We start from the raw sequence: 57671 nt of genomic DNA on the forward strand, positions 1-57671 counted from the left end.
ACGCGGCCCGCGCCCTGTACGCCGAGTTAGACCAATTCATGTCCGTCCAGACCGCCATTCAGGACGCAGCCGACGAGCTGCGTAAGGCGTCCGCCACCCTGGTGGAGGAAAACGCCGTCACCAACAACGTGAAGGCGGAGATGGAAAACGTGGTCACCGAGGGGGCCTCGCGCACCCTGCTGCTCGCGCCGCTGCAGGTGTGGGCGACCATGCGCGGGATCATCGACGAGAACGCCGCCACCCTGGAAGAGGTGGCCGAGGAGCTGTACGCGAAGACCGCAAACGCGCGCATGGCGATTGCGCTGGCGCGTCTGCACACCGCACAGACTGCGCAGTTCTCCACTGAGTCCGGCGCGGATGAATCTATGCGCCTGCTTGTGGACGCGCTCGAGGTTGACGTTCGGGAGATGGACGACGCGGTGTTCCTGCACTCGTCCTTCCGCCGCCGCGTGGAGCTGAAGGTCAACTCCATTTCTGAGCTGACCAAGATTCCGTTGGAGATGATCCGCCGCTGGTCCCAGAACACCAACGAGTCCACCATGGACGCTGAAGTGATGCCGCTGGTGGAGCAAGTCAACAACGCTATGGCCGCCGCCGATAATTCAATCGTTCAGCTGCAGCAGGCCGCCGATAAGCTTGCCCAGGCACCGTCCACGGACGAGGTCCGCGCCGCCCTGGAGCGCCTTAGCTCGGCTGTCCAGTAACGCGTTCTACGCCCCGCCGAACCAGCCTTCTTCGTCGCCCGCGCTGGTGCTGGTTGTTCAGGGGTTTTCCTGGACGCCGCACAGGCAGTTGGGTCTCGCGCGGGATCGACTACGATCTATGCCTGTGAATACTCCGCAAGCCCGCCCAGTCCTTGTCCTCGATTTCGGCGCGCAGTATGCGCAGCTGATCGCCCGCCGTGTCCGCGAGGCAAACGTTTTCTCCGAGGTGGTTCCTTCCACCATCACCGCCGCAGAAGTCCGCGAGAAGAACCCGCAGGCGCTGATCTTTTCCGGCGGCCCGTCGTCGGTGTACGCAGAGGGCGCGCCGCAGCTCGATGCTGAGATCTTCGAGCTGGGGCTGCCTATCTTCGGCATTTGCTACGGCTTCCAGATCATGACCCGCGCGCTCGGCGGCGAGGTGGCCGAGACCGGTGCGCGCGAGTACGGCCGCACGCAGATGCGTGTCGACGGCGGCGTGCTCCACGCCGGACTCGAACCCGAGCACGCCGTGTGGATGTCCCACGGCGACTCCGTCACGCAGGCGCCTGAGGGCTTCGAGGTCACCGCCTCCACCTCGGGCGCGCCCGTGGCCGCGTTCGAGGACACCTCCCGCAAGCTTGCCGGCGTGCAGTACCACCCGGAGGTCATGCACTCCCCGCACGGCCAGGAGGTGCTCACCCGCTTCCTCACCGAGATTGCCGGTCTGGAGCAGAACTGGACCGCCTCCAACATCGCTGAGCAGCTGATCGCGGACGTGCGCGAGCAGGTCGGCGAGGGCCGCGCCATTTGTGGCCTGTCCGGCGGCGTGGATTCCGCTGTCGCGGCGGCGCTGGTGCAGCGCGCCATCGGTGACCGTCTCACCTGCGTGTTCGTGGACCACGGTCTGCTGCGCCAGGGCGAGCGCGAGCAGGTGGAGACCGATTTCGTGGCCGCCACCGGGGCGAAGCTGGTCACCGTGGACGAGCGCAAGGCGTTTTTGGACAAGCTCGCCGGCGTGACCGAGCCGGAGGCGAAGCGCAAGGCCATCGGCGCGGAGTTCATCCGCTCCTTCGAGCGCGCTGTTGCCGGAGTGCTGGAGGGCCAGCAGGTGGACTACCTGGTCCAGGGCACCCTGTACCCGGACGTGGTGGAGTCCGGCGGCGGCACCGGCACCGCCAACATCAAGAGCCACCACAACGTCGGCGGCCTGCCGGACGACGTGGAGTTCGAGCTCGTCGAGCCTCTGCGCCTGCTGTTCAAGGACGAGGTCCGCGCCGTTGGGCGCGAGCTGGGCCTGCCCGAGGAGATTGTGAACCGCCAGCCGTTCCCGGGCCCGGGCCTGGGCATCCGCATCATCGGCGAGGTCATCGAGGAACGCCTGGAGACGCTGCGCGCCGCCGACGCCATCGCCCGCGAGGAGCTGACCACGGCCGGGCTGGACGAGCAGATCTGGCAGTGTCCAGTCGTGCTGCTCGCGGATGTGCGCTCCGTGGGCGTGCAGGGCGACGGCCGCACCTACGGCCACCCGATCGTGCTGCGCCCGGTGGCCTCCGAGGACGCCATGACCGCGGACTGGGTGCGCATTCCGTACGAGACCCTCGAGGTCATCTCCACCCGCATCACCAACGAGGTGGCCGACGTCAACCGTGTGGTGCTGGACGTCACCTCCAAGCCGCCGGCCACCATCGAGTGGGAGTGAGCCAGTCACCTACGCCCGCGTCTTAGCCGGCGTAGTACGCGGACACGGACCCGACGCGCTGTGTCACGTTGATCGTGAGCAGCGCGCTGTCCTTGTCCGCGTTTTGCGTTTCTTCGGGGCAGGCGGTCTCGCCGATGGTGACTTGGCAGTTCACATCGACGGGGACGTTGTTGGGCAGGATGATGTCGGTGCGGCCAATGGGGTTTTCGAGGGTGATCGTTCTCGGCTCGCTCAGCGGCTCGAGATCGGTGAGGTCGAGGTAGGTGTCGCCGACGAAGCCGTTAGGCCGCTTGATGTCCGACAGTGCGGCCTCGTATTCCACGGTGATGTGCGCGCTGCCGAACCTGCTGTAGTTGCCGAGCCGCACTTCGCTGACGACCCCCAGCGCGAACATCGTCGCCGCTGTGAGCACGACCGTGACGGGGATCCAGAGCCATAGCGGGCGCATCGTGGCCGTCGCCGGACGCTCCGGCTCAGGCGGGTGCCATCGGTCCGAACCGGGTGCCAGTTCCGCGGGCGGCTCCGGCTGGTGCCGGTGGGCGAAGTACCACCCAGCCCCGAAGAGCGCGAACGTCACCAGCACTACACGCAGGTCGCCGTTGGAGGCAGTAGGGAAGAAGAGGAACAGCCCCAACAGTAGGAGCCAGCCGGTGTCGCGGTCCTTCTTTTCTGCCTTGGTCAGCTGCTCTTTCGGAGTGATGATCGCAGACCACGGGCTGCGGGTGAGCCCGAAGCGGGGCATGTTGATCCAGCACAGCAGGTAGAGGAAGACACCGCCGCCGAAGGCGAGCGACAACACAACGAACACAACGCGGATGAACGTCGGGTCGATTTGGTAGCGCGCACCGATGCCTTCGCACACGCCGCCGAGGACGGACTTGCCGCCCTGGTCATCCGGGATGCGGGGCGGGCGGGTTGACCACATCTGCGAAAACGTGCTCATGTGGCCGACATTGTACGTATCTAGAGCACGCCTGCCTGGGTGAGCAGCGAACGCGCCGTCTTGTCGGTCTCCTGCGGCATCAGCGGGTCGGTGCCGGGCATGGGGGAGATGGTGGTTTCCTCGAGTGGGAGTAAGTCACTCCGCGTAGTACGCGGACACGGACCCGACGCGCTGGGTCACATTGATCGTGAGCAGTGCGCTGTCCGCGTCCGCGTTTTGCGTTTCTTTGGGGCAGGCGGTTTCGCCGATGGTGACCTCGCAGTTGACGTCGACCGGAATGTTGGCCGGCAAGATGATGTCGGTGCTGCCGATGTTGTTCGCGATGTTGACCGTTTTCGGCTCACTCAGCGGTTCGAGCTCGGTGAAGTCGATGTAGGACTCGCCAATGAAACCGCTGGTTCCCGTTTGCTCTGGTAGCGCGTCGACATCATGAACGGTGATGTGCGCGCTCCCGAACAGGCTGTATTTGCCACGCTGAACTTCGCTGGTGACCCCCAACGTAAATATCGTCGCCGCTGTCAGTAGCGTGACGGGGATCCAGATCCAGTTGCGTTTTTTCGGCTGCGTTGGTGCTGCCTCAGCCGGATCCGGCAGGTGCCACAGGCCAGGGGCCGCACCGAGCGGGTCCCACGCAGGTGCCTGATACCCGGGGTGCTCGTACCCCTCAGGCACGGTCAGGTGGGAGGTGTCCACCGTGGGGCCATTGCTCGTCGACGTTTCCTCCGGCCCGCCCGCCAGCAGCCCTGCCGGGGGCTCTGGCTGCCGCTGGTGGGCGAGGTACCACCCAGCCGCGAAGAGCACGAAAGTGACAAGCACTGCTCGCAGGTCGCCTGTTGAGGCCAGCGGGAAGAAGAGGAACAGTCCCAGCAGCAGGAGCCAGGCGGTGTCGCGGTCTTTCTTTTCTGCCTTGGTCAGCTGCTCTTTTGGGGTGATGATTGTGGACCACGGGCTGCGGGTGAGCCCGAAGCGGGGCATGTTGATCCAGCACAGCAGGTAGAGGAAGACACCGCCGCCGAAGGCGAGCGACAATGCCACGAACAGGACGCGGATGAACGTTGGGTCGATTTGGTAGCGTGCGCCGATGCCTTCGCAGACGCCGCCGATGACGGCTTTGCCGCCCTGGTCGTCCGGGATGCGGGGCGGGCGGGTGTCCCACATGCGTTTCAGCGTGTTTGTTTCCATGTTTTTCATTGTCATGTGGCGGCCGGCGAAACGGTATCGGGAAAGACCCTGGTTTTTCTTTTCAGGGTTGTCCCTGATGTGCCCGGGCACCTGACCGTGCCACGATGGAAAGCATGTCTGCGCTGTATCCCCGGCTGACCCGGGACCGTTCCCGCCGCGTCATCGCTGGCGTGGCGTCCGGTGTAGCCGGCCACCTTGGGGTGGAGGAGAAGTGGGTGCGCCTGTTTTTCGTCGCGGCCAGCTTCGCCGGCGGGTTCGGCGCACTGTTGTATGCGGCGCTGTGGATGTTTATTCCGGTTGCCGAAAGTGACGCACCTCGGCAGCGTCCCGGTGTGCTCGACGTCTTCCTGGTGCTTGCGGGGTTCGCGGGCGCGTTGACGGCGCTGCGGCTGTCTTCTGGTGTGGGCGGCACGGTGGTGTTCGTGCTCGGCTTGCTCATTGTCGGCGCGGTGATCGCGCTGCAGGCATACGACCGCGGCACAGATTCGTGGGCCAACATCGCGGCGTTGACGTTGGGGGCGCTGCTGGTCATGTCCGGAGTACTTGCCGTGGCGTTCCTCGGGGAGAGCGCAGGAGTCGCCGGTGTGGTGGTCTCCGTGCTGGTCACGGTGCTCGGCGTCGGGGTGCTGGTCGTGCCGCTTATTGCGAAGCTCGCCAATTCGCTGGTCGCCGAGCGTGAGGCGAAGGCGGTGGCGGACCAGCGCGCGGTGATCGCGTCGCGTCTGCATGATTCGGTGCTGCAGACGCTCGCGCTGATTCAAAAGCAGGCGGGGGACTCGGAGGAGGTCGCCCGCCTCGCGCGCGCCCAGGAGCGCGAGCTGCGGGCCTGGCTTTTCGACGACTCCGTGCCCAACCACACCACCACCTTCGCCGCCCTGCAGAAAGCCGCCGGCGAGGTGGAGGACGTGTACGGCATCGTGATTCAACCGGTCACGGTGGGCGAGGATGTCGCCTACGACGAACGCACCGAAGCGGTCGTGCTCGCCGCGCGGGAAGCAATGGTCAACGCCGCCAAGCACGCTGGCGTGGACACGGTCGACGTCTACGCGGAGCATCTCGCGGGCAGGCTCGAGGTGTTCGTGCGCGACCGCGGCACCGGCTTCAACCTCGACGACATCCCGCAGGACCGGCACGGTTTGCGCGACTCCATCGTCGGCCGCGTGGAGCGGGTTGGGGGAGAGGTGCGCGTGGTGTCGTCGATAGGCAATGGCTCCGAGGTAGAGATAGCGTTGGACCTATGACGCGCGTGTTTCTAGTGGACGACCACTCGGTGTTTCGGGCTGGGGTCAAAGCCGAGCTGGCGGGAGCGGTTGACGTCGTCGGGGAGGCAGGCACCGTCGCGGAGGCGGTCCGCGGGATCGAAGAGACCCAGCCGGATGTGGTGCTGCTGGACGTCCACATGCCCGACGGGGGCGGACTAGCCGTGCTCAAGCGGGCGCCTGGCCCGGCGTATCTGGCGTTGAGTGTCTCCGATGCCGCGGAAGACGTCATCGCCTTGATCCGTGCCGGCGCTCGCGGGTACGTGACCAAGAACATCGCGGGAGCCGAGCTCGCTGAGGCGATTGAGCGGGTGCGCGGCGGGGACGCGTACTTCTCGCCGCGGCTGGCCGGCTTCGTCCTCGACGCCTTCGCCTCCGGACCGGTCGTGGAAGAGGACGACCCCGCGGTGGATTCGCTGACCCGCCGCGAGCTCGAGGTGCTGCGGCTGCTCGCGCGGGGTTACACGTACAAGGAGATCGCGGAGCGGTTGTTTATCTCCGTGAAGACGGTGGAGACGCACGCGTCGAACATTCTGCGTAAGACGCAGACCTCCAACCGCCACCAGCTCACCAGGTGGGCGGTGGCGCGGGACTTAGGCTAGCGCCGGCCTAGAGCACGCCTGCCTGGGTGAGCAGCGAGCGCGCCGTCTTGTCCGTTTCCTGCAGCATGAGCGGGTCGGTGCCGGGCATGGGGGAGATGGTGGTGTCCGCCCACTGCTTGCCGGTGGGGATGCCCACGATGTGCAGGCGAGGATCCAGCTTGCCGTCGGGGTGGACGGTGCGGCGGGTGTCGTCGTCGGTCTCCGGGGAGGCGGTTTCCACACCACCCGGTGCGAACGGGCGCACGCGGCCGGCCTCGCGCAACGACGCGGTCAACGCGTCGGGGGAGGTGCGGATGTCGGGGCCGGGCAGGAAGGCGTCGGCAAGCGCGGCGGTGCGCACCGTGCGACCGTGGCTAACCGCCGTGTACTCGCCGTCGGATACCTGAACCACGGGGGAGGGGCCTAAGAAGGTGACCAGACCGGCGTCGAAAAGCGCGAGCAGCTCGCGGGTGCGGAACAGCGGCGGGCCGGAGCCGACCATCTGGCCGAACGCCATGTACTGCGCAAGTGCCGCCTCGCGGGGGCCGCGGCCGTTTTGTGTGGCGATCGCGCTGGGTTTGCGGCCTGCGGAGATGGCCCATAGGCCGGCCTTGAGCGGGGAGTCCCAGGCGGACACGGCCTCGGTGATGTCGGCCACCATGCCCTCGGCGACGCGTCGGTTCAGTTCCTCCAGGTTGAGCGCTTCGGTGCCGGCGAGCGGATCCACCCAGGCGGCCATGTCGAACGGTGCGGTGCTCATCCCGTCAAGTGCCTCGGTCAGCGCGTTCGCGACCGGCAGGATGTCGTCCGAGGTGGCAACCGCGGCAAGGTCGGCGGCGTCGATGGCCGCGAGGATCTCGTCGAGGGCCGCGCTGAGTGCTTCGGGACGCACACGGGCAAGCACGCGGTAGTACTCGGCGTAGGCGTCACGGGCGAGCGCGGGCCACAGGTCGCGGCCGAAGGACACCGGTGCTTCGGAGGCGTCGATGGCGGCGCGCAGACGGGAAAGGTCGGCCTTCGGCGGCAGGGAGTGGTACTCGGATTTGGGCAGGTAGGGGTAGCCGCGCCCGGAGGTGACCACGAAGTGCGGCTCCTTGCCGGTGGCCTCGTAGCGCAGGCCGGAACGCGCGGAGGCGTCCTCGACGAAGCGGCCGCCGCGATCGATGGTGGTCAGCGCCATGAGGTCGAAAAAGCCCATGCCCATGCCGCGAACCACCACGCGCTCGCCGGCCGGCAACTGTGAAACGTCCTGCTCCACGGGGTTGCCCGGCGGGATGTAGGTCAGACCCGAGTCGGCGAACGCCTGCTGCGCGGGCGTGGGGGCGGGCAGCACCCAGCCGGAGGCGATGACGGTGGCGTCGGCGTGGACCACGGAGCCGTCGGCAAGTGTGATGGCGTCCTGGGCGCCCTCGGCCGCCAAGGACACGGCGCGGGAGTGGTTCTCGACCACCTCGACCGTGTCCGGTAGCTGCGCGAGCGCGACCTTCCATGCCCAGCGCAGGTATTCGCCGTAGAGCGCGCGCGAGGGGTTGGACTCGGGGCGGGTGGCGCGCAGCTCCTCGTTGTAGTGCTCGGGGAGGGAGGCACCGGAGGCGTCGATAAGCGGGTGTGTTTTCTCGCCCCGGAGCGCCTGGATCCACTCGTACATGGTGGGGCCTTCGAGCACGGGGGCGTCAACGGTCGCGCCGGGCTCGGTGAACAGGGTCACCGCGCCGGCGAGGGTGTTCATGCACAGCGTGCGGGTCTGGTCGGTTTCCCAGATGCGGCCGGCGCCGGTTTGGGCGTCGTCGATGATGTGCAGGGTGAGCACGCCGCCACTGGCGCCTAGGTAGGCGGCGATGCGTTCGGTGACGGAGATGCCGCGGGGTCCTGCTCCGACGATTGCGATGGATGCTGCCACGGTGAAAATACCTCCACGATTTCTGTGAATCTTTGATCGTATGTAGACTGCCTAGTCTATTGCTAAAGAACCGGATTGTCTAACAGTGGTAATGTGCACTGCGCAACCGAAGAAAGAAGGCGATAACGTGCCTAAAACAAAGGTAGCCGCGACGCTTGCGCTCGGCGCCGCAGCCAGCCTGCTCGCCGGATGCGCGACGGCGGCTAACGGCGATGACGGTGACGTGCTCACCTACCTGGAATCCAACTGGTTTAACAGCCTGTACCCGCCGGCAGCCGGGTTTTACCCCAACGGCGGCGTGGTCAACCAACTGACGGACCGGCTGCTTTACCAGGACCCGGAGACGCTGGAGCTTGAGCCGTGGATTGCCACGGACCTGCCGGAGATCAACGAGGACGCCACGGTGTTCACCTTCGACATCCGCACCGACGTGACATACTCCGACGGCACGCCCATGACCGCGCAGAACATCGTGGACAACTTCGACCTGTTCGGCCTAGGCGACAAGGACCGGCTGCTCAACGTCTCGGAGCAGATCTCCAACTACGAGCGCGGCGAGGTCGTCGACGAGGACACGGTGCGCTTCCACTTCTCCGCACCTTCGCCGGGCTTTGCGCAGGCGACGTCCACCTACAACGCGGGCCTGTTGGCCGATTCCTCGCTGCAGCTGCGCAACGAGGAGTTCGGCCCCGGTAACGCGGAAAACGTCATCGGTTCCGGCCCGTTCGTGGTGGACAGCGAGACCCTGGGCACCGACCTAGTGCTTAAAGCCCGCGAGGATTACGACTGGGCACCGCCGTCGCTGGAGCACCAGGGCCGGGCTCGCCTGGACGGCATCCACTACACCCTGGCCGCGGAAGAGGCCATGCGCTCCGGCGCGCTGCTGTCCGGCCAGGCCGACGCCGCGCGCACGATCTCCCCGCCGGTGGAGCGCCACCTGAAGGATCAGGACGTGCAGGTGGTCGCCGCCACCGCCAACGGCATGAACAACCAGCTGGCGATGCGTTTCAACCACCCGCTGTTGCAGGACATCCGCGTGCGCCAGGCGATCATCCATGGCGTTGACCGCGAGGAGATCATCCGCATCCTGCTGTCGGATTCCTACCCACTGGCCACCTCATCGATGACCTCGAAGGCCCTGGGGTACGCGGAGCAGCCGGGCGCGTACACCTTCGACCCGGAAAGCTCGCGCAAGCTTCTCGACGACGCCGGCTGGACCCCCGGCCCGGACGGCATCCGCGAGAAGGACGGCCAGCGCCTGAGCTTGTGGGTCAACCACGCCCTGCCGCAGCCGCGCTCGAAGGAGATTGTCACCATGATCCAGTCCGACCTACGAGAGCTGGGCATCGAGCTCAACATGGTTGCCGGCGACCGCGCCACCCAGAACGCGGCGCAAAAGGACATCAACCGCGTCCAGCTCATGCACACCATGGTGGGGCGCGCGGACTACGACGTGATCGAATCGCACCTGTCGGTGGACCGCCGCGATTCGCTTTTGAATAATGCCGGCGACGGCACGCCGATCGACGCGGAGCTGCAGGCGCTGTTGGACAAGGTGGTCTCCACCCCGGACGACGCCGGCCGCGCCGCCGCATCCAAGGCAGTGCAGGACCACCTGACCGAACACGCCTACACCCTGCCGCTGTTTGAAGAGCCGCAGGTCTACGCGCTCGCGCCGCACGTGAAGGGCTTTGACACTGAGGCAGTGGCGCGCCCGAGCTTCTACTCGGTGTACTTCGACCGCGAGGAGGACAAGTAGATGGGCAAGTACGTATTCAAGCGCATCGGCCAGGCGCTCATCGTGCTCCTTTTGGCCTACACCCTGGCGTTCTTCCTGCTGTCCGCGCTGCCTTCGGACGGCGTGGCCGCCCGCTACGCGGACCCGGCCCTGGGCCTGTCCCAGGCAGAAATCGAGCAGATCCGCGAGCAGATGGGTGTGGACAAGCCGCTGATCCAGCAGTACTTCGCCACCTTGGGCGGGCTGTTCACCGGCGATCTGGGCTACTCGGTGGCCACCGGCACGCCCGTGTTCGACCTGATCACGGACGCCGCGCCGCACACGTTCGCGCTCGCCGCGACGTCCATCGGGCTTGCAATCGTGGTGGCGCTGGCCACCGCGTACGTGGCCACCCTGCCCGGCGCGGGGCCGCTGCGCAGCTTCTTCCGCACGCTGCCGTCGTTCATGGTGTCCCTGCCGGGCTTCTGGATCGCAATCCTGTTGCTGCAGTTCTTCTCCTTCCGGCTCGGCTGGGTCAACGTGGTCGACCCGACCCCGCTGGAGGGGTTGATCCTGCCCACGCTCACCCTCGCCGTGCCGATGGCCGCGCCGCTGATGCAGGTGCTCATCCGCTCCATCGACGCGGTCCGCGCCCAGCCGTTCGTGCAGGTCGTGCGCGCCCGCGGCGCGAGCGAGGCCCGCATCTTCTGGCGCGACGTGCTGCGCAACTCGCTTCTGCCCGCGATCACCATGGCCGGCCTGCTGTTTGGTGAGCTCGTCGGCGGTGCCGTGGTCACCGAGACCGTCTTCGGCCGCGCCGGGCTGGGCTCGCTGACCGTGAACGCCGTGTCCAGCCGCGACATGCCGGTGCTGCTCGGCGTGGTGCTCATCGCCGCCACCGCGTACGTGGTGATCAACCTGATCGTGGACCTGCTCTACCCGGTGCTAGATGTGCGCCTGCGCGATCAGGCCACGGCGGAGACTGCAAACACCCCGGCTACGACCGCTAAGGAGGCCGTCCGATGAGCACGACCAACCTGGTGCACAACCAGCGCGCGCCACAGAAGGACCACCGGCCGCGCAAGGCCCGCAAGCACCGTCGCTGGAGCTCGCCGGCGACCGTCCTGTCGCTGATCGTGCTGGCCATCGCCGCGCTGTGGGCGATCGTGCCCGGAATCTTCGCGCCGCACGACCCGTACAACGGCGTCGACGTGGCACTGCTCGCCCCCAACGGCGAGTACATCTTCGGCACCGACGCGGTGGGCCGCGACCTGTTCTCGCGCGTGGTCTACGGGGCACACCAGTCGCTGCTTGGCGCTCTGATCGCCGTGGCTGTTGGCCTGGTGCTGGGCACTTTGATCGGCCTGATCGCGGGCACCCGGCGCGGCTGGGTGGAAACGGTGCTGATGCGCCTGGTGGATGTGCTGCTGGCCATCCCCGGCATCCTGCTATCGCTGTCCATCATCATCGTCACCGGCTTCGGCTCCCTGCAGGCGGCGTTCGCTGTCGGTATGACCTCGGTGGCCACGTTCGCGCGCCTGGCGCGCTCGCAGGTGATTCAGATCGCCAACGCGGACTTCGTCGAGGCCGCCTACGGCTCCGGCGCCACGCAGGTCCAGGTGCTGTTCCGGCACGTGCTGCCCAACTCGCTGACCCCGGTGCTGGCGCTGGCAGCCTTGCAGTTCGGCACCGCCATCCTGCAGCTGTCCATCCTGGGGTTCTTGGGCTACGGCGCGCCGCCGCCGACGCCGGAGTGGGGCCTGCTCATCGCGGAGGGCCGCGACTTCATGGCAACCGCCTGGTGGCTGATCCTGCTGCCCGGCCTGGCCATCGTGGCCACCGTGATGTCCGCCAACCACCTGTCCCAGGTGATCCAACAGGAAGGTGATGTGAAGTGAGTGCGCCCGTACTCGAGGTAGAAGGCCTGACCGTCGCGTACGGCGACGCGGATCCGGTGGTGCGCGACATCTCGTTTTCCGTCGAGGCCGGGAAGATGACCGCCATTGTGGGCGAGTCCGGTTCCGGCAAGACCACCTCCGCGATGGCGGCGCTCGACCTGCTGGGGCCTAGCGGCAACGTGCTTTCCGGCAGCATCCGCTTCAAGGGCCAGGAACTGTCTGGCCTGACCAACGCCGAGTGGCGCAAGCTGCGCGGCACGAAGATTGGGCTGGTGCCGCAGGATCCGAACAACTCGCTCAACCCGTTGAAGACCATCGGTGCCTCGGTGCAGGACGGCCTGGAGATTCATGGGGTGGGGGATGCCGCTAAGCGCCGTCGTAAAGCAATTGCCCTGCTGGAGCGCGTGGGTATCGACGACCCGGAGCGCCGCTACGACCAGTACCCGCACGAGCTGTCCGGCGGCATGAAGCAACGGGTGCTCATCGCGGCGGCGGTGGCGCTTGAGCCCGAGGTGCTGATTGCGGACGAACCGACGTCCGCGCTCGATGTAACGGTGCAGAAAACCATCCTGGACCTGCTGGATGAGATGCGCGCTGAGCTGGGTCTTGGCATCGTTTTCATCACCCATGACCTCGCTGTTGCGGGTGATCGGGCGGACGATGTGGTGATCATGGAGCGCGGCGAAGTGGTCGAGCACGGGCCGGTGAGCCGGGTGCTGACCAGCCCGCAACAGGACTACTCGAAGCGCCTGCTCGCCAACGTGCCCTCGCTTGCGGTCGCAGATGCTTATCGACGCCCTCCGGTTGCCCCCGAGGCCCTCCTTTCCGTCAGCGGGCTGACCAAGCGCTACGGCGACTTCACGGCAGTCGAGGACATCTCCTTCGACGTGGCGCGCGGCTCCACCCACGCGTTGGTGGGCGGCTCCGGCTCCGGCAAGACCACCACGGGGCGCGTGATTTCTATGTTTAACCAGCCCACGGCGGGAAGCATCACCCTAGACGGCACGGAGCTGACGGGGCTGACACCGAAGCAGCAGCGTGGCCTTCGCAGGCGGGTGCAGATGGTGTACCAGAACCCGTACTCCTCGCTGGACCCGAAGATGCGCGTCGGCGAGATCGTCGCCGAGCCGTTGCGCAACCTCGCCGGCGCCTCGAAGCGTGAGGCGCTCACACGCGCCGACGAGTTTTTGGCGCGCGTGGCGCTGGACCCGGCCCGGTTTGCTAACCGCACCCCGGCGCAGCTGTCCGGCGGGCAGCGCCAGCGCGTGGCCATCGCTCGCGCCCTGATCGTTCAGCCGGAGCTGGTGGTGTTGGACGAGGCCGTCTCCGCACTCGATGTGACCGTGCAGGCCCAAATCCTGGAGCTTTTGGAGGATCTGCAGCGCGAGCTGGGCCTGACCTACGTGTTTATCTCCCACGATCTGGCGGTGGTGCGCCAGATTTCGGATACCGTGAGTGTGTTCAGCCGCGGCCGCCAGGTGGAATACGGGGCGACCAACGACGTGTTTGCGCACCCGAAGCACGACGTCACCCGCGAGCTCATCAACGCCATCCCCGGCACCGTGTTCCGGGCCCGACAGTTAGGAGAGTTTGTTGTCTAACGACATTATCGACCTGCTCGCAGAAACCCCGGCCGACCTTGCCGACCTGCGCCGCCGCCGACCCGAAGCGGTTGAAAACGCCCAGCGCAGCTTCGCAGCCCTGTTTGAGCCCACCAACCCGACACTCATCGAGGCCCTGCCGGTATCCACCCGCTATGCCGTCGCCGCCTTCGTCGCCGGCATTTCCGGTGCACAGCGTGCCGCGGAGTTCTACGCGGACTTGCTTGCCGACGAAGACGAGTCGCTCGTTGCCGTGGTCGAAGACGCGGTGCGCGCAGGTGTGTCCGCCGGCCCGTACGCGGGCGGGGACTTTGTCACCTTCGGCGACAACGCACTCGCCGTCGCCTTCGACTTCGCCCACCTGCTGACCTTCCACCCGAAGGACGCCTCGCCCGCAGCGATCGGGCACCTGCAGGAGGTGGGCTACAACGAGAACGCGATTGTCTCGCTCGGTCAGCTCATCGCCTTTGTGGCGTTCCAGCTGCGTGTCGTGCACGGCGTGCGTGTGCTGGCGGGTGGCGGCGGGGTGCCGGAGGGCGTCGATAGGCGAGCTGGCGTTGCGGATCCCGGTTGGGCGCCCGCCGCTGCCACCCTGCAGCCCGAGGTGGTCGCGCCCGAGAAGTTTGTCGCGCACCCGCTGGGGTGGAAGCCGTGGGTGGCGCCGCTGGAAAAGGGCGAGCTGACCGACGCGCACATTGACGCGCTGATCAAGCCCGAGCGCGCCGACATGGAGTACTTCCGCCTGCTCGCGCGCGACCCGCAGGCGCTGAAAGCCCGCACGCTGACGGACCTGGACATCTTCTACAACACCGAAGGAGGGCTGGGCCGCGCCGAGCGCGAACTCGCCGCTACTGTGGCCTCGCGCCTGAACGGCTGCGAGTACTGCGCATCCGTGCACCAGGCACGTTCCAAGGATGAGGGCGGCGACGCGGAGGCCATTGACACGCTTCTCGACGAAGGCGTCACCGCCGACCTCTCATCCGATCTGTGGAACGCCATCCGCGACGCCGCGGTGGCGCTGACCCGCACCCCCTACGAGTTCGGCGCGCCGCACGTGGACGCGCTGCGGGCCGCTGGCCTGGACGACCTGGCGGTGCTGGACGTGGTGAACTCGTCCGCGTTCTTCAACTGGGCGAACCGGCTCATGCTCACCCTCGGCGCGCCGGATGTGCCGAAGCGTTACCGTTAGCTGGTTTTGGCTAGCGCCAGACCAGGTCGTCGTTGCTGTTGGGGCCTGCCGGCGGCTCCGGCTGGCGCGCGTAGGTGAAGAACCAGACGAAGAAGAACACGGCGAAGCTGAGCAGCGCGCCGCGCAGGTCTGCCGCCTGGTTAAGCGCGGGCAGGCAGATAATCAGGCCGAGAAGCAGCCACCACCCGGGCTTGCGTTCCTCAATCTCGTGCGGGGTGAGCTGCTCTTTCGGTGTGACGATCGCCTTGGCCGGGGTGATGGTCATGCCCACGCGCGGCATGACAAACCAGCACAGCAGGTAGGCGAAGATGCCGCCGCCGAAAACGAGGCTGAAGATGACAAACGCGATGCGCATGGCCACCGGGTCCACCTTGTAGCGCTCACCGGCGCCGACGCAGACACCGGCGATGACGGCGCGCCCACCCTCGTCCTTCGGGATGCGGTACGGGCGCGTGTCCCACATGTGCTTAAGCGATGTCGAAGATCCTTGAGCCATACGTGCCATTATCCGTGGGTTGGTTGGACTTCGCAGCCGGGGTTTCGGCGTGGCGGGGCTGTCTTGCTGTTTGCCGGCTGCGCCGTGCTGCCGACAGACCCCTAGTGAAAAACCCCGAGTATGCGCCGATTTCGGCCTTAATAGGGCTTTGCTACTAGGTGTCTGTGCGAAGGGGTGCTCCTGCGGAGCTCGAAAGCTACTAGAAAGCTACTCGAAAGGGAATGTTTCTAGGTTGAGCTGCGAAAACTCGTCTACTAGAAAGCCTTTCGAGTAGATCTACGCGTACGCGAGGCGCCGCGTGCCGTCCACGTGCGGGTACAGCACCCAGGCCGCCGCGGCCGCCAGCACACCCGCGACCCACGCGCCGAGTGTGGGCCAACCGGCCAGCGGCGCGAGCATCAGGAGCAGCCACCACAGCATCAGGGGGAGCACCATGCCTATCGACGGCACCCTGGCCACGTTCTTCTCATCCGCAAACGCCCTGAGCTGTTTGCGGTAGGGGTGCAGCAGCGTCACGGCGACGGCGGCAACGACGCACAGAATCGCCACGACTGCTTTGACACTCAGCGGCGCCTGCGAGGCCATCACGCCGACGGACCCGCCCACGCCGAGCGAACCCAGTGCCCGGACGACGGTCGGGGTGGGGATCGGCGTGACGCGGTTGCGGACCTCTGCTGCGCTGATGGGGATCACGAAAGGCGACGTTACCAGGGCACTTCACCGCCCGAATTAATCATGAGTGGGGAGATCATGGATTATTCGTATGGCCCCATGAGCCAGGTTCTCATGAGGGTGAAGTAGAAAACATGTTCGGCCAGGAGCGTTGCCTGTGTCGGCCCCGGGGTGCATACTGTTTGGCGTGAGTGGAACACCTATTCGAGCTGCGTCGGCAGCGGCGGCAAACCTGGCAGTTGTGGAAGAACCGCCAGCTCAGCCGTCGCGCGTCGACCAGGTCGCCGAGCTGCGCGCCCGCATGGCCGCTATCGGCGGGGAGGTTCCGCAACAGGTCGTCGAGGATGCGGAGACCCTTGCGGTGGCGGGTGGGCTTTCGCTCGTGCTGCCGAACGGTGGTCTGCCGCGCCGGGCGGTCACGCACGTCAGCGACACCCCGGCGCTGATCGTGGAGCTCATCGGCCAGGTGGTGCAGGCCGGCGGGCGCGCGGGCGTGGTGGGCTGGCCGGAGCTGTCGTACGCCAGCATCGACGCAGACGCGATGGAGCGAGTAGTGGCGGTGCCGGACGCGGGCCTCGACGACCTCAGCGTCGCTGGCGTGCTCGCCGAGGGCCTCGACCTGGTGGTGCTGCGCACCCGCAGCCCGTTCCAGCTCACTCCGGTTCGCGCACGCCCCCTGCTCGCCCGGATCCGGAAAGGTCAGGCCGCGCTGGTATGCGTGAACGTGGAAGTGCCCTCGCCGGCGCTGACGGTCACGGGCCAGCTCGCGCAGTTCCACGGCATCGGCCGGGGCATAGGCCGCATCACGGGCATCGACTTCGACGTCCGCGCGCAAGCCAAGGGATACCGGCCGGCCAGTGCGAGGGTGACGTTGGGCACCGGGGGCGTCGAGAAGCGAAGGCTCCGGGCCGTCACATGAGGGCCGCGGCACTGTGGTTTCCGGACTGGCCGGTGCAGGCGGCGCGGCTGGAATCGGGCGATGAGCTGACAGAACCCATCGCAATCGCGGCGCAGCACCGGGTAAAGGTGTGCTCGCACGCCGCGCGCCAGGTGGGCATCCGCCGCGGGATGCGGGTGCGCAACGCCCAGGCGGTCGCGCCCGAGCTGACGGTGGTAGAGGACAACCCGGACCGCGACGGGCGCATGTTCGCCTCGCTGGCCGCCAGCTTCGACGAGGTCGCCGCCAGCGTGGAGGTGATACGCCCTGGGCTCGTGGTGGTGGACGTGGACGCCGCGGGCCGCTTCCACGGCAGTGAGGGCAAAGCACTCGAGATGCTTATCGACGCCGCCTCGCGCCGCGGCATCGACGCCTTCGCAGGCGCCGCCGACGAGATCGCCACCGCGCTGATCGCCGCGCGCACCTCCCAGGTGATCCCGCCGGGAGGATCGGCCGAGTTTTTGGCAGTGCAGCCGCTGGGCGTGCTGGTGGCGGAAGAGTCGCTCGCTGCGGACATGGACACCGTCAAAGCGCTGGGGCAGCTTGGCATTTCCACACTCGGGGAGCTGGCGAAACTGCCGCCGAACGCGGTGACCACCCGTTTTGGCACCAAAGGTATGCGCATCCACCGCATTGCCTCCGCCGCGCCGGACCGCCGCGTCGCCCCGGAGCTGCCGGTGGAGGACCTCGCCGTGGCGATCACCCCCGAGGACCCGATCGAGCGCGTGGACGCCGCCGCGTTCGCCGCCCGGGCCCTGGCCGCCAGCCTGCACGAACGACTCAAAGACACCGGCCGCAACTGCCTGCGCCTGAAAGTTATCGCCGAGCTTCACGACGGCTCCCGCGTCGAACGCGTCTGGCGCACTCGCGAACCGCTCACCGAAGCCGCCACCGCGGACCGCGTGCGCTGGCAGCTCGACGGCTGGCTGACAAACGGCGGCGCCGGCGCAATCACCAGCCTCATCCTCGAGCCGCTCGAATTCGCCGCGCCCGAACCAGTCGGCGAACTGTGGGCCGACGGCGCCTCCACCGACACCGCGCGCCGGGTGGTGGAGCGCGTCCAATCCCAACTCGGCATCGACGCGGTGCTTCAACCGCGGCTCGTCGGCGGGCGCGGGGTGGCCGAGCGCGTGGCGATGGTGCCGTTCGGGGAGGAACCGGAGGACGTCGATAGGCAATCGTGGCCCGGTGCGATCCCTCAACCCCTGCCCGCGCGCCTCGGCGGCGGCATCGACCACCCGGCCTCGCGCATCATGCTTATCAACGCTGCCGGCGCCCCCGTCATCGTCACCGCCGAAGCCCTGCTAAACAGCGAGCCGTACGGACTGGCCTGGGGCGACAAGCGCTACCTCGTCACCGGATGGGCGGGCCCGTGGCCCGTAGACGCGGACTGGTGGATGCAAACCAAACTGCCCGCAGGCCGCGTCGCGCGCATGCAGGTCGTGGGCCGCGAAGGAGGGGAAGGAGGCGCCGCGACCGGCTGGCTTTTGGTGTGGAGCCGGCGCAGCTGGCGCGTGGAAGCGGTGTATTAGCTACTTCTGCACGATATCCACGACAACGCGCGTGGGATCCTTGAGCACCTGCACCGAGTACGGCAGCTCGGAGCGCAGTCCCACCACGACCTGGCTGCGGCCCTCGTACGTGCCCGCGCTGATCACGTCGATGACGTTGCCGGTGTCGCCCGCCATGGTCACCGGGACGTCGTTGTCCTTGCCCAGCTCAAAGGGGTATACGGTGCCGTCGACGTTGATGTTGAGGAAAAAGTTGCCCGCCACCTGCAGCGGTTGGCCCACCGTCTCCTGCATCGGGGTGGAGGTGTAGTCCACGAACCAGCCCGGATCGCCGTCGCCTGCCAAGTCCACCACCACGCGGTCGAAGCCCTCGTGCGCGCCGACGCGCACGCCCACCACGGCCAGGCGCGAGGGCTCGGACGGGCGCTGCGTCTTCGGCGACGAGTCTGCAGCGCCCAGCGGCTGCGGTTTCTTAGCGGGGGAGGCCAAGCTGCCCGTCAGGGTTTTTCCGGCACCGTCGCCGACGACGCTGCAGGCGCTGCACGCCACAGAAGCAGCCACGCACGCGCCCGCGAGCGCCACGCGCGAAAGACCGGAGAATTTAAACACCCAGTCACCGTAGCCAGAGGCCAGGTGAGAACAAAAAGAAAGGAGGCGAAATCGTAAAAGGTTATTTAACCGTTATAACTTGGAATGATGTCCAAGAGGGTGGCTTACGGGTTAGGGCATGCTTAGCTATGGTGGTGCCATGCAACAACTGCCCTGCTCTGACGTAGAGGTTGAACCGCTGCCGGGAACCGCCAAACCCGGCTCCGTGTACGTGCTTTTTGAGTGGCCGGAAGCCTGGCCCCGCGACGTCATGGGCGACGCCGCCCTCGGCGAGGAGCTCACCGCGAAACTTGGGCCCATGCTCGAAGAGCACGACGCGACGCTACTGCTCATCCGCCACCCAACGCGTGAGGGCCGCAACATCACCGACCACCACCTCTACCTCGTCTTCGCCGACGAGGCCGTCACTGAGGTCAAACACATTGACAGCCCCGAAGAGCTGCTGGAGCTGGATCTTTCTGGCCCGGGCCGCAACGGCGCCGAACGCCGCGAGCGCCCGCTGCTGCTGATTTGCACCCACGCTAAGCGCGACCGCTGCTGCGCCGTCAAGGGGCGCCCGCTGCTCAACGAGCTGCACGCGCGCCACCCGTTCGGCCCCGGCAACGACGTGGTGTGGGAGACCTCCCACATCAAGGGCCACCGCTTCGCGCCGACGATGCTGCTCCTGCCGTGGGCATACAGCTTCGGGCGCATGAACATTGAGGCCACCGATGCCATGCTTGCCGACGCATCCGCGGGCCGCTACTTCGTCCCCGGCAACCGTGGCCGCGGCACCCTGGGACCCGCCGAGCAGGTGGCTGAGCTCGCCGCCGCCGCAGAGGTGCCCGGTGCTCGCTACGGTCAGTTCGAGGTTGCTGCGTTTGACGGTGGCTCCGTCCTGGTCACCGACACTGCAGCTGGCCAGGCGTACGAAGTGCAGCTGGAGCAGCGCCCGGTGTCTGGCGTGGTCGACTCGTGCGGAAAGGCGCCGAAGGAGAGCACGGCCTGGGTCGCGGTGTCGGTGACCCCGCGGCGTTAACTTCTCGCTTTCCGCCTTCGGCACCACAACCTGCGGATCTGCTAGTTGTCCAATTCAGCTTTCGCGGCGCTCCTAGCAGATCAGCCCGGTGTTGAAACTCGTGTTCAACACCACCTGGGGAAACGAAAAGTTGGACACGTGATCTGCTAGTTGTGGATCGGGGCGGTCGGCGACGAACTAGCAGATCAGGTTTGAGGGTGCGCTGGCGCTACATGTACTCGCCCAGGACCTCCGCCACGGAGCCGATAACGCGGTCCGTGGCCGCGCGCACCTCAGAAGGCGAGTGGTGGAAGCTGTGGGAGACGTCCGCGATGGCGTGCATGGGCAGGTCGTTCCAAGAATCGCCGAATGTGTAGAGCTGGATGGATTCGCGGGGGAGGCGGAGCTCGTCGAGAAGCTGCAAGATCCCTGCGCCCTTGGAGCGCCCCGGGGCCATGAGATCGATGTAGTCCTGGTTCTGCGCGACCTCGACCTCGCCGAGCGTGGACGTCCAGTCGACGACCTCCGCGCGCAGCTCGGCGTTACCAGGCACCCAGATGGGCACGACAGCGAAGCGGTGGTCGGGGATGTCCGCGGGAGTCATCTGCGCAAAATGCGCGGTGAAGGTGTGGGTGATGCCGGTGTTGTTTGCGAACACCCCGTCGACTTGGCCCAGGGTGGTGCCGAAGATGGCCAGGCCGTCGCGGGACCCGAAGGCGTCCAAAGTCGCCTGCAACACGGAGCCTGCGACTTCGTGGCCGAAGATGAGCTCCCGGTTCGCCCCGTCCGTGGCGGAACCGCCGTTGGACAGCACCTGGTAGTCGAAGGTGAGCCCGCTGCCGCGCATCCCGTGGGCCAGCGCCGTGCGGGAGCGGCCGGTGGCAGAAAAAGCGAGATGCCCGGCAGCGCGCCACGCATCTATCGCGGCGATGTCCTCCTCGCGGAAGCCGTGGGGAGGGTGGTGGAGAGTGCCATCGAAGTCGAACGCCGCAACCTTCATGGCACCCAAACTTACCGGCGCATGACTTTCTTGGACAGCCAGTTGCCCAGGAACTGCGCCAGCTGCACGATGACCACGATGACCAGCACCGCAGCCCAGGTGACCTGAGGCTCGAACGCGCGGTAGCCGTACACGATGGCGAAGTCGCCCACGCCGCCGCCGCCGATGTAGCCGGCCATGGCGGACATGTCGATCACCGCGATGAAGATGAAGGTGTAGCCCAGAATCAGCGGGCCGAGCGCCTCCGGCAGGATCACCGAGGTGATAATCTTCCACGGGCTCGCACCCATGGAGCGGGCGGCCTCGATCACGCCCGGGTCAATGGCCACCAGGTTCTGCTCCACGATGCGAGCAACGGTGAACGTGGCGGAAAAGCACATCACAAACGTGGCGGCGGCGCGACCGATGGTGGTGCCCACCACCTGCAGGGTCAGCGGGTAGAGCATCGCGATCATGATGATGAACGGGATGGGGCGGAAGAAGTTCACCGCCACGTTGATGATGGTGTACACCGCCTTGTTCTTCAGGATGCCGCCCGGGCGGGTGGTGTACAAAAACAGGCCTAAAAGCAGGCCGAAGAACCCGCCGACGACCATGGTGATGGCCACCATCCACAGTGTGTCGCCAATGGCTTCGAGGAAGGCGGGGCCGAGGGTGTCCCAGTTCGGCTCGGCGAGGATGTACTCGGTTACGCCAGTGTTCAACGCGGTCATCGGGTGATCTCCTCAATCTCGGTGCTTTGCTGCAGCGTGGACAAAAACTCGTTGATGGCGGCATCGTCGCCGTTAAGGCGCACGGTCATCTTGCCGAAGGAGCGCTCCTGCAGGGTGGTGATGCCGGCGTGCACCGGCTCCACCGACACACCGCGCCCGCGGGCGGCCTCGGCAGCGCCGAAGAACCCGGAATCCTCGGTGAGGTCCACGGTGAACAGGCGGCCCGGTTTGGCCAAAAGCTCGCGCGCCTCCACCTCGTCGGGGCGGTTGCGCAGGCTGGTGGCGGCGAAGCGCTGGGCCACGGAGGTTTGCGGGTTGGCGAACACGTCGTAGACGCTGCCGTACTCCACCACCTTGCCGTCTTCCATGACGGCAACCTTGTCGGCGATGGCGCGGATGACGTCCATCTCGTGGGTGATCACCACGATGGTGATGCCGAGCTCCTCGTTGACGCGGCGCAGCACGCCGAGGACCTCTTGGGTGGTTTCGGGGTCGAGGGCGGACGTGGCTTCGTCGGCAAGCAAAAGCGACGGGTTGGTCGCCAGCGCACGGGCGATGCCCACGCGCTGCTTCTGACCGCCGGAGAGCTGCTCCGGGTAGTTCTCGCCGCGCTCGGACAGGCCGACGAAGTCGAGCAGCTCCGCCACGCGGCGCTTGCGCTCCTTTTTGTCCACACCGGCCAGCTTCAGCGGGTACTCGATGTTGCCGGCGGCGGTGCGGGAGGAAAAGAGGTTGAACTGCTGGAAGATCATGCCGACGTTGCGGCGGATGTCGCGCAGTTTGCGCTCGGGCATGCCGACGACGTCGGTGCCGTCGAGAAGCAATTGCCCCGAGGTGGGCATGTCCAGGCCGTTAATGAGGCGGACAAGCGTGGACTTGCCGGCACCCGAATAGCCGATCACGCCGAGAATCTCGCCCGGCTCGACGGTCAGGGTGACGTCGTCGACGGCGTTGACCTCGCGGTCTTTGGTTTTGAAGACCTTGGATACGTTCCGGAACTCAATCCGGGTGCCGGTGTGTGTCATCTACTTGTACTCCTCCACGAGTCGGTCGAGGACCTCGTTGAGCTCATCCTTGGAGCGCTGGACCTGCACGGCGGTGCCGTTGGAGTCCTCGTTGAGCGCCGCGGTGACTTCCTCGGACTGCCAGACGTCCACGATCTTTTCGTAGGTCTCGTTGTCCAGGTCGTCGCCGGAGACGGTGAAGACGTTGATGTACGGCTCCGCCAGCTCCGAATTCGGATCGTCCGCGGCCACCGAGGAGGCCGGGTCGATGCCGGCGCGCGCCAGCCAGTTGTTGTTGATCACGGCCGGGCGGCCCTCGTTGTAGGCGTTCGGCGTCTGGGAAGCGTCCACGGCGACGACCTTGACCTTGGAGGCGTCCTTGTCAATGTCAGCCGGCGTCGGGGTCAGCTTCGGCGCGCCGTCACGCAGGGTGACCAGGCCCGCCTGAACCAGCACGTTGATGGCGCGGCCCTGGTTGGACGGGTCGTTCGGGATGGCGATCTCGGTGCCCTCGATGCCGTCGAGAGAGTCGTGGTCCTTCCAGTACAGGCCCAGGATGTTGATCTCGCCCGAGCCGATGATGCGCAGGTCCTCGCCGGCGGTGGCGTTGTACTGGGCCTGGTAGTTGATGGTCTGGAACTTCGAGATCTCAATCTGCCCCTCGACCTGCGCCGGGTTGACCTGCGGGTACTCGGTGAACCGCATGATGTCCAGGTCGATGCCGGCCTTCTGCGCCTCGTCGGCGAAGACGCTCCATGCCTTCTGGTCGGCGTCGGTGGTGCCGATTTTCACGGTGACCTTGTCGCCGTCGCCATTGCCTGCCGACGACTCCGTCTCCGACGAGCAGGCCACCAGCCCGGTGGCCGCGATGAGCGATGCCGCTGCTGCGGCGATAACGCGGTTGGTGCGCATAAAGCGTGCTCCTTTTGCTTAGTTGAGTGTTTGTGGAGACTTACTAGTTCTGGAGGCGGTCCAGAATCTCATTGAGCTCAGCCTGATCGCGGTAGACCGGCACGGAGGTGCCCTTGGAGTCCTTGGCCGCGGCCTCGGCGACCTCCGGGGTCTGCCACAGCTCAACCAGTTTGTTCAGAGTCTCGTCGTCGATGTCATCTGCCTGGGCGGCGAAGACGTTGATGTACGGCTCGGCCTCCTTGGACTCCGGGTCGTCCTGGAAGATGGCCAGGCCCGGCTCGATGCCGGCGCGGTCCAGCCAGGTGTTGTTGATGATGGCCGGTTTGCCCTCGTTGTAGGCGGACGGGGTCTGGGATGCGTCCACCGGGGTGACGGTGACCTTGGAGGCGTCCTTGTCGATGTCGGCCGGGGTCGGGGCGAGCTCGTCTGCGACGCTGTCGCTCAGGGTGAGCAGGCCAGCCTGGACCAGCACGTTGATGGCGCGGCCCTGGTTGGACGGGTCGTTCGGGATGGCGACGGACTCGCCGTCGATGCCGTCGATGGAGTCGTGGTCCTTCCAGAACAGCGCCAGCGGCACGATCTCGGTGGAGCCGACGACGCGCAGGTCGTTGCTGGATGCCTTGTTGTACTCGGCGAGGTACTTGATGTGCTGGAACTTGTTCACGTCCAGCTCGCCCTGCGCGAGTGCCTCGTTGACCGGGGAGTAGTCGGAGAAGGAGACGATGTCCAGGGTGATGCCGTTGTCGGCGGCCAGGTCCTGGAACACGCGCCATGCTTCCTGGTCGGCTTCGGTGGTGCCGATCTTGACGGTGGTGTTGTCACCGTCGGCTGCGGTGGTGTCGGCGGTGTTGTCGGACTCGTTGGAGCAGGCGACCAAGCCGGTGGTGGCCAGGGCAGCCGCGGCAACGGTTGCGAGGGTGCGCTTGATACGCATTGGGGTCTCCTTGGGTTGGGAATCTATGACGGGTCAGAATCTAGCACCCTATGTACCGCTTAGTCTATTTTTGGTCGAATTACTTAACCGAGCTGTCTGTCGGGGTGTGAGGCCGGTGGATCAAACGAACTAGTACACAGTTTCGAACAGTGGTAGTGTCCCTTGCTATGAGGTTCAACGGGGGAGCGCCGCTGTCGTGGTCGAGGCTCGAGCGCATCCTCTCCGGCCGCCCCGGCCCGGAGCCGGTGCCGGTTGGCCACACCGGCGCGCCCGCAGGCGCTGCGTACGGCAAAGCGCAGCCTGCGCCCCCGCCGCGGGAGCGATGCCTATCGACGACACCGTTCGCCGAGCTGCACACCGTGAGCTCCTACAGCTTCCTCGGCGGGGCGAGCGAGCCGGAGGATGTGGTTGCCAGGGCCGTTGAGCTGGGGCTGAGTGCGGTGGGGCTGTTGGACCGGGACGGGTTTTACGGCGCGGTGAAGTTCGCGGAGGCGGCCGCTGAGGCCGGTCTGGATACCGTATTCGGGGCGGAGCTGACACTCGGCGACCGGGTCCTGCCCGTGCTCGCCCGCGGGCCGGAAGGCTACAAGCGCCTGTCGCACCTGATGGCGGATGCGCACATGGCCACCCGCGAGAAAGACAAGGTGGCCTACCCGCCGCTGGAGCTCATCGGCGACCAGCTCGGCGGCACCTGCGTCGTGCTCGCCGGCTGGCGGTGGACGGAGGAAATCGACCACCTGGTCGACGTGTTCGGCGCAGACAATGTCGTGCTGGAGTACGAGGTGTCCATGACACCCGAGGACGCGGACCGCCACGCGGCGCTGGATGAACACGCGGGCAAACTCCCCGCCATCGTCACGGCGCTGCCCGCCGCGGCCACACGCGACCATGCCAGGCTGGCGCAGGCGAAGCGGGCGCTGGCCAGGCGCGAATCGCTCGCGCAGGCGCACGGGGACCTGCACCCGATGGGGGCGAACTGGCTGCGCTCCGGCGACCAGCTCCAACGCATGTACCCAGGCTGCGAGTCGAAATTGGCTTTCAGCGTTGAGCTGGCGAAACGCTGCGCGTTCACGCTCGACTTGGTCGCGCCGGAGCTGCCGCGCTACCCCACGCCGGACGGCCGCAGCGAGATGGACCACCTGCGAAATCTCACGCTGGCGAGTGCGCAGTTTCGCTATGCGGCGCGCTCGCCGGAGGTGCGTCGAAAAGCGATGGCCCAAATCCGCTACGAGCTGGAGGTGATCGAGGAGCTGAATTTTCCCGGCTACTTCCTCATCGTCTACAACCTGGTGGATTTCTGCGCGAGGCAGAACATCATGTGCCAGGGACGGGGCAGTGCGGCGAACTCGGCGGTGTGTTTCGCTCTGGGCATCACCAATGTGGAGCCGATCGAGGCGGGGCTGCTGTTCGAGCGTTTCTTATCCCCGGACCGCGACGGCCCGCCCGACATCGACTTAGACATCGAGTCGGGCCGGCGCGAAGAGGTGATCCAGTACGTCTACGACACCTACGGGCGCGACAACGCGGCGCAGGTGGCCAACGTGATCACGTACCGGACCAAGGGTGCGGTGCGCGACGCCGCTCGCGCTTTGGGGTTCGCGCAGGGCGCGGCTGATAGTTGGGCGAAGGGGATGGCGGAGGTTCCGGAGGGCGTCGAGAAGCTTGCGGCGCAATTCAAAGGGCAGCCGCGCCACCTGGGCATCCACTCCGGCGGCATGGTGATTTGCGACCGCCCCATTGCGGACGTGGTGCCCGTGGAGTGGGCGCGCATGGAAAACCGCTCGGTGGTGCAGTGGGACAAGGACGACTGCGCCTCTGCCGGCCTGGTCAAGTTCGACCTGCTCGGCCTGGGCATGCTGGAAGCGCTGCACCACATGGTGGACCTGGTGGAGGAAACCACGGGCCGCACGGTCAACCTGTGGGAGCTTCCGCTTGACGACGCCTCCGTGTACGACATGCTCTGCCGCGCCGATTCCGTCGGCGTGTTCCAGGTGGAATCGCGCGCGCAGATGGGCACCCTGCCCCGGCTGAAGCCGCGGCAGTTTTTCGACCTGGTGGTGGAGGTGGCCCTGATTCGTCCGGGCCCGATCCAGGGTGGGTCGGTGCACCCCTATTTAAGAAGGCGCGACGGGCTGGAGCCGGTGACCTACGACCACCCGGTGCTCGAGCGCGCCCTGGGCAAGACGCTGGGCATCCCGCTGTTCCAGGAGCAGCTCATGCAGATCTGCGTGGATGCGGCCGGCTTTTCGGGCCGAGAAGCCGATGCGCTGCGACGCGCCATGGGCTCGAAACGATCCCCGGCTCGCATGGCGGCGTTGAAGTCGCGGTTTTTCGAAGGGTGCTGGCGCACCAACGAGATTGGTTCGGACGTGGCCGAGGGGCTCTGGCAGAAGATCGTCGCCTTTGCCGCCTACGGGTTCCCGGAGTCGCACTCGCAGTCGTTCGCCTCGCTGGTGTACTTCTCCGCCTGGTTTAAGCGCCACTACCCGGCGCAGTTCTGCGTGGGGCTGCTGCGCGCGCAGCCGATGGGGTTTTACTCCCCGCAGTCGCTGATCCAGGACGCGCGCCGGCACGGGGTGGAAGTGCTGCCGGTGTGTGTGAACAACTCGGGGTGCGAGGCGCTGTGCGTGGACTCTTCGACGATCCGGGTGGGGCTGAACCTGGTGCGGGGGCTGGGTGCGGACGCGGCTTTGCGGATTGAACGGGCCGCGCCTTTCGACGGCATCGCGGACCTGGCGCGCCGGGCCGACCTGTCCGTGGAGCACGTCGAGGCGCTGGCCCGGGCGGGGGCGCTGGACTGCTTCGGGGTCACGCGCAGGCAGGCGCTGTGGCAGGCGGGCGTGGCGGCCACGGAGCGCGAGGGCATGTTGCCCGGGTTGTCGTCGGTGGTGGCGCCGTCGCTTCCCGGCATGAACCCGTTTGAGCTGATGGCCGCCGACGTGGTGGCCACCGGTGTCACCCCCGGGCTGATGCCGGTGGAGATGGTGCGTTCGGCGTTGTCGGCGCAGGGTGTGGTGCCGGCTGCTGAGCTGTTGCACGGGGTGGAGGACGGCACCCGCGTGCGCGTGGCCGGCGTGATCACGCACCGCCAGCACCCGGCCACCGCGGGCGGGGTGACTTTTTTGGGCATGGAGGACGAGACCGGGCTGATCAACGTGGTCATCTCCGTCGGGCTGTGGAACAAGCAGCGGGTCCTGGCGCGCACCGCCAAAGCACTGGTCGTGCGCGGGATCGTGCAAAACGCCTCCGGGGCGGTGTCCGTGGTGGCGGACCGGCTCGAGCCGCTGGCGATGGGGGAGCTGCTCTCCCGCGGGTCACGCGACTTCCGGTGATGGGTGCGTGCCAGGGTGGGGTTTGCTGGGTGTTGGCGGTGGATGCTTACCCCAGGATGCTTACTTCTAAACGCTTACTTCTCGAGATACCCAGGGCAGTTCAGGGCGCCGCACTCGATGGATAAGCATCCTGGGGTAAGCATCCACATCGGAATCGCCTCGTTCTACGAGGCCAATCCGTCTTGTCTGACCGATCGGAAATCTTCCTCATCCAAGAAATGGTGGTGGGTAATTTCAACCCTCGGGTCCCTACTCCAATCTGCGGCGTACATATCAAAAACTGGGATGCCGTGGGTTGGTGCTGGGGAACAGGTCTGCCACGAAAGACCGACACTTTCGCAAGGGTGGACAACCTGGTGCGCCGGTTTGCGAGCAACTCTCCGGGCTTAACTGGGTGCACCATGCCTGAATGGGGTGGTGCCGATACCCCTAAGAACTGTCGCCGTGCGAGCCGCCGTGCATTCTCGTAATCGATGAAGACATGGATTTTCTCGGCGGTTGAAAAGTCGGTGTGTTCCCCCATAATAATAGTTCCCCTACCCCGTTTGATTAAAAAACCGCCAATCCCCAGAGGGGAAGGCGGGAGTAATGACAATGACTATACCCGGGGCGTTTCAGTTGTCAACTGGTAGAGCGACCCAGCCCCATCGCGCCGGGCTGGTAGCGTGAGCGCCATGTCAGACGCGCCGCTGCAGCCTTTGCCCACCTCGGTGGAGACCATGCACAAGGTCTCCCCGAAGCTGATGTGGCCGCAGTTGGTCAGCAACGCCATCTGGGCGCTCATTGTCTGCGGCGGGCTCTACCTCTGCTACCGCGAGTGGGGCTGGGGTTTTCTCATCCCGCTGGGTATTTTCGGCGTCTTTTTCATCTGGCGGTTCTTCCTCATCCCGTTCCAGGTGCGCAACATGGGCTGGCTGGAAACGGACAATGAGCTGGTGTTGAGCAAGGGCAAGATGTTTCACACCATCACGGTGATCCCGTACGGTCGCATCCAGTTCGTGGACGTGGAGTCCGGGCCGATTTCCCGCTCCCTCGGCCTGAAGGAGCTGAAGGTGCACACGGCGTCCAGCTCGTCGGATTCGGATCTTCCGGGCCTGCTCGCCGAGGACGCCGACGCGCTGCGCGACCGCCTGGCCGTCAAAGCCCGCGAGCGGATGAGCGGCCTGTGAGTACCGCGAGCAACCAGCGCAACCTCCACACCACCCCCGGCATGGAGGGCTACCGCCGCATCCACCGCCTCACGCCACTCCTTCGCGTCTGGACGTTCGTGCTGGCACTGGCCACGATTGCGCTGTTCAACTTCACCATGCCCATCTACCACTGGGCGCAGCGCGAAAACGTCGGCGTGCGCGAGATCGCGTGGGCGGCGGCGGGAGCCGTCGCGGCGCTCGCGGTGATCTTCGCGGTCTCCCAGATTTGGTGGCGCCGCAGCGGCTTCAAAATCGGCGAGGAGGAGGTGGAGGTGCGCCGCGGCGTGCTCACCAACCAGGTCCGCGCCGCGCGTTTCGACCGCATCCAGGCCGTCGACGTCATTGAATCTTTCGCGCCGCGGCTTTTCGGCCTCGCGTCGGTGCGCATCGAGGCCGCCGGCAACGCGCAATCCGCCATTGACATCACCTACCTGCCGCGTGATGAAGCGGAGGAGGTGCGCGCGCAACTGCTGCGCCGCATTGGGGGACCGCAGAAGCAGTTGCCTATCGACGCCTCCGGCCCGAACCTCGTTCCCCCAATCCCCATCCGCAGGTCGCTCATCGGCACCGCGTTCCAGATGTCCACGCTGTTCACAATCGCGTGGGCGTTCGTGCCGATTTGGACGGACCTGACCGCCGCGGCGATCATCCCGGTGCTGGTGGGTTTCTTGCCAAGGATCTGGCGCACCATCGACCAGTCCTGGCGGTTCACCTGCACCAAAGAAGGGGAGATGTTCCACCTCACCTACGGGCTGGCCAACCGCCGCCGCCAGGCGGTGCCGCGCTCCCGCATTCACGCGGTGCAGCTGCGCCAGCCGATGTTCTGGCGCATGTTCGGCTGGTGGACAGTCTCCGTGGTGGTAGCCGGCTACGGCTCGGAGCGCAACAAGCAGACCGGCACCTCGAAGCTTCTGCCGGTGGGCACGTGGGAGCAGGCGAAGGCGATGGTGGACGCCATCGGGCCGATGACCGGCGGCGAGCTGACGGACCTATCCGCAGCCGATTACCGCTCGCCGCGCAGCGCACGGTGGGTCTCGCCGATCGATTGGAAACGCCAGACCGTCACCATCCGCGACGGCGCCGTCGCCACGACCGCAGGCCGGCTGGGGCGCTGGTACCAGATGGTGGAAACGCCCCACATCCAGGAGCTGGCGTTCGAGCAGGGCCCGCTGCAGCGCGCCCTCGGCCTGGCCAACGTGGACCTGGACATGGTGCCCGGCCCGTTCAGTGTCTCCTTGCGCGATGTGGGGGAGGCGCAGGCACGTGAAATCGTCGATAAGCTGCGGGCCCGCAAGCTCCCACCGATGCAGGTGACGGACCCCTTGTCAGATACCGCCGACGAAGCCGAGCTGGCGCCACGCCTCGTAGACGGCGACTGACGCGGAGTTGGTCAGGTTCATGCTGCGCCGCGCCGGCAGCATCGGGATGCGCACCTCGCGCGTGATCCGCGGGTGGGCCAAGTGCGCTTCCGGGATGCCGTTGGCCTCGTTGCCGAACAGCAGCGCGTCGCCGTCCTGGTAGGACACCTCGTGGAAGTGGTGCTCGGTGTGCGCGGTGAACGCGAAGATGCGGGAATCCGAGATGGAATCGAAGCAGGCGTCGATGTTCGGGTGGATGATCACGTCCGCCAGGTCGTGGTAGTCCAGGCCGGCGCGTTTGAGGTGCTTGTCGTCGAAGTTGAAGCCGAGCGGCTCGACAAAGTGCAGCTGCGCCCCGGTGTTGGCGGCGAGGCGGATAGCGGCGCCAGCGTTGCCGCCGATGGCCGGGTTGTCGTAGATCAGGTGGAGCACGCCTGACAGTCTAGGATTGGGGCCGTGACTGCGATCAAACTGGACGGAAAACTCTACCGCGAGGAGATTTTCGCGGATTTGAAGGAGCGCGTGGCTCGTCTCAAAGCTGAGCACGGCCTCACCCCGGGCCTGGCCACGGTGCTGGTGGGGGAGGACCCGGCGAGCCAGAACTACGTGCGCATGAAGCACAAGGACTGCGAGGAGCTGGGGATCGCGTCGATCATGAAGGAGCTGCCGGGCGACTGCACTCAGGAGGAGCTGGAGCAGCTTATCAGCGAGCTGAACCACGACCCGGCCGTCACCGGCTACATCGTGCAGCTGCCGCTGCCGAAGCACCTGGATGAAAACCGCATTCTGGAGCTGATTGACCCGGCGAAGGACGCCGACGGCCTGCACCCGGTGAACCTGGGCAAGCTGGTGCTCAACGAGCCCGCCCCGCTGCCGTGCACCCCGAACGGCTCCATCAAGCTGCTGGAGCGTTTCGGCGTGGATCTGAACGGCGCGATCGTGTGCGTGATCGGCCGCGGCGTGACGGTGGGACGCCCGATTTCGCTGATGCTCACCGCCCGCGATGTCAACGCCACCACCGTGCTGTGCCACACCGGCACCAAGGACCTCGCCGCGGAGACCCGCCGCGCGGACGTGATCATCGCCGCCGCCGGCAAGCCGCACATGATCACCGCGGACATGATCAAGGAAGGTGCGGCGCTTCTCGACGTCGGCGTCTCCCGTGTCGACGGCAAAACCGTCGGCGACCTGCACCCGGACGTGTGGGACAAGGCCGGCTGGGTCTCCCCGAACCCGGGCGGCGTGGGCCCGATGACGCGCACGTTTTTGGTGCGCAACATCGTGGAAAACGCAGAACGCCAGGCCGGCATCGGCCAGGACGCCAGCTAGGGCGCCGGTTTGGCAAACAGCAGGATCCAGCTGCCGGGAAGCGACCGGTTGGGCGACCGGTTGAGCACTGAGCTTCCCGACGGGCTCACGCTGGACAACCCCCACGACCGCGGCGCGGCCGCCTCGCCACTGCCGGTGGCGGTGCAGCGCGCGATGGCCGCTCTGTTCGTGGTGGGGTTCGTGCTCTCCGGCGTCTACGCCGCCACGGAGCACTGGCGTCGCGCCACGTTCACGCTCGGCGCGGCCATGCTGTGGCTGACCGTGATGCGCCTGACCTGCGATTCCAAGGTGATCGGCTTGGTGGCGGTGCGCTCGAGACGCTTCGACGCGCTGTTTACCACCGCCCTCGGCGCGGCCATGCTGTGGCTGTCCTGGTCAGTGGACTCGCTCGGGTCGTAGTACGTCAGTTCAGTAACTGGGCGCTGCGTGTCGGCAGGCTTCGTAGGGTTAAAGCTGTCGTTTCCCCAGGAGGTCCCGCATGGCAGATTCCCACTCGAGTTATTTCACATTCACCACCGATTTACCCGGCACCAAGCGTAAAAGTTGACATTTTGGTCCGTTCGGGTCTGTAAAACCCCAGGTCAGATTTCAGCCGCTTTGTGTTAACTTTTACGAAATCGTGCACCGAGGAAGCCACAGGCTCCGCAGCCAGGCTCCGCGCCCGGATACCCTGGGGCCATGCCTCACCTCGCAGCCGATCCCATCCTCGTTGTCGCCGACATCCATTTGGGCCGCAAGCAACACGGCGACAAGAAGACCGGCCCGGGCATCGACTGGGCCCTGGACACCCTAGGACGCGGCGCGGAGGCGGGGGCGCGGCATTTGGTCATGCTCGGCGACGTCATCGACCGTAAGCGCTTCACTGACGCCACGTACGGCGAGGTCACTCGGTTTTTCCAGCGTGGGCTCGAGTTTTTCAACAGCGTCGTGTTCGTCGCTGGCAACCACGACGTGCACCACGACCTAACTGGGTTTATTCCGGGTGGCGTGATCGTTGCAAGGCAAGAGCCTCAGACCATCCGAGCGGGTGGGTGGGCGCTGCACACCGCTGCGGTGGAGGTGGACCGGGACCCGCGTGAGCTCGTCGCAAAGTTCCCCGCGAAGGTGGAAGACGCGCCGAACCTGGGCCTTTTGCACACCTCGGTGACAGGGGAGTACTCCAACAACCCGTGCCTGCCGTGCACCCGCGACGAGCTGGCCGCCTGCGGGTACGGCGCCTGGTTGCTCGGGCATGTGCACGAGCGCATCACGCTTGCCGACGCCCCGTTTGCCGGCTGGGTCGGTATGGGTAGGGCCTACCTGGCCACCTTGGACGGCACCGAGGTGCAGGTCAACGACCTCTAGATGTCGTAAGCGCCGCGCTCTGCTGCGACTTCGCGCGCGGACGGAGTCTCCTTGGTCAGGGTGATGAAGTTGCGCAGGATCAGGTCCATCTGGCGGGCCTCCACTAAGAAGGCGTCGTGGCCGACGGGGGAGGACAGTTTCGCCATGGCGAGCAGGTTGCCCAGGTTGCGCGAGAGGTGTTCCTGCTGGTGGTAGGGGTACAAAATGTCGGTGTCCACGCCCACGATCATGGTCGGCACCGTCGACGAGGCCAGTGCCTTGTTCAGCCCGCCACGGCCGCGGCCCACGTCGTGGCGGTTGAGCGCTTCGGTGAGGGTGACGTAGCTGGCGGCGTCGAAACGCTCGGTGAGTTTTTTGCCCTGATGTTCCAGGTAGGACTGCGCGGCGAAGCGCTGGCCGTCGGCGCGGAAAGGCCCAAGCGGATTTTCGCCCGCCTGGGCGGAGGTGCCGAAGCGCTCGTCGATTTCCAGCTCGCCCCTGTAGGTCAGGTGCGCAATGCGCCGCGCGGCGGCCAGGCCAGCGTTCGGGGCGCAGCCGGTGCCGTGGTAGTCGCCGCCGTGCCAGTCGGGGTCCTGGGTGATGGAGGTGATCTGGGCGGTCTGGATGCCAATCTGCCAGGCGCTGGCACGGGCGGAAACGGCGAGCACCAGCGCGTAATCCACGGTTTCGGGGTAGAGCAGCGTCCACTCCAGGGTGCGCGCGCCGCCCATGGAGCCGCCGATGATGGCGTGGACTCGGCCGATGCCAAGCGCTTCCAAAAACGCGCGTTCGGCGTGCACCATGTCGCGAATGTTGATCGCGGGAAAGCGCGAGCCCCAGGCACCACCGTCCGGGTGTTCGCTGGCAGGCCCGGTGGAGCCGTAGCAGGACCCCAGTGCGTTGGTGCAGATCACGCACCACTCGTCGGTGTCCAGCGCCTTGCCGGGGCCGATGGCCTCGCACCACCAGTCGGCGGCGTCGGAGTCGCCCGTGAGTGCATGCTCGACCAGCAGAATGTTGTTCTTGCCGCCAAGGTCACCACGGGGGACGCCCCACCGTCGATAGGCAATGTGCGCATCCTCGATCACCGCGCCCGCCTCGGTGTGGACGTCGCCGATAGCGACGGTTGCCAGCTCGCCTTCCGCAGCCAGCATTTACACCGCCGCGAAGCCGCGCTCGAGGTCCGCGATGATGTCCTCGACGTCCTCGATGCCCACGGACAGGCGCACCGTGGCCTGGGTGATGCCGGCGCGCGCAAGGCCCGCGGCATCCGACTGCGAGTGCGTGGTGGACGCCGGGTGGACCACAAGGGAGCGCACGTCGCCGATGTTGGCCAGGTTGGAGTGCAGCTTCAGCGCGTCGATGAACTTCCAGGCCGCGGTCTTGTCGTCCGCATCGCCGGCGATGTCGAAGGAGAGCACCGAACCGGTGTACTTCAACCCCAGCTTTTCCTGCGTGGCCTTGTACGGCGAGCCCTCCAGGCCCGCGTAGTTGACCTTGGCCACCTTGTCGTGGGCTGCGAGGAACTCGGCGACCTTCTTCGCGTTCGCATTATGCTTTTCGACGCGCAACGCCAACGTATCGATACCCTGCAACGCCACCCAGGCATTGAACGGGGAAATCGCCGCACCCGTGTCGCGCAGCAGTCCGGCGCGGGCGCGCAGTGCAAATGCCGGCGCGCCGAGGTCCGCGTACTTCAGGCCGTGGTAGGCCGGGTCCGGGGTGGTAAACAGCGGGAAGACATCCTCGCCGTCGCGCTGGACGGTCCAGTCGAACGTGCCGCCGTCCACGATCGCGCCGCCGATGGCCGCGCCGTTGCCGGTGTAGAACTTCGTGGTGGAAAGGACCACGATGTCAGCGCCGAGCTCCAGCGGGCGGACGAGCGCCGCGGTGGCCATGGTGTTGTCCACGATCAGCGGGACCTGGTTGTTGTGGGCCACCTCGGATATGGCAGGGATGTCCAGCACGTCCGCGATCGGATTGCCGAAGGTCTCGCCGTAGAACGCCTTCGTGTTCGGCTTGACCGCGGCCTGCCAGCTTGCCGGATCGTCCGGGTTCTCCACGAACGTGAAGTCGATGCCCAGCTTCGGCAGCGTGTGCTGGAAGAGCGTCTCGGTGCCGCCGTAGAGACGCGGGGAGGTGACCACGTGGTCGCCGGCCTGGGCGAGGGTGAGGATCGCGGCGGTCTCCGCGGCCATGCCGGAGGCGAACGCGGTGGCTGCCACGCCGCCCTCCAGGGAGGCGAGGCGGTCCTCCAGCGCGGACTGCGTCGGGTTGGTCAGGCGGGTGTAAATCGGGCCTGCGTCCGAGAGGTTGAAGCGGTTCTCAGCGTGCTGGGCGTCGTCGAAGACGTAGCTGGTGGTCATGTAGATCGGCTGGTTGCGCGCGCCGTAATCCTGGTCCACCTGCTGGCCGGCGTGGATGGAGCGGGTGCCGAACGACCATTCGCTGGCGTTCGAGTTGTCGTACTTCTGCTTCGAGTTCGTCATGGGGTGCAATGTAGTCCGCTTTGTCTGCCATTGCGTACCAAGCGGTCTATATGGGGTGTGGGCTGTGGGTTTGGCTGAATATAAATCTGTGAGGGAACCGCGGCGGGTTTTCGTGCGTCTAATTCGCATGGGGATGGACCGAGAAGACACACATGAACTGGGGCGTTGGGAAGAACGGAAAGGGGAGTTGAGGGCGGAGCTCGTGGATAAGCGAAAGCTCACGCACGGCACCTTCCCGGACGGGGAGTTTGTGGAACTGGAACCGACTGTGTGGTTTCCGGCCGCGACGTGGGGCGAGCTGAAATACCACGAACGGCAGTGGCTGCGCGTGGAGACCGCCGCGATGGTGAGCAACGCCGCTGTGCTGGTGGGGCGCTCGGCGGCTCGGAAGCTGGGGATGTGGGTGATTTCAAGCGGGGAGGAGCCGGTGGAGGTGGCGCTGCCGTCGCGGAGTGTGTCGCAGAGCAGGGCCCAGAGCGGGCGCTACGCGTTCCGGTTTTCCAAGCTTCGGCGCGACGAGCAGCTGGTCTACGAGGGGCACTGTCTTTCTACGCCGATCCGCACGTTCATCGACATCGCCCGCTACCACGGTTTTGTCGAAGGGCTCATCGCCGCCGACTACCTCCTGCGGCGCGGCATTGAACGGAACGCGATTGAAAAGGAGATCCGGAAAATGGGGCGGGCGAAGGGGATCGGTGAGGCCCGGAAGTGCCTGGAGCATGCGATCCCGAACTCCGATTCAGCGTACGAGTCCCTGGCCCGGGGGTTGTTGATTGAGGCCGGGATCGGGCCGGTGGTCGCCCAGGCCCAGATCGATCGCTACTTCGCCGACCTTTTGGTGCAGGGATGGCTGATCATCGAGATCGACGGGGAGATCAAGTACGAGCGCGACGACGCCGGCGAGGTGTGGAAGAAAGAATTCAGCCGACAGAAACGGATCGGCAACAAGGGCTACGTGATCCTGCGGTTCGAGTCCAGGCTCCTGCGGGAACAGCCCCACGTGTTTATCGCGGAAGTTCGGGCTGCGCTGACCGGCACCGAGGTGCTGGCGGCGCGGATGGGTTAGATGCTTACAGCAGGATGCTTACTCGTTGCTAGATGCTTACTCCCAAACGCTTACTTCTCGACGAACCTCCGGCTGGTTCTCGCGGGTTACTCGAGAAATAAGCATCCTCGGGTAAGCATCTAGCCGGGGTAAGCATCCTCGGGTAAGCATCCTGGGCGAGTCGAATGGACCAAGCCTGTCGGATGCCAAAGAAGGTACGAAAGTGCCTGGTTTTCCAGGTCTCCTCCGCGATACGTTGCAGTGAGCACCACCCACACTGGAAAGGACCCACTATGAACCGCACCACAACCGCGAACGTGATTGCGCTCGTGCTTCTTATCGCACTCATTGTGGCTGGGCTCGTGTTGAGCAAGAGCTACTTCAATGCGAAGGAGCTGCAGGCGCTCCTTGACGGCGCCGCTGAGCAGGGAATCGGCTACGAAGTCCATATCCATAACCCCTGGACCGGGGATTACTCCTTTCACCCCGAGGCGGGATAGCCGCGCGGGCGAACTACAGCGCAACAAAAACGGCCGGCACAGGGTGCGAGACCCTGGCCGGCCGTTGTTTAGATCAGCGAGTTACTTCTCCAGTGCGTCGATGATCTTGTTGAAGGTTGCGGACGGGCGCATGACCGCGGAGGTCTTTTCCTCGTCCGGCCAGTAGTAGCCGCCAAGGTCGGCAGCGTTGCCCTGGGCGTCCAGGAGCTCCTTGTCAATCACATCGGCGTTGTCGCGCAGGTCCTTAGCGATCGGGCCGAAGACCTCGGCCAGCTCGGCGTCGTCGGACTGAGCGGCCAGCGCCTCTGCCCAGAACAGGGAGAGCCAGAAGTGGGAGCCGCGGTCGTCGATCTCGTTCACCTTGCGGGACGGGGACTTGCCTTCGTCGAGAAGCTTCTCGGTGGCCTTGTCCAGCGCGGCGGCCAGGACGCCGGCGCGCTCGTTGCCGTTCGTGTTCTTCTCGTGGCGGAAGGACTCGGCCAGTGCGAGGTACTCGCCGAGGGAGTCCCAACGCAGGTGGTTTTCCGCCTCGACCTGCTGGACGTGCTTCGGGGCGGAGCCGCCGGCACCGGTCTCGAACAGGCCGCCGCCAGCCATCAGCGGGACCACGGAGAGCATCTTCGCGGAGGTGCCAAGCTCCAGGATCGGGAACAGGTCCGTGTTGTAGTCGCGCAGCACGTTGCCGGTCACGGAGATGGTGTCCTCGCCGCGGCGGATGCGCTCGACGGACTCGCGGGTGGCCTCGACCGGGGAGGCGATGGAGATGTCCAGGCCCTCGGTGTCGTGATCGGACAGGTACTTCTTCACTAGCTCGATCAGGTTGCGGTCGTGGGCGCGCTCCTCATCCAGCCAGAAGATGGTCTTCATGCCGGACAGGCGTGCGCGGTTGACGGCCAGCTTGACCCAGTCCTGGATCGGGGCGTCCTTGGTCTGGCAGGCGCGCCAGATGTCGCCCGCTTCCACGTCGTGCTCGATCAGCACGTCGCCGGCGGAGTTGACCACCTGGACCTTGCCGTCGGCCGGGACCTTGAAGGTCTTGTCGTGGGAGCCGTACTCCTCGGCCTTCTTGGCCATCAGGCCGACGTTCGGGACGGTGCCCATGGTGGTCGGGTCGTATGCGCCGTTTGCGCGGCAATCGTCGATCACGGTCTGGTACACACCGGCGTAGGAGGAATCTGGGATGACGGCCAGGGTGTCCTGCTCCTGGTCGTCGGCGTTCCACATGTGGCCGGAGGTGCGGATCATTGCCGGCATGGAAGCGTCGATGATCACGTCCGACGGCACGTGCAGGTTGGTGATGCCCTTGGCGGAGTTCACCTGCGCCAGAGCCGGACCGTCCTGCAGGGCCTTGTCGAAGGCGGCGCGGATCTCCTCGCCGTTTTCCAGCTCGGACAGGCCCTCGTAGATTGCGCCGAGGCCGTTCTCGCCGTCCAGGCCGGCTGCCAGCAGCTCCTCGCCGTACTTGTCGTAGACGTCCTTGAAGTACGCGCGCACGACGTGGCCGAAGATGATCGGGTCGGAGACCTTCATCATGGTGGCCTTCAGGTGCGCGGAGAAGAGCACGCCTTCGTCCTTGGCGCGCTTCACGGCATCCAGCAGGAAGGCGTCGAGAGCCTCGGCGGACATGTAGGTGCCGTCGATGACCTCGCCCTTTTCAACCTTGAGGCCGTCCTTGAGCACCTCCTCGCCGCCGTCAGCCTTGACGAGTTTGATCTGCAGGGTGTCTTCGGACGGCATGATGACGGACTTCTCGTTGTGGCGGAAGTCGCCGGCGTCCATCGTCGCCACGTTGGTCTTCGAGTCGGAGGACCACTCACCCATGGAGTGCGGGTGCTTCTTGGTGAAGTTCTTCACGGCCTCCGGAGCGCGGCGGTCGGAGTTGCCCTCACGCAGCACCGGGTTCACAGCGGAGCCCTTGACTGCGTCGTACTTCTCCTGCGCGTCCTCGTAATCCGGGATGTCAAAGCCCGCGGCCTGCAGCTCGGCGATGGCCTTCTTCAGCTGCACCAGGGAAGCGGAGATGTTCGGCAGCTTGATGATGTTGGCTTCCGGCGTCTTCGCCAGCTCACCGAGCTGCGCGAGCGCGTCGTCGACCTTCTTGTCGCCGAGGCGGTCCGGGAACTGCGCGAGGATGCGGCCGGCCAGCGAGATGTCGGCGGTGTCCACGTCGATGCCGGCGCGGGAAGCGAAGGCCTCCACGATCGGCTTGAGGGAGTACGTCGCCAACAGCGGCGCTTCGTCGGTGCGGGTCCAAATGATCTTCGCCATAATGCTCCTCAGGTATAAGGTGTCTGACTTCAGCCAACCAGACTACTAGGGTCATCACACATGAGTCTCACAATTGCGTCGGTCAACGTCAACGGCATCCGCGCCGCCACCAAAATCCGCAACGAAAACAACCCGGGCATGCTGGCCTGGCTCGATGAAACCCCGGCGGATGTGGTGCTTATGCAGGAGGTTCGCGCCACCGTCGACCAGGCGCGCGCGGCGTTGGCGCCCGCGCTCGAAGAAGGGTGGCACCTCGCCGTCGCCCCCGCGGAGACCCCCGGTGCGAAGGGGCGCGCGGGTGTGGGCATCCTGTCGCGCACTCCGCTTAACGACGTCACCATCGGCATTCCCAGTTTCGAAGATGCCGGACGCTTCATCGCTGCCACACTTTCCGACGGCACCCGCGTCGGCTCGTTGTACCTGCCGTCGGGCTCTGCCGACACCCCGAAGCAGGACGAGAAGTACCGCTTCCTCGACGAGTTCGAGCCGCTGCTCGAGCAGTGGGCGGGCGAGTACCCGGACATGGTCATCGGCGGCGATTGGAACATCTGCCACCGCCGCGAGGACCTGAAGAATTGGAAGACCAACCGTAAGAAGTCGGGCTTTTTGCCGCACGAGCGCGCATTCATGGACGCGGTATTCGGCTGCTTCCCGGATGATGAGCCGCAGGATGCGGACGAGAAGGCTGATGCCGTTTGGGCGGGCGCTGTGGAGTATGCGGCCGGAGGGCGTCGAGAAGCGAATGGCTCCCCGAAGTGGTTCGACGTTGCCCGCAGGCTGCACCCGGAGGACGCGCCGTACACCTGGTGGACGTTCCGCGGCCAGGCATTCAACAACAATGCGGGCTGGCGCATCGACGTGCAGGCGGCCACCGCGAACATGCTGGAGCGCGCCGAGCGCACCTGGGTGGATAAGGCGCCGACGGTGGAGCAGCGGTGGTCCGACCACTCGCCACTTCTGGTGGAGTATGCGGAGGGCTGAGCATGATCGCTGACTACTTCGCCGGCTTCAGTACCGCCGATCTGGTGGTAATCCTGTACGTCATCGGGATTGTCGCCGAGTCGATGACGGCGGCCGTCGCTGCTGGCCGGATGCGGATGGATCTGTTCGGCGTGATCACGCTCGGCGCGCTCACCGCGCTCGGCGGCGGCACGGTCCGCGACGTCCTGTTGGGCACCTACCCGCTGACGTGGGTGGAGCAGCCGCTTTACCTGCTCACGGTGATTATCGCGGCCGTGGTGACGGTGCGGGTGAGTTGGCTGCTGGTGCGTCTGCGTCGCAGCTTCCTCGTCGCCGACGCAATCGGCCTGGCCGCCTTCGCAGTGCTGGGTATTCAGACTGCAGTGTCCAACGGCCACGGTTTCATCATCGCGTGCGTGGCCGCGGTGACCACGGGGGTCTCGGGCGGTGTGCTCCGCGACGTGCTCTCGGACCGCGTCCCGCTCGTCTTCCACAAAGAGATGTACGCCTCGGCCGCCGTCATCGGCGTCATGGCGTGGTGGGGGCTTGACTGGCTGGGCGCGCACGAGTGGGTGGTCATCCTGGTCACCCTGACGGCGGTGCTGGGGGTGCGCCTGCTGTCGCTGAAACGGGGCTGGAGCCTGCCCGTCTACGAATACGACGAGGAGGCGGCAGCCGCCTACGATCCACGCGACGCGCTCACCACGTTTTTGTACCAGCGCGCCCGACGCATCCCGGGTGCCCGGACGGCGTACCGGGGCCTGCGGAAGATGCGGCTGCCTCCGCGCAGCGAGCACCGCCGGCCGGAAAACTAAAACGTTCTCCCCGCCCCCAGATTTGGGGAAGCGGGGCATTTTTCGGGGATTGACTGAACGGTGTTCAAGGTATGCGGTAGCCTTTTGTCAGTCATTACATTGAGAACGGAGTATTACCTATGTCACATGCACCAATTCTTGATATCGCCCGCGAGAAGGCCCTGGAAAAGGGCGAGGGTCTGAACCAGGAGGAGATCCTCCAGGTCCTCCAAGTTCCGGACGAGGACCTGAAGGAACTGCTGGAGATCGCGCACGAAACCCGTATCAAGCACTGCGGCGTGGACGTCTCGCTCGAGGGCATCATCTCCCTGAAGACCGGCGGCTGCCCGGAGGACTGCCACTTCTGCTCCCAGTCCGGCCTATTCGAGTCCCCGGTCCGCGCCGTGACCCTGGACATCAACGAGCTCGTCGAGGCCGCCAAGCAATCCGAGAAGATGGGCGCGGCCGAGTTCTGCATCGTCGCCGCCGTCAAGAGCCCGACCCAGCAGCTGCTCGACCAGGTCGCCGAGGCCGTCACCGCCATCCAAGAGGAAGTGGACATCTCTATTTCCGCCTCCTTGGGTATCCTCACCCAGGACCAGGCGCGCCAGCTCAAGCAGATGGGCGTGTCCCGCTACAACCACAACTTCGAAACCGCGAAGTCCTTCTTCCCCAACGTGGTAACTACCCACACCTGGGAGGAGCGCAAGAACACCCTCGAGTACGTGCTGGCAGAGGGCATGGAAACCTGCTGCGGCGGCATCATCGGCCTGGGTGAGTCCCTGGAGCAGCGCGCCGAGTTCGCCGCCCAGCTCGCCGAGATTGAGCCGCACGAGGTGCCCATGAACTTCCTCGACCCGCGCCCGGGCACCCCGTTCGAGGACCGCCCGCTGGTTCCGCAGGGCGAGGCGCTGCGCGCCGTGGCCGCGTTCCGCCTGGCTATGCCGACCGCCCAGCTGCGCTTTGCCGGCGGCACCGAGCTCGCGCTTGGCGACGACGGCACCGAAGCCGGCCTCCTCGGCGGCGCCAACGCGATTATCGGCGGCAACTACCTGACCACCTTGGGCCGCCCGATCGAGCAGGACCGCGAGGCCGTTGACCGCGTGCTCGATCTGGGCATCACCCCGGTCGGCCAGAAGATGAAGTCCGGCCACGGCGCGCTCTACGACACCATCAAGGCCCTCTAATGCGCGTGCCTGAGAGCACCGAGCTTGCCGACGCCATCCTGTCCGGCGAGCTCCAGCTGCCCGTCAACTCGAACCGCCCCTACGACGCGCCGCGGATCTGCCCGGTCTGCGAGCGCCGCATGGTGGTGAAGATCAGCCCCTTTGGGTGGGAGGCCTGCTGCTCCCGCCACGGGCTGCTGCGCTCGGAGTGGCTGGAGCGGTAGAGGGCGCGAGTGGTTGCTAGGGCACGAAGCGCTTTGTGCTACGAAATGCCACCGCGCTGACGGCGAGTGTGACTAGGCATGCGGCGCATATGCCACTGGCAGCGGCGGTGTCCCAATCGCCTACAGGGGACTCTATTGCCCAGTACAGCGCCACCGCCATGAGGAAGGTGGAAAATGCGGTGATGAGGACGCGCCCGGTGCCGTAGGAGGCGTAGACCAAACCGAGCGCAACCCCCACGATGGCAGCCACGAAGAAGAACGCGATGTGGAGCAGCACCGTCCACGCCATTGACGAGGTGTCTTGCCCGGCGTTCGCCATGATGTAGGGGGCGCCGTTAGTGTCCACCCAGGGCACGTCTGCGCCGTTGGTGAAGAGGAACAGGTCATAGGCTTGGTAGTACGGGCTCTTGAACTGGTTGTAGATCGAGGATGCCGCGGTGGGGACACCCAGCGCCACTGCCGCCACGATTGAGGTGAGTGTGGCTGAGTTCATCCACGTAGTAAAGCTTGCGCCGAGCTGGTTCAACGCACTCCACTGCGCACCTGCCAGGATGAATAGGACGGTCAGTGCGAAGCCTCCGAAGACGGTCCAGAGGGAGCCATCGCCCTGGTAGAAACGGCCCAGCGGGACTAGGACCAGCAAAACGGCCAGTGTTGCCAGGTAGGACAGTGGTTTGAAGGGGCTGAGGAAGAGTTTCATCGTTCGGGCCTTTCCGTCGCGAGGAGGTCAATGAGTTCGGCATCGTCCGGGTACTCGAAGGGCAAGTGGACATCTGCCTCGCCGATAGGTTCGGCGAACGTCGCGCGTGTCGTGGGCCCGAGACTCGCTGTCTCGGCGACGGGGAAGCGGGCGATAAGGTCTTTGATCTCGGCGGTGGGGCCGGTGACCGTTGGAAAGCACAGGCGGGCGTCGTCGAGTGGGACTGGGCGCGAAACCACCCGATCAAACACTTGGATGACATGGGTGGCGAGACCCACGAAGTCCTCCGGGCGATGCGATGCCATCACTACGCTGCGCTGCGGGTTCTCCGCGATGTAGTCGATCAGTCTCTGGCGGACCTGTTTGCGGGTGGTGGTGTCGATGCCGTCAAAAGGCTCGTCGAGAAGCAACAGGTCTTTGCCGATGGCTAGGGCCACCTCAATGGTGAGTAGGCGGCGCTGCCCGACGGAGAGATCTCTAATGCGGGCGTTGGGAAAGTCTAGGTCTACGTGCGGGTAGATCGCTGCGACTGCGCGCAGGTGATCGTCTACGGTCGTGCCTGCAAACTTGGTATCCGCACCAGCCGGGACGAACGCGGCCTGCGGGCTCATGAGCGTGTGGAGGTAGTGAGTTTTACCGGCGGCGTTCGGGCCGACCAGCGCGTAGAAGCCGGGATTCATTGGGCGCGCTCCTTTTCGATCATTGCCGTCAGCTCCTCGGTGGTGATGCCGAGTTGGTTGGCCTCATGGACAAACGGTTGGACAAAATCGCGGGCGAATGCTTCGCGACGCGTACGTAACACCTGATCACGCGCACTCTCCAAGACGAACATGCCGAGCCCGCGGCGTTTCTCCAGCAGACCCTCGTTGAACAGTTCGGTGAGTGCTTTAGCGGAGGTGGTGGGATTGACAGAGTGGTAGGTGGAGAGCTCGTTGGTAGACGGCACACGGTCGCCGGGGGCGAGGGTGCCTGCCCCGATGAGGTCACGTAACTCATCTGCTATCTGTAGGTATATGGGTTTACCACTCATGTGGGTAACCATAGAACTGGAAAGCCCGGCGCGTCAAACCCCAATTTTTGACGCGCCGGGTGCGATCCCCGGGAAAGTACAGAAACTACTCGTCGGTGATGTCGAGGAGTGCCGCGCCCTTATCTACATGGCTGCCGGCCTCCACCGCGAGGTTCTTCACAACACCGCTCTTGTGAGCCTTGACCGGGTTTTCCATCTTCATGGCCTCGAGGATGACCACGATGTCACCGGCTTCGACTCGAGCACCTTCGGTAACTTCGGACTTCACCACGGTGCCCTGCATCGGTGCGGTCAGGGTGTCTGCGCTGGCTGCGCCAATGCCGGAACCCTTGCCTCCCGATCCACCGCTACGGGAGCGGCGCTTGCGGTCGCGGCGAGTCAAAGCAGAGGCTCCGAGAAGCAACGTCTCCGGCAGAGTGATCTCGATCGATCGGCCGTTGACCCCGACGGAGACGGTGCGGCGTCGCACCTCATCCTGGTCACTGTCTTCGCCAGCGCCGTCGGACTCGTAGGGCGCGACGTCCGGGTCCCATTCCTCTTCGATCCAGCGGGTGTATACGGCGAATTGGGAGGCGTCGCCGGTGAAGGCGTCGTCGTCAAGCATGCGCTGATGGAAGGGGATGATGGTCGGCATGCCTTCGACCCGGAATTCGGCGAGGGCGCGCTTGGCGCGGGTGATGGCCTGGTCGCGTGTTTCGCCGCGAACGATGAGTTTGGCCAACATCGAGTCGAACTGGCCGCCGATGGTGGAGCCTGCGCGGATGCCGGAGTCGACGCGCACGCCGGGGCCTGCGGGTTCGATGTAGGCGGTGGCGGTGCCGGGCATGGGCATGAAGTTGGTGCCAGCGTCTTCGGCGGTGATGCGGAACTCGAAGGCGTGGCCGGTGGGCTCCAGATCGGCGTCGAAACGCAGCGGCTCGCCGGCGGCGATGCGGAACTGCTCGATGACAAGATCCACGCCGGTGGTTTCTTCGGTGACGGGGTGCTCGACCTGGAGGCGGGTGTTGACCTCAAGGAAGGAGATCAGCCCGTCAGCTCCGACGAGATACTCCACGGTGCCAACGCCCACGTAGCCTGCTTGCTTCGCAATCGCTTTAGCGGACTCGTGGATGCGTTCGCGCTGCTCGTCGGTGAGATATGGGGCGGGGGCTTCCTCGATGAGCTTTTGGAACCTGCGCTGCACGGAGCAGTCGCGGGTGCCAGCGACGATGACGTTGCCGTGCGTATCCGCCAGCACCTGTGCTTCAACGTGGCGGGCGCGGTCGAGGTAGCGCTCCACGAAGCACTCGCCACGGCCGAACGCTGCTTTGGCTTCGCGGGTGGCGGACTCGAACAGTTCGCGGATCTCGCCACGCGTGCGGGCGACCTTCATACCGCGGCCGCCACCACCGTACGCCGCCTTGATAGCCACCGGTAGACCGTGGTTGTCGGCGAATGCGACCACATCGTCGGCGCTGTCTACCGGGTCCTTTGTGCCCGGCACCAGTGGGGCGTCGACCTCTTCAGCGATGCGTCGGGCAGTGACCTTGTCGCCAAGCGCGTCGATGGCCCGCGGCGGCGGTCCGATCCAGGTCAGCCCCTCGTCGATGACGCGCCGGGCGAACTCGGCGTTTTCCGCCAAAAAGCCGTAGCCGGGGTGGACGGCGTCCGCACCGCTGTCGCGGCAAGCCTTGAGCACTATGTCGATATCCAGATAGCTTTGCGACGACGTCTCGCCACCGATCCCAATCGCCTCATCCGCCATTTCGGTATACGGCGCGTCCTTGTCGGGGTCGGCGTAGATCGCCACGGAGGCAAGGCCTGCGTCGCGGGCTGCGCGGATGATACGGACCGCGATCTCGCTGCGGTTGGCGACGAGGACCTTGCGGAACGGAAAGTCATGCATATGTGCGGTCCTTTCTAGAAGTATGTGACGTTGCCGATGGTTTGCTGGCCGAACGCATCGCCGAACACGTTGTCTTCGTAGGCAGCACTGGCGCCGGCCTCAGTAGCGGAGGTGGCCTGCCAGGTTTGGGCCTCGGCGAGCACGGTGGTCAGTGCTGCCAGTTCGTCGTGGGACAGCGACGTGTCGTCGGTACGAAACAGTGGTGTCATGGTGTCTCTCCTTAAACGGTCGGGTACGTGCCGTCGGCGTTGAGACGGGCATCGGGGTTGAGCAGGAGTGCGATCTCGTCGGCGTGGTCGTCGATACCAGCGAAGCGGCGGTTCTCCACCTGGGTGAAGAGGTCGGCGCGGCCGATCATCCCGGCCTCGAGTCGGCTTGCGCCCTGGGCGAGGCGTTCGGTGGCGCGCTCACGCCAGGCGTCGGCGTCACGGCCATCGCGTGTCAGTGCGGCTTCGAACACACCCGGGTGGCCCAGCACGACGAGCGCGCCGACGTGGCCGAAACCGAGCGAGGTCAGGGCCGCCGCCTTCACGTTGCCGGCTCCGAGAGCGAGCGGGGAGCGCAGCCACACCAGGTTGGTTGCCTTCGACTCGATGAGCGGGTCGACGCAGTCCAGCGAGGCGTTCGGCGGGAGGCCGCCGGTTGCCAGGACGTCGATAAGCCCGCCGGTCTGCAGCAGCGCCGCACCTGCCTTGGAGTGACCGGTGAGGGTCTTCTGCGAGATGACGTACATCGGTGCATCCGGGTGGCGGCCAACGGCCGGCCACAGCACGGAGTGCAGTTCGGATTCGTTCGGATCGTTGGCGTTGGTGGAGGTGTCGTGCTTGGACAAGACGGTGACGTCGTCAGGCGTCAGCCCCAGCGAGGACAGGGAACGGGCGAGAGGCGAGTCGGTACCGCCGCAGGCCGCCGCCAGCACGCCGAGGCCTGGTGCCGGGATGGAGGTGTGTGCGCCGTCGCCGAAGCTGGAGGCGTACGCGACCACTGCCAGCACCGGCAGGCCGAGCTCGGCGGCGAGGGTGCCGCGGGCGAGCAGGACCGTGCCGCCGCCTTCGGCTTCGAGGAAGCCGCCGCGTCGACGGTCGTTGGCGCGTGAGATGAAGCGGCCGTCGATACCTTGTGCCGTCATCTTGGCGGTTTCGGCGGTGGCGTTCATGTCGCCGAAGCCCTGGAGGGATTCGACCTGGACGTCGTCGATACCACCGGCGACGACAAAGTCGGCCTTGCCCAGCGCAATCTTGTCCACCGCTTCTTCGATGCTGACTGCGGCGGTGGCGCACGCGCCGACCGGGTGGATCATGGAGCCGTAGCCGCCGACAAGCGCCTGCATGGTGTGGGCGGCCACCACGTTGGGTAGCGCTTCCTGCAGGATGTCAGTCTGGCGTTCCTCGCCGATGAAGCGGGAGACGAACACCTTGTGCAGCGATTCCATGCCGCCAATACCGGTGCCTTGGGTGGTGGCGATGAAGGACGGGTGGACCTTCTGCATGAGCTCTGCCGGAGTGAAGCCGGCGTTGATGAACGCGTCGACGGCGGTGACCAGGTTCCAGGCGGCCATGCGGTCCATGCCGTCGGCCATCTGGGCGGGGATGCCCCACTTGGTCGGGTCGAACCCGTCCGGCATCTGGCCAGCGACGGTGCGCGACAAGGTGGCCTTCTTCGGCACGTGTGCCAGGGCACCGGCGTGGCGGGTCACGCTCCATTCGCCGTCGATCTGGCGGATAGTGGTCTTCTCACCGTCGGCTTCCACGTATGCAAGTGCTTCTTCTTCCGTGGTCACGGTAAACGTGATGTCGCGGTCGAGGTAGACCTGCTCAAGGTCGATGGAGCCTTGGTCGGTGAGGAAGTACTTGTCCGTCAGCGTGCGGATGCCGCTGCGTGCGATGACGTCGTCGCGGAAGCGCTCGTAGATGTCCTCTTCGGCAACCTCCGCGCCATCTTCGTCGTACCAGGCCGGGTTCGGGTCTTCGGACCAGGTGATCAGGCCCATCATCCACGCCAGTTCGAGGACGCCGGCTGCAGTGAGGTCGACCTCGCCGGTGCGCGCGATGCCGTATTCGGCTTCGCGGCGGGTGCGCCCGGAGCCCCAGCTGGATACTTCGCCGATGCCGACGACAACCACCATGTCGTCCAGCGAGCAGGTGACATCGCCCACGCTCGCCGGTGTGGGTTGGCGCGGGGTAGTGACGTTTGGCAGTGCGCGCACCGTGGTGCCATTGCTTGTCGACGACTCCGTGCCCGCCACATCAACACGTGCATTACGCGCCAGATCGGCGATGGACACGCCTGCGTCCTCGAGCCCGCCAGTGAGGTCGAGATCCAGCGGGGACTGCTTCGCCTGCTCACGGGATTCCTCGGTGACCAGGCCGAGCAGCTGCGTGGAGATCTCCTCCGGGCTCCACACGTGAATACCTGCGGCCTGTGCCGCCGGGACGAGGCCGTCGTTGCCGCCCATCAGGTGCGTGCCGGCAACCCAGCCGATGCGGGCCTGCGCCAGGGTGACACCTTCCGGCCAGCCGGTTTCCGCAGACCACTTGTTCACAATCGCGTCGAAGGCTGCCTTGACCTCGCCGTAGGCGCCGTCGCCACCGAACGTGCCGCGGTTCGGCGAGCCCGGCAGAACGATGTGAGCGCGCTCGGCTGGGAAGTTATCGCCGCGCTGCGCCAGGTCGGACAGGCCGGCAATGGTGCGTTCGACCGACCACAGCAGCAGGCGGGCCTGCGTTTCGGCGTTGCCACCGACCTCTGCGAGCGAGCCGGACACAGGAGGTGCGGCGAACGGGAAGGCAAGCGTCGGGGTGAGTGCCGGTTTGATGATCTTGACGTCCTTGCCGACGGTTTCCTTCTGCTCGGACTCGATCCAGCCGATGAGTGCATCGATGTCGCGGTAGGACGACAGGTTCGTCGGCACCAGCCACAGGCGCGCGCCCACGGAAGCGTGCTCGGCGAAGAGGGTGCGGGCGAATTCCTTGCGCGCCTGGCTGACGTTGGATGCGGTCATGATGACCGTCGCACCGCCTGCGAGCAGGCGTTCCACCACTGCGGTGGCGATGGAACCCGGCGCGGCTCCGGTGACTAAGGCGACGTCGTCTGCGTACGGCTCGTTCGCGTCGGCGGTGGCGGCTGCTGCGATCTCGCCGAGTACGTTGCGACGATCACCTTCCACGCGCTTGGCGTACCACTCGGCCTGCTTTGCCACGGTGGAGCCGGTGCCAGCGAAGCGCTGTGGTGCGAGGTCGATCTCGCCGAGAGCGACGCGTGCGAGGTCTTCGCGGGCTTGGGCCCAGCGGTCGTCGAAAAGCACTGCTTTGCGCTCGTCGAAGACTGGGGTGACCTGCTTGACCCAGCCGGAGCCGAGTTCTGCCTCGATCGTTTCCACGATCGTGGTGTCCGGTGCGGGGATTTCCGCGACCTCTTCTTCGATGCCGAGCTTGTTTAGCAGCGTGCGGGCGGTGGCCACCAGGGTGTCGGTGACTTCGTCCTTGTAGGCGTCGAGTGCAGCCGAATCCACCACGCCGCCGCCGGAGGAACCGCCGCTGGTGGCCTGGGAGACTGCAACGCCGTAGCGTGCGGCGACGTTTTGTACCGCCTGGTCGATCAGTGCGGTGATCTCCGCCTTGGTCGTGGCCGGCGGCAGGCTGTTGAGCGAACCGCCACGCACCGATTCCTCAGTGCGGCTGCCCAACAAGATCTCAGCTTCGACGTGCGCGGTCCAGGTTGTGGGCAGGCCCCACGCGGCCGCGAGGTGCTCGCCGACAAACGCCGGCTTCAGGCCTGCGCTGCCGAAGAGTTGGCGCAGGCGGGTGCCCACGGCCTCGGACAGGACAGCGCCGAACGGGGTGTAGCCCGGTGCGGCGGTGTTCACGCGCGTGTTCAGCGTAGCCACGTCGGCCTCCGCTGCGCCGTCGATGGCAGGCACGCCGAGCTCGGCGGACATGTCCATGAGCAGCTGGTTGCGTCGCGACGACACCCCGCCGGTGAGCTCCTCAATCGTGTCCGAATCGTTGATCTGCTCGGGACGGATCTTGTTCTGCAGCGCGAACAGGACGGTGATCGCATCGGCTGCGGTGAAGGGAAGGTCGGACACGGGCGCGCCGGATGCCGGTGCAGCCGGTGCAGCCGGTGCTGGCTCTGCCGGTGCTGACTCTGCTGGTGCGGCGGGTGCTGCCTCGGCTGCCGGTTGTGGGGCGGATTCGGTCGCTGGGGTCGAGTCGGCTTCTGTGTCGGCCGGGGCGTCGTCGACAAGCACGGGCTCCGGCGCAGCAACCACGTCGTTGAGCATGACGATGTCCTGGCTTGCCTCAACGTTGAAAACCGGCACGTGAATGCCGATGACATCCATCTCGCGCTTTGCCAGGTTGGTCAGCGTCGGTGAAGAGGCAAGGCCGACCTCGATGACCTGGTCGACGCGACCAAGCAGGTAGTCCTGGGTTTCAATCCAGCGCACAGGGGAGGCGAACTGCCACGCCAACAACTCGATGAGCAGCGTGCGCGCGAGCGCGTTGCGGTCGGTGTTCTCCGGCGTCATGCCCTTGAGGCGCTCGGAGGGGACCTCGTCGGTGACGGCGTTGATGAACTCTTGCGTCAGCGCAAACGGCTTGGCCACCAAGTTCGGAATGTAGCGGTCCACCAGCGTGTCCACGTCGATGATTTCCGGCATGTGCTCGTCGAGCTTTTCGGCGAAGTCTGCAACACCCTCGCGCAGCACGCGTGAGTGGAACGGAACGTCCACGCCCGGAACCGTGACGTAGGCGCGTGGATTAACCGAGTTAGCCTTGCGCTCCAGGGCGGCAAGGCCGCGCTTCGTGCCAGCCACGGAGTACTGCTGGCCCTTGATGTTGTAGTTGACAATCTCCAAGAACTCGCCGGAATCCTGCGCAACACCAGCGACGTACGCTTCGACCTCTTCCGGGCCGACACGGATCATGTTCGGGCGCAGCGCGCCCATGCCGTAGTCGGAGTTGCCCTCCGCATCGCGTGGCACCAGGGAACCCATGGCGGAGCCACGCGAGTACACGATGTCGATGACCGCTTCCAGGTCAAAGATGTTGCCCAGGGCTGCAAGCGCGGTGTATTCACCGAGCGAGTGGCCCGCAAAGTACGCACCGGAGGCCAACGTGTTGGCCTCGTTCAGTCGCTGCGTCTGCGCGTAGGCGACAACGGCCATGGCCACCTGCGTGAACTGGGTCAGGTGCAGGACGCCATCCGGGTGTTTGAACTCCAGACCGCGGATGACCAGGCGCGACGGGTTGTCCTCCACAATGCGCTGGATGGAGAACCCGTGGGTCTCACGCGTGTGGCGGTCAGCGCGGCGCCACACGTCGCGCGCGGCAGCGGAAGCAGCACGGTCGCCGTTGCCCATGCCCTGGGTTTGAATGCCCTGGCCGGGGTAGACGTAGGCGGTGCGCGGTTGGGCCAGAAGCGCCTGACCACGGGAGACGACGTCGCCGGCGATGCGGCAGGTCACCTCAAGGGCCTGCTGGATGCCGACGCGGCCGACGCGCTCGACGGTGATCTCTACATCGTCGTCAAGCTGCACCATGCCGTACATGGAGTAGGTCCAGCCGATGACCTGGCCGTGGCCAGCAGCCAGGTGCTGTGCGGTGGCGGATAGCCACATGCCGTGCACCAGCGGCGCATCCAGGTTGACCAGGGCTGCTGCGTTGGCGGAGGTGTGAATCGGGTTGTAGTCGCCGGAGACCAGAGCAAACGGGGTCATGTCCGACGGTGCGCGCACCACGGTGCGGTCCACGAACGAACGCAGGGTCGGCTCAACCTGCTCGCTTGCTGCGCCACCACCATAGGCCGGTGCCGGGACTGGTGTTGCAGTACCGGTGGCGCGACCACGGATGGCAAAGCGCTGCATCTGGGTTGCCACAACCTCGTCGCCGGAGCGCAGCTCCAACTCGACGGTGACAATACGGCCAGAGGTGGACTCAGCGATCGAGGTGCACTTGGAGGTCACGTCGATGCGCCGGCCATCTGCAAGCTCGGTAAGCGGGACGCGCAGGTCGATGACGTGATCCAGGTGGACGGCGTTGAGCAGGCCTTCGATCACCGGCGTGCCGTCAGCCAACTTGCCGGAGCCCAGCGCTGCGTAGATCGCCGGCCAGCAGGGGCCAACCAGCACGTCTGGCGTGCCCACCACAGCGTTGTCGGCCACAGCGCCGCCGGTGACCGCGGAGTGCGATGCCAAGAGGGAAGCGGGCAGCGTAAACGACGAGCGCGCCACACCAAACGGCGCGTCCTCGGTCGGTGCCTCGATCTGCGGGATCTCAGTAATCGTGTCGCCGGCCTCGCTGACCGAACCGACACCAGCCAGGCCAGACAGCAGCTCGAAGACGCTGTCAGACAGGCGATCGCCGTCCACAATCGGGGAGGCACCCGTGCCTGCACCGGCAGGGATCTCGACCGGGATGTTCACCTCACGCACGTAGAACGGACGCTGGTCGTCCTGCAGGTGGTCCCACGCGGAATCAGCGTGGATTCGGATCGTCCACTCGCGCTCACCAGCCGCGTTGGTGGTTGCCCCCACGTCGAAGGCGTCCTCGTCCAGCGCGTATGCAGGGTTGGCCATCAGGTGGCCGTGCCACACCAAGGTCGGGCAGGAGCGCAGATACGCGGCCTCGTCGGCGGCGTCGCTGCGTCGAGCGAAGCGGGATTCAGCGGTGGCGCCGTCGTCGATAAGCATCTGCGTCGCGGCATCCTCAAAACGTGCCAGCAACTGCGCAACCGGCTCGTTCTTGCGCGTAATACCAGCAACCGCAACCGGGCCCGGGATAATGCGCACCTGGTCAGCGGTGTAGCGCTCATCCTGTGCCTGCCACAAGGTGTCCTTGCCAAACCAGGACTTCAGATCCGCATCAAGTGCTGGCACCCACGGCATCGGCTTCGGGTAGGCATAGTGCAGACCGATCCACCACGCCGCATCGCGCGGGGAAACCACGACCTCGCGCGCCTGCGGGTAGTGCTGTAGCAAGGTGCTGAGACCATCGCGCGGGGAGATCTCGACATCGTCGGGGAAGAGGGTCGGGATCTCGCCGTGGTCGGCCTCGTTCAGACGTGCCTCGATGCGCTGGAGCAACGCAACAAAGCGCGCGTTCCAGGTCTGGTCGATAAACGGATCGGCGAGCTCGATGAAGCGCTCGACCCACTCGGCGTACGTCATCGTCTCCACGTCGCCGAAGTACGGCTTCGCCGTCTTCGACAGTGCCTCGATGATCTCCTCACGGTGCGCCGGGTACTCCTCAATATCCAACGAGGCGATGAACCGTGCCGCCTTGGCAAAGGAGTTGTCCAGGTCGTGCAAGTCCGCCAGCAGGTGCGATTGCGACGACGCCACACCCGCCACGCCGCGACCGCGGCCGACCCAACCGCCGTTGTTCTCCGGCGGCAGGCCAGGTGTGTCCACGAGCAGCTGCTTGACCGAATCCGTGGCCTTCGCCTCCTTCGTGGCCATAGCCACGGTGCCGACGAACACTCCATCCACCGGCATCGCAGGCAAACCGAACTTCTCAGACCAACGGCCCGTAATCAGCTCCGCGGCACGCTCTGGCGAGTACACGCCACCGCCGACGGTGAGCACCGCGTTGTCGTACGCGCGGATCTCGGGGTAGGTCTCCAACAGCATGTCCTCCAGATCAACCCAGGAGTGGTGGCCGCCAGCGTGGCCGTCCTCCACCATCAAGATGACCTGGTCGTCCGGGTTCGCCGCAGCGATTGCGAGCGCGTTGCGGATCTGCTGCGTTGTACCGGGCTTGAGCGCAATGTAAGGGAAGCCATCCTGGTGCAGCTGCGCGAACAGCTCTGTGGCCTCGTCGACGTCCGGAATGCCCGCGGAGATACACACGCCGTTAAACGGAGCACCAGCAGCGCGGGCCTTTGGCACCATGCGCGTTTGACCGAATTGCAGGTTCCACAGGAAGCGGTCGAAGAACATGGTGTTGAACTGCGCGGTGCGACCAGGCTGCAAAAACGCCTTGAGGTTGGCGGTGTGCTTGCCAAACTCCTCCTCGGAGTACATGCCGCCACCGGCAAGTTCCGCCCAGTAGCCGGCGTTGGCAGCGGCGGCGACAATCTCGCCGTCCGCGGACGTTGGGGTCATGCCACCCAGGATGATTGGGGACAGACCAGTTAGCGACGAGAACTTCGTCTGCGTGTACGTCTTGCCATCCGGCAGCGCGATCACTCGTGGTGCGTAGGCCGAGTAGTCCACGCCCTGCGGCAACTCAGCGCCCGGGCGTGCAAGCTCGTCGCGCTTCGCGGCGGTGGACGCGTCCAACACAGCGACGCCGGAGCCGTTGGCCAAGTTGGTCGCAATCGTCGCCGTAGCCGTATCAAACGTGAAAATGTGGCTCGCGCCCTGGGCAATCAGGTCGCGCACGGTTTCGGTGAAGTCGAACCGGTCCACCAAAATCGATTGCGCCAGTTCACGGGGAGTGGTGGTTTCAAAGGTGATGCCGCATGCGTCCGCCCACTGCTGCGCCAACTCCACACCGGGGGCGTTCGTATCCACGTGGAAGAGGTACGCAACATCAAGCGAGTCGAACACCGGCGTGATTTCGGATCCGCCGTACTCCACTTCCAACTTGGCGTTGTAGTTGCTCGCAGCCGCTTCGATGTCCTTGCGTGCCTGCGCGAGCGCCTCCGGGCTGCCAGACAGCACCACGTGGCGGTGCCCATTGATCACGCTGATAGGAGCCGCTTGCGTATCGACGACAAACTCACCGACCTGCTCAGGCGTCAGCCCACGAACCGAAAGCATCCGGCTGCGCGAGTCGGCGCCACCGTACACGTTGGTTGCGGCAGCACCCATGATGAAGGCGAACGCAAGAGCTTTCTCCGCAGCCTGTGGGCCGTTGGCGCGATTGAGCGCGGCGGCACCCAAGATGCCCTGGGAGTGTCCAGCGAACAGTGCGTCGGTGGTGTCGAGCCCGAGCTGCTCGAGATCTTCCGCGGCAACAATCTGCGACAGCAGAATCGCCGGTGCACTGACCGCGGGCAGGGCGTCGATCGCCTCGTGCGAGGTGTCCGCATCCATCGCGTCGCGAATACGCTGCACAACTCCTGGCACGACAGAGGCCAACGGGCGGGCAACAGCGGCGGTGAGGGACTGGGCGTCGTTAAGAAGCTGCTCCATGCGGATACGTGCCACAGGAGTCGCGGCAGCATCAGCGAGCGCCTGCTGCCAGGAAGAACCCTGCCCCGGGAACAGGATTGCGGGACGCTTCAGGGAAGAAAAAGAGGTGGAATTCATAACAGTGTCCTTATGGTCCTTTGCATCGGAGCGGGATTAGAGCGGGATATTGCCGTGCTTGCGCATTGGACGCGCCACGGTCTTGTCACGGAAGAAACGCAGTTGCGCTGCGATAACAGCAGGGGTTTCGCTTGGGAGGATGACCGAATCGATCAGGCCTCGCTCAGCGGCCTTGTACGGGTTGAGCATCTCGTCCTCGTAGTTGCGCTCGTACTGCGCAATCAGTTCGCGGAGCTCCTCGTCGTTCACGCCGGAATCGCGGGCGTTTGCAATGTCTTTGCGGTTGATGAAGCCGACCGCGCCAGACGCACCCATCACCGCGATCTGCGCGGTAGGCCATGCCAAGTTCACATCGGCGCCAAGGCCTTTTGAGCCCATCACGCAATACGCGCCGCCGTATGCCTTGCGCATGGTCACGGTCACCTTCGGCACGGTTGCTTCGCCGTAGGCGTACAGCAGCTTTGCACCGCGGCGCAGAATGCCGCTGTGCTCCTGGTTCGCGCCGGGCAGGAAGCCGGGTACGTCCACCAGCATGACAATCGGGATGTTGAAGCTGTCGCACGTGCGGATGAAACGCGCGGCCTTTTCCGCCGAGTCGATGTCCAAGCAACCTGCGAGCACCATGGGCTGATTAGCGACGAAGCCCACCGGCTGGTCCTCAATCCGACCAAACGCAGTGACGACGTTTTCAGCACGCTGCTCCATGACCTCCAGGAATTCGCCGTCGTCCGCGATATGGGCAATCACGTCGCGGACCTCGTAGGGGGTGTTGGGCGAGTCTGGGATCAATGAATCCAGCGCGGCAGCATCGGTGGCGTCTGCCTCTGCATCGGTTGGGGTTGCGGGACGCGGCGCCGACTTCTGGCGGTTGTTCGACGGCAAGTACTCAAGCAAGTCAGCCACCCAGTCGAGCGCATCCTCATCGGATTCCGCAACGTAGTGGCAGTTGCCGCCCTGCTGCATGTGCATCCAGGCGCCACCGAGCTCTTCTTGTGAGATTTCCTCGCCCGTGACCGTCTTGATTACGTCCGGGCCGGTGACGAACATCTTCGAGGTCTCGTCCACCATGACCACAAAGTCAGTCAGCGCGGGGGAGTAGGCGTTGCCACCGGCGCAGGCGCCCATGATCACGCTGATCTGCGGGACCACCCCGGACGCTTCGATGTTGTGGCGGAAGGTGCACGCGATCCAGTCCAGCGACACCGCACCGTCCTGGATGCGGGCGCCTGCGCCTTCGTAAAGCCCGATCAGCGGACGGCCGGTGGTCACGGCGAGGCGCTGGATCTTGGTCATCTTCTCGCCGTAGACCTCACCCAACGCGCCACCAAAGACGGTGCCGTCCTGGGAAAAGATGCAGACTTCGCGTCCGTCGATGGTGCCGTGGCCGCACACGATGCCGTCTGTTGCCGGGCGCTTGGCCTGCATACCGAAGTCGTGGGTGCGGTGGCGCACCAGCTGGTCGGTTTCCACGAAGGAGCCCTCATCGAGCAGATAGTCCAGGCGCTCGCGTGCGGTGAGGCGGCCGGCGGAACGGACCTTGTCCAGGGGTTTCGGGCCCACTGGCTCGTGTGCCTCGGCACGCCGGCGTCGAAATTCCGCTATTTTGTCGGCTGTTGACGAAAGTGGTTCTTCATCCAAAATAGTTTTGGAGGCAAAATTAAAAGCCATGCGGGCATAGTAAACCTACTGAAGCGTAAGTAAAAGGATTGGCCACGATTCACAGAAAATAGCCAGCATTTCTAATGCGATCGCAAACACAACAAAGTCGCAACCGCCGACGGAAGGAACGTGCATGCACATCGGCACCGACCTGGTCCACATTCCCGGTTTGGCTCAACAAATGAAGTTGCCGGGATCCACCTTCATGCAGGTGTTTACCGACCGGGAGCGGCGCGAATGTGCCGCGAAGCCGGACCCGGTCACATCGCTGGCTGGCCGCTGGGCTGTTAAAGAGGCTTACGTCAAAGCCTGGGCGTCCACCCGTTTCGGGCGGTCGCCGCAAATCGCCCCCGACGACTTCAATTTCGCGGAGGTGGAGGTAGTCCAGGATGCGTTCGGGCGCCCCGCGGTCCAGCTGCACGGCCGCGCCGGGGAGGTTGGGCCGCCGGTTTGCAGCGTGAGTATCAGCCACGACGGCGACTACGCCGTGGCCGTGGTTGCAGTGCAGATGGCCACGGGGGCGGGCCGCGGCAGCCTCTAGATGCTTACCCCAGGATGCTTATCCCTCGAGAGCGATCGACCGTTGTGGAGTTTGCCACTCGAGAAGTAAGCATCCTGGAGTAAGCATCCTCGGAATTGGGGGGGGGAATTGGGCCGGAATGGGACCGGAATGGGGGGCGGGGCAGCGGCGACCATTTCCGTCAGCGCCAAGCGCGGGCCGCGGCG

General features: G+C 65.7%; 48 protein-coding genes (2 of these 48 running past the window's edge). 25 read left to right on the plus strand and 23 right to left on the minus strand.

Annotated elements, in window-relative coordinates; all coding sequences use genetic code 11:
* Positions 1-704: the 3' portion of a PAS domain-containing protein gene (locus CAFEA_RS02110; protein ID WP_159437619.1), read on the plus strand. 589 nt of this gene lie to the left of the window's left edge; the window shows 704 of its 1293 coding nt (coding positions 590-1293); its start codon lies beyond the left edge, outside the window; its stop codon occupies positions 702-704.
* A gap of 118 nt (positions 705-822) precedes the next feature.
* The gene (guaA, locus tag CAFEA_RS02115; protein WP_063938478.1) at positions 823-2382 is read left to right on the plus strand and encodes a glutamine-hydrolyzing GMP synthase; all 1560 of its coding nucleotides are present in this window, start codon (positions 823-825) and stop codon (positions 2380-2382) included.
* Between the two features lie 22 nt (positions 2383-2404).
* On the opposite strand, the gene CAFEA_RS02120 is transcribed toward guaA, so the two are convergent.
* Both CAFEA_RS02120 and CAFEA_RS02125 read right to left on the minus strand, forming a co-directional pair.
* Positions 2405-3325, minus strand: coding sequence for a PspC domain-containing protein (locus CAFEA_RS02120; RefSeq protein WP_063938480.1), 921 nt, complete (start codon positions 3323-3325; stop codon positions 2405-2407).
* A gap of 135 nt (positions 3326-3460) precedes the next feature.
* The gene (locus CAFEA_RS02125; protein ID WP_063938482.1) at positions 3461-4507 is read right to left on the minus strand and encodes a PspC domain-containing protein; all 1047 of its coding nucleotides are present in this window, start codon (positions 4505-4507) and stop codon (positions 3461-3463) included.
* Positions 4508-4620: 113 nt separating this feature from the next.
* On the opposite strand from CAFEA_RS02125, the gene CAFEA_RS02130 reads away from it, so the two are divergent.
* Together CAFEA_RS02130 and CAFEA_RS02135 are read left to right on the plus strand one after the other, a co-directional pair.
* Positions 4621-5748 (plus strand): ATP-binding protein, encoded by a 1128-nt coding sequence (locus CAFEA_RS02130; RefSeq protein WP_238635327.1) that lies wholly within the window; start codon positions 4621-4623, stop codon positions 5746-5748.
* Positions 5745-6368, plus strand: a complete 624-nt coding sequence (locus CAFEA_RS02135; protein WP_063938486.1) for a LuxR C-terminal-related transcriptional regulator — start codon at positions 5745-5747, stop codon at positions 6366-6368. The genes CAFEA_RS02130 and CAFEA_RS02135 overlap by 4 nt, the downstream gene beginning before the upstream one ends.
* A gap of 7 nt (positions 6369-6375) precedes the next feature.
* Here the strand turns inward: CAFEA_RS02135 and CAFEA_RS02140 are convergent, their stop codons facing one another.
* Positions 6376-8256 (minus strand): FAD/NAD(P)-binding protein, encoded by a 1881-nt coding sequence (locus CAFEA_RS02140; RefSeq protein WP_063938488.1) that lies wholly within the window; start codon positions 8254-8256, stop codon positions 6376-6378.
* A gap of 118 nt (positions 8257-8374) precedes the next feature.
* Between CAFEA_RS02140 and CAFEA_RS02145 the strand changes: the two genes are divergently transcribed.
* The 5 genes from CAFEA_RS02145 to CAFEA_RS02165 are packed head-to-tail and all read left to right on the plus strand — an operon-like array spanning position 8375 to position 14652.
* Entirely contained in the window at positions 8375-10006 is a 1632-nt protein-coding gene (locus tag CAFEA_RS02145) for a TIGR04028 family ABC transporter substrate-binding protein (protein ID WP_253705004.1), read from the plus strand.
* On the plus strand, positions 10007-10990 hold the full coding sequence (locus CAFEA_RS02150; RefSeq protein WP_063938493.1) for an ABC transporter permease: 984 nt from the start codon (positions 10007-10009) through the stop codon (positions 10988-10990). It abuts the gene before it with no gap.
* A complete protein-coding gene (locus CAFEA_RS02155; protein ID WP_082855721.1) occupies positions 10987-11862 on the plus strand; it encodes an ABC transporter permease in 876 nt (291 codons plus the stop codon). Before CAFEA_RS02150 ends, CAFEA_RS02155 begins: the two co-directional genes overlap by 4 nt.
* Positions 11859-13463 carry a dipeptide ABC transporter ATP-binding protein gene (locus tag CAFEA_RS02160; protein WP_063938495.1) on the plus strand — a complete coding sequence of 535 codons (1605 nt, stop codon included), beginning with the start codon at positions 11859-11861 and terminating at the stop codon, positions 13461-13463. Before CAFEA_RS02155 ends, CAFEA_RS02160 begins: the two co-directional genes overlap by 4 nt.
* Positions 13456-14652 carry an alkylhydroperoxidase domain protein gene (locus tag CAFEA_RS02165; protein WP_063938498.1) on the plus strand — a complete coding sequence of 399 codons (1197 nt, stop codon included), beginning with the start codon at positions 13456-13458 and terminating at the stop codon, positions 14650-14652. Before CAFEA_RS02160 ends, CAFEA_RS02165 begins: the two co-directional genes overlap by 8 nt.
* A gap of 10 nt (positions 14653-14662) precedes the next feature.
* Here CAFEA_RS02165 and CAFEA_RS02170 read toward each other — a convergent pair whose 3' ends face one another.
* Positions 14663-15148 carry a PspC domain-containing protein gene (locus tag CAFEA_RS02170; RefSeq protein WP_159437620.1) on the minus strand — a complete coding sequence of 162 codons (486 nt, stop codon included), beginning with the start codon at positions 15146-15148 and terminating at the stop codon, positions 14663-14665.
* A 276-nt stretch (positions 15149-15424) separates the two neighbouring features.
* Positions 15425-15841, minus strand: a complete 417-nt coding sequence (locus tag CAFEA_RS02175) for a hypothetical protein (RefSeq protein ID WP_253705005.1) — start codon at positions 15839-15841, stop codon at positions 15425-15427.
* 166 nt (positions 15842-16007) lie between these two features.
* Here CAFEA_RS02175 and imuA' point away from each other — a divergent pair, with 166 nt between their 5' ends.
* Positions 16008-16739, plus strand: a complete 732-nt coding sequence (gene imuA', locus CAFEA_RS02180) for a DnaE2-dependent mutagenesis accessory factor ImuA' (RefSeq protein ID WP_253705006.1) — start codon at positions 16008-16010, stop codon at positions 16737-16739.
* Positions 16736-18289 carry a Y-family DNA polymerase gene (locus CAFEA_RS02185; protein ID WP_063938502.1) on the plus strand — a complete coding sequence of 518 codons (1554 nt, stop codon included), beginning with the start codon at positions 16736-16738 and terminating at the stop codon, positions 18287-18289. The genes imuA' and CAFEA_RS02185 overlap by 4 nt, the downstream gene beginning before the upstream one ends.
* Here CAFEA_RS02185 and CAFEA_RS02190 read toward each other — a convergent pair whose 3' ends face one another.
* A complete protein-coding gene (locus CAFEA_RS02190) occupies positions 18290-18877 on the minus strand; it encodes an AMIN-like domain-containing (lipo)protein (RefSeq protein ID WP_063938504.1) in 588 nt (195 codons plus the stop codon). It abuts the gene before it with no gap.
* A gap of 139 nt (positions 18878-19016) precedes the next feature.
* Between CAFEA_RS02190 and CAFEA_RS02195 the strand changes: the two genes are divergently transcribed.
* On the plus strand, positions 19017-19895 hold the full coding sequence (locus CAFEA_RS02195; RefSeq protein WP_063938506.1) for a sucrase ferredoxin: 879 nt from the start codon (positions 19017-19019) through the stop codon (positions 19893-19895).
* A gap of 208 nt (positions 19896-20103) precedes the next feature.
* Here CAFEA_RS02195 and CAFEA_RS02200 read toward each other — a convergent pair whose 3' ends face one another.
* From CAFEA_RS02200 to CAFEA_RS02220, 5 genes are read right to left on the minus strand one after another with little or no spacing between them, the layout of a single operon-like run.
* Positions 20104-20874 carry an HAD family hydrolase gene (locus CAFEA_RS02200; RefSeq protein ID WP_082855723.1) on the minus strand — a complete coding sequence of 257 codons (771 nt, stop codon included), beginning with the start codon at positions 20872-20874 and terminating at the stop codon, positions 20104-20106.
* Between the two features lie 11 nt (positions 20875-20885).
* Positions 20886-21587, minus strand: a complete 702-nt coding sequence (locus CAFEA_RS02205; protein ID WP_063938510.1) for a methionine ABC transporter permease — start codon at positions 21585-21587, stop codon at positions 20886-20888.
* Positions 21584-22612, minus strand: coding sequence for a methionine ABC transporter ATP-binding protein (locus tag CAFEA_RS02210; protein ID WP_063938512.1), 1029 nt, complete (start codon positions 22610-22612; stop codon positions 21584-21586). Before CAFEA_RS02210 ends, CAFEA_RS02205 begins: the two co-directional genes overlap by 4 nt.
* A complete protein-coding gene (locus tag CAFEA_RS02215) occupies positions 22613-23503 on the minus strand; it encodes a MetQ/NlpA family ABC transporter substrate-binding protein (RefSeq protein ID WP_063938514.1) in 891 nt (296 codons plus the stop codon).
* A 43-nt stretch (positions 23504-23546) separates the two neighbouring features.
* Positions 23547-24437: a MetQ/NlpA family ABC transporter substrate-binding protein gene (locus CAFEA_RS02220; protein WP_063938516.1), complete on the minus strand. Its 891-nt coding sequence runs from the start codon at positions 24435-24437 to the stop codon at positions 23547-23549.
* A 167-nt stretch (positions 24438-24604) separates the two neighbouring features.
* Here CAFEA_RS02220 and CAFEA_RS02225 point away from each other — a divergent pair, with 167 nt between their 5' ends.
* The 3 genes from CAFEA_RS02225 to CAFEA_RS02235 all read left to right on the plus strand — a co-directional run bounded on the left by CAFEA_RS02225 (position 24605) and on the right by CAFEA_RS02235 (position 30338).
* Positions 24605-27769, plus strand: coding sequence for an error-prone DNA polymerase (locus CAFEA_RS02225; RefSeq protein ID WP_063938622.1), 3165 nt, complete (start codon positions 24605-24607; stop codon positions 27767-27769).
* A gap of 674 nt (positions 27770-28443) precedes the next feature.
* Positions 28444-28938, plus strand: coding sequence for a PH domain-containing protein (locus tag CAFEA_RS02230; RefSeq protein WP_253705007.1), 495 nt, complete (start codon positions 28444-28446; stop codon positions 28936-28938).
* On the plus strand, positions 28935-30338 hold the full coding sequence (locus tag CAFEA_RS02235; RefSeq protein WP_082855724.1) for a PH domain-containing protein: 1404 nt from the start codon (positions 28935-28937) through the stop codon (positions 30336-30338). Before CAFEA_RS02230 ends, CAFEA_RS02235 begins: the two co-directional genes overlap by 4 nt.
* Here the strand turns inward: CAFEA_RS02235 and CAFEA_RS02240 are convergent.
* A complete protein-coding gene (locus CAFEA_RS02240) occupies positions 30285-30749 on the minus strand; it encodes a tRNA (cytidine(34)-2'-O)-methyltransferase (RefSeq protein WP_063938518.1) in 465 nt (154 codons plus the stop codon). The genes CAFEA_RS02235 and CAFEA_RS02240 overlap by 54 nt on opposite strands.
* Before the next feature lie 24 nt (positions 30750-30773).
* Between CAFEA_RS02240 and CAFEA_RS02245 the strand changes: the two genes are divergently transcribed.
* From CAFEA_RS02245 to CAFEA_RS02255, 3 genes are all read left to right on the plus strand, one after another.
* Complete coding sequence (locus CAFEA_RS02245; protein ID WP_063938520.1) at positions 30774-31646, plus strand: bifunctional methylenetetrahydrofolate dehydrogenase/methenyltetrahydrofolate cyclohydrolase; 873 nt, start codon at positions 30774-30776, stop codon at positions 31644-31646.
* Between the two features lie 60 nt (positions 31647-31706).
* Positions 31707-32045 carry a DUF3017 domain-containing protein gene (locus CAFEA_RS02250; protein ID WP_063938625.1) on the plus strand — a complete coding sequence of 113 codons (339 nt, stop codon included), beginning with the start codon at positions 31707-31709 and terminating at the stop codon, positions 32043-32045.
* A gap of 279 nt (positions 32046-32324) precedes the next feature.
* Entirely contained in the window at positions 32325-32990 is a 666-nt protein-coding gene (locus CAFEA_RS02255; protein ID WP_063938522.1) for a metallophosphoesterase family protein, read from the plus strand.
* Here CAFEA_RS02255 and metX read toward each other — a convergent pair.
* Together metX and CAFEA_RS02265 are read right to left on the minus strand one after the other, a co-directional pair.
* Complete coding sequence (gene metX, locus CAFEA_RS02260) at positions 32987-34123, minus strand: homoserine O-acetyltransferase MetX (RefSeq protein WP_063938524.1); 1137 nt, start codon at positions 34121-34123, stop codon at positions 32987-32989. The genes CAFEA_RS02255 and metX overlap by 4 nt on opposite strands.
* Positions 34124-35458 (minus strand): O-acetylhomoserine/O-acetylserine sulfhydrylase, encoded by a 1335-nt coding sequence (locus CAFEA_RS02265; RefSeq protein ID WP_063938527.1) that lies wholly within the window; start codon positions 35456-35458, stop codon positions 34124-34126. It lies immediately after the preceding gene.
* Between the two features lie 202 nt (positions 35459-35660).
* On the opposite strand from CAFEA_RS02265, the gene CAFEA_RS02270 reads away from it, so the two are divergent.
* Together CAFEA_RS02270 and CAFEA_RS02275 are read left to right on the plus strand one after the other, a co-directional pair.
* Positions 35661-36524 (plus strand): DUF559 domain-containing protein, encoded by an 864-nt coding sequence (locus tag CAFEA_RS02270; RefSeq protein WP_159437621.1) that lies wholly within the window; start codon positions 35661-35663, stop codon positions 36522-36524.
* Positions 36525-36796: 272 nt separating this feature from the next.
* Complete coding sequence (locus CAFEA_RS02275; protein ID WP_063938530.1) at positions 36797-37003, plus strand: hypothetical protein; 207 nt, start codon at positions 36797-36799, stop codon at positions 37001-37003.
* Positions 37004-37084: 81 nt separating this feature from the next.
* Here CAFEA_RS02275 and CAFEA_RS02280 read toward each other — a convergent pair whose 3' ends face one another.
* Positions 37085-39271 carry an NADP-dependent isocitrate dehydrogenase gene (locus tag CAFEA_RS02280; RefSeq protein WP_063938532.1) on the minus strand — a complete coding sequence of 729 codons (2187 nt, stop codon included), beginning with the start codon at positions 39269-39271 and terminating at the stop codon, positions 37085-37087.
* A 60-nt stretch (positions 39272-39331) separates the two neighbouring features.
* On the opposite strand from CAFEA_RS02280, the gene CAFEA_RS02285 reads away from it, so the two are divergent.
* The 4 genes from CAFEA_RS02285 (at position 39332) to bsaP (ending at position 42415) form a co-directional block, all read left to right on the plus strand.
* Entirely contained in the window at positions 39332-40252 is a 921-nt protein-coding gene (locus tag CAFEA_RS02285) for an exodeoxyribonuclease III (RefSeq protein ID WP_063938534.1), read from the plus strand.
* Between the two features lie 2 nt (positions 40253-40254).
* Complete coding sequence (locus tag CAFEA_RS02290; RefSeq protein WP_063938536.1) at positions 40255-41046, plus strand: trimeric intracellular cation channel family protein; 792 nt, start codon at positions 40255-40257, stop codon at positions 41044-41046.
* Between the two features lie 119 nt (positions 41047-41165).
* Positions 41166-42212 carry a biotin synthase BioB gene (bioB, locus tag CAFEA_RS02295; protein WP_034997388.1) on the plus strand — a complete coding sequence of 349 codons (1047 nt, stop codon included), beginning with the start codon at positions 41166-41168 and terminating at the stop codon, positions 42210-42212.
* Positions 42212-42415: a biotin synthase auxiliary protein BsaP gene (gene bsaP / locus CAFEA_RS02300; RefSeq protein WP_034997390.1), complete on the plus strand. Its 204-nt coding sequence runs from the start codon at positions 42212-42214 to the stop codon at positions 42413-42415. Before bioB ends, bsaP begins: the two co-directional genes overlap by 1 nt.
* Positions 42416-42431: 16 nt before the next feature.
* Here the strand turns inward: bsaP and CAFEA_RS02305 are convergent, their stop codons facing one another.
* The 7 genes from CAFEA_RS02305 to CAFEA_RS02335 all read right to left on the minus strand — a co-directional run bounded on the left by CAFEA_RS02305 (position 42432) and on the right by CAFEA_RS02335 (position 56954).
* Positions 42432-43115 (minus strand): hypothetical protein, encoded by a 684-nt coding sequence (locus CAFEA_RS02305; protein ID WP_063938538.1) that lies wholly within the window; start codon positions 43113-43115, stop codon positions 42432-42434.
* On the minus strand, positions 43112-43795 hold the full coding sequence (locus CAFEA_RS02310; RefSeq protein WP_063938540.1) for an ATP-binding cassette domain-containing protein: 684 nt from the start codon (positions 43793-43795) through the stop codon (positions 43112-43114). The genes CAFEA_RS02305 and CAFEA_RS02310 overlap by 4 nt, the downstream gene beginning before the upstream one ends.
* On the minus strand, positions 43792-44145 hold the full coding sequence (locus CAFEA_RS02315) for a GntR family transcriptional regulator (protein ID WP_063938542.1): 354 nt from the start codon (positions 44143-44145) through the stop codon (positions 43792-43794). Before CAFEA_RS02315 ends, CAFEA_RS02310 begins: the two co-directional genes overlap by 4 nt.
* A gap of 85 nt (positions 44146-44230) precedes the next feature.
* A complete protein-coding gene (locus tag CAFEA_RS02320) occupies positions 44231-46030 on the minus strand; it encodes an acetyl/propionyl/methylcrotonyl-CoA carboxylase subunit alpha (RefSeq protein WP_063938544.1) in 1800 nt (599 codons plus the stop codon).
* 14 nt (positions 46031-46044) lie between these two features.
* Positions 46045-46239, minus strand: coding sequence for a hypothetical protein (locus CAFEA_RS02325; RefSeq protein WP_063938546.1), 195 nt, complete (start codon positions 46237-46239; stop codon positions 46045-46047).
* A gap of 11 nt (positions 46240-46250) precedes the next feature.
* The gene (locus CAFEA_RS02330; RefSeq protein ID WP_063938548.1) at positions 46251-55286 is read right to left on the minus strand and encodes a type I polyketide synthase; all 9036 of its coding nucleotides are present in this window, start codon (positions 55284-55286) and stop codon (positions 46251-46253) included.
* 36 nt (positions 55287-55322) lie between these two features.
* Positions 55323-56954: an acyl-CoA carboxylase subunit beta gene (locus CAFEA_RS02335; protein WP_063938549.1), complete on the minus strand. Its 1632-nt coding sequence runs from the start codon at positions 56952-56954 to the stop codon at positions 55323-55325.
* 124 nt (positions 56955-57078) lie between these two features.
* Between CAFEA_RS02335 and acpS the strand changes: the two genes are divergently transcribed.
* A complete protein-coding gene (acpS, locus tag CAFEA_RS02340; protein ID WP_063938551.1) occupies positions 57079-57486 on the plus strand; it encodes a holo-ACP synthase AcpS in 408 nt (135 codons plus the stop codon).
* A 160-nt stretch (positions 57487-57646) separates the two neighbouring features.
* On the opposite strand, the gene CAFEA_RS02345 is transcribed toward acpS, so the two are convergent.
* Positions 57647-57671: the final stretch of a type 1 glutamine amidotransferase gene (locus tag CAFEA_RS02345; RefSeq protein ID WP_082855725.1), read on the minus strand. 659 nt of this gene lie beyond the right edge of the window; 25 of the gene's 684 nt are visible here — the last part of the coding sequence; the start codon falls outside the window, past its right edge; it ends in the stop codon at positions 57647-57649.

This window comes from Corynebacterium afermentans subsp. afermentans (genome assembly GCF_030408355.1).
GTDB lineage: Bacteria > Actinomycetota > Actinomycetes > Mycobacteriales > Mycobacteriaceae > Corynebacterium > Corynebacterium afermentans.

Excerpts from the sequence above, each read along its gene's own strand:
- guaA (WP_063938478.1), top strand. The coding sequence starts at position 823 with ATGCCTGTGAATACTCCGCAAGCCCGCCCAGTCCTTGTCCTCGATTTC.
- CAFEA_RS02120 (WP_063938480.1), bottom strand. The coding sequence starts at position 3,325 with ATGAGCACGTTTTCGCAGATGTGGTCAACCCGCCCGCCCCGCATCCCG.
- CAFEA_RS02125 (WP_063938482.1), bottom strand. The coding sequence starts at position 4,507 with ATGGAAACAAACACGCTGAAACGCATGTGGGACACCCGCCCGCCCCGC.
- CAFEA_RS02130 (WP_238635327.1), top strand. The coding sequence starts at position 4,621 with ATGTCTGCGCTGTATCCCCGGCTGACCCGGGACCGTTCCCGCCGCGTC.
- CAFEA_RS02135 (WP_063938486.1), top strand. The coding sequence starts at position 5,745 with ATGACGCGCGTGTTTCTAGTGGACGACCACTCGGTGTTTCGGGCTGGG.
- CAFEA_RS02150 (WP_063938493.1), top strand. The coding sequence starts at position 10,007 with ATGGGCAAGTACGTATTCAAGCGCATCGGCCAGGCGCTCATCGTGCTC.
- CAFEA_RS02155 (WP_082855721.1), top strand. The coding sequence starts at position 10,987 with ATGAGCACGACCAACCTGGTGCACAACCAGCGCGCGCCACAGAAGGAC.
- CAFEA_RS02170 (WP_159437620.1), bottom strand. The coding sequence starts at position 15,148 with ATGGCTCAAGGATCTTCGACATCGCTTAAGCACATGTGGGACACGCGC.
- CAFEA_RS02185 (WP_063938502.1), top strand. The coding sequence starts at position 16,736 with ATGAGGGCCGCGGCACTGTGGTTTCCGGACTGGCCGGTGCAGGCGGCG.
- CAFEA_RS02195 (WP_063938506.1), top strand. The coding sequence starts at position 19,017 with ATGCAACAACTGCCCTGCTCTGACGTAGAGGTTGAACCGCTGCCGGGA.
- CAFEA_RS02200 (WP_082855723.1), bottom strand. The coding sequence starts at position 20,874 with ATGAAGGTTGCGGCGTTCGACTTCGATGGCACTCTCCACCACCCTCCC.
- CAFEA_RS02205 (WP_063938510.1), bottom strand. The coding sequence starts at position 21,587 with ATGACCGCGTTGAACACTGGCGTAACCGAGTACATCCTCGCCGAGCCG.
- CAFEA_RS02210 (WP_063938512.1), bottom strand. The coding sequence starts at position 22,612 with ATGACACACACCGGCACCCGGATTGAGTTCCGGAACGTATCCAAGGTC.
- CAFEA_RS02215 (WP_063938514.1), bottom strand. The coding sequence starts at position 23,503 with ATGCGCACCAACCGCGTTATCGCCGCAGCAGCGGCATCGCTCATCGCG.
- CAFEA_RS02220 (WP_063938516.1), bottom strand. The coding sequence starts at position 24,437 with ATGCGTATCAAGCGCACCCTCGCAACCGTTGCCGCGGCTGCCCTGGCC.
- CAFEA_RS02225 (WP_063938622.1), top strand. The coding sequence starts at position 24,605 with ATGAGGTTCAACGGGGGAGCGCCGCTGTCGTGGTCGAGGCTCGAGCGC.
- CAFEA_RS02230 (WP_253705007.1), top strand. The coding sequence starts at position 28,444 with ATGTCAGACGCGCCGCTGCAGCCTTTGCCCACCTCGGTGGAGACCATG.
- CAFEA_RS02255 (WP_063938522.1), top strand. The coding sequence starts at position 32,325 with ATGCCTCACCTCGCAGCCGATCCCATCCTCGTTGTCGCCGACATCCAT.
- metX (WP_063938524.1), bottom strand. The coding sequence starts at position 34,123 with ATGCTGGCTGCGGAAGGCGAGCTGGCAACCGTCGCTATCGGCGACGTC.
- CAFEA_RS02265 (WP_063938527.1), bottom strand. The coding sequence starts at position 35,458 with ATGACGAACTCGAAGCAGAAGTACGACAACTCGAACGCCAGCGAATGG.
- CAFEA_RS02275 (WP_063938530.1), top strand. The coding sequence starts at position 36,797 with ATGAACCGCACCACAACCGCGAACGTGATTGCGCTCGTGCTTCTTATC.
- CAFEA_RS02280 (WP_063938532.1), bottom strand. The coding sequence starts at position 39,271 with ATGGCGAAGATCATTTGGACCCGCACCGACGAAGCGCCGCTGTTGGCG.
- CAFEA_RS02285 (WP_063938534.1), top strand. The coding sequence starts at position 39,332 with ATGAGTCTCACAATTGCGTCGGTCAACGTCAACGGCATCCGCGCCGCC.
- CAFEA_RS02290 (WP_063938536.1), top strand. The coding sequence starts at position 40,255 with ATGATCGCTGACTACTTCGCCGGCTTCAGTACCGCCGATCTGGTGGTA.
- bioB (WP_034997388.1), top strand. The coding sequence starts at position 41,166 with ATGTCACATGCACCAATTCTTGATATCGCCCGCGAGAAGGCCCTGGAA.
- bsaP (WP_034997390.1), top strand. The coding sequence starts at position 42,212 with ATGCGCGTGCCTGAGAGCACCGAGCTTGCCGACGCCATCCTGTCCGGC.
- CAFEA_RS02305 (WP_063938538.1), bottom strand. The coding sequence starts at position 43,115 with ATGAAACTCTTCCTCAGCCCCTTCAAACCACTGTCCTACCTGGCAACA.
- CAFEA_RS02310 (WP_063938540.1), bottom strand. The coding sequence starts at position 43,795 with ATGAATCCCGGCTTCTACGCGCTGGTCGGCCCGAACGCCGCCGGTAAA.
- CAFEA_RS02315 (WP_063938542.1), bottom strand. The coding sequence starts at position 44,145 with ATGAGTGGTAAACCCATATACCTACAGATAGCAGATGAGTTACGTGAC.
- CAFEA_RS02320 (WP_063938544.1), bottom strand. The coding sequence starts at position 46,030 with ATGCATGACTTTCCGTTCCGCAAGGTCCTCGTCGCCAACCGCAGCGAG.
- CAFEA_RS02325 (WP_063938546.1), bottom strand. The coding sequence starts at position 46,239 with ATGACACCACTGTTTCGTACCGACGACACGTCGCTGTCCCACGACGAA.
- CAFEA_RS02330 (WP_063938548.1), bottom strand. The coding sequence starts at position 55,286 with ATGAATTCCACCTCTTTTTCTTCCCTGAAGCGTCCCGCAATCCTGTTC.
- CAFEA_RS02335 (WP_063938549.1), bottom strand. The coding sequence starts at position 56,954 with ATGGCTTTTAATTTTGCCTCCAAAACTATTTTGGATGAAGAACCACTT.
- acpS (WP_063938551.1), top strand. The coding sequence starts at position 57,079 with ATGCACATCGGCACCGACCTGGTCCACATTCCCGGTTTGGCTCAACAA.